The following is a 56,101-nucleotide window of genomic DNA, read 5'->3' on the forward strand; positions in this document are numbered from 1 at the left end:
CCCGCGTTGCCGCCGGGGCGCTCGCCCGCAGGATCGTGCCGGGCGTCCAAGTCCGCGCCGCGCTGATCCAGATCGGCAAGCACAAAATAGACCGCGCCAACTGGGACTGGGATCAGGTCGGCCAGAACCCGTTCTTCTGCCCCGATGCAGCGATGGTGCCTGTCTGGGAAGACTATCTCGACGGCATCCGCAAAGCCGGCTCCTCGATCGGTGCCGTGGTGGAGGTGATCGCCGAAGGCGTGCCCGCGGGCCTCGGTGCACCGATCTATGGCAAGCTCGATCAGGATATCGCCAGCCTGCTGATGTCGATCAATGCCGTCAAGGGCGTCGAGATCGGCGACGGTTTCGGCGTTGCCGAGCTTTCCGGCGAGGAAGACGCCGACGAGATGCGCATGGGCAATGACGGCAAGCGCATTTTCCTCTCCAACCATGCAGGCGGCATTCTCGGCGGCATCTCGACCGGCGAGGCGGTGGTTGCCCGCTTCGCGATCAAGCCCACTTCCTCCATTCTCACCGAACAGCGCTCGATCGACGTCGACGGCAACAATGTCGAGGTCCGCACCAAGGGCCGCCACGACCCCTGCGTCGGCATCCGCGCCGTGCCGATCGGCGAGGCGATGGTTGCATGCGCGATTGCCGATCACTATCTCCGCGACCGGGCCCAGATTGGCTCCAGTATTACCGGGCGAAATCTCTAGGAAACAACATCCATGGCCTATGATCAGAAGCGCGTCGTCGACGCCCTCCGCGCCTTCGAAGCCGGCGAAATCGTCGTCGTCACCGATGACGACGACCGCGAGAACGAAGGCGATCTCATCGTTGCCGCGGTCCACTGCACACCTGACAAGATGGCCTTCATTGTTCGCCACACGTCCGGCATCGTCTGCGCGCCGATGCCGCGCGAGGAGGCCAAGCGGCTCAACCTCAATGCCATGGTGGCGGAAAACGACAGCGCCCATACGACCGCCTTCACCGTTACCGTCGACTTCAAGCACGGCACGACGACCGGCATTTCCGCCGAGGACCGGACGCTGACCGTCCGCAATCTCGCCAATCCGAATGTCGGCGCGAGCGATTTCGTGCGGCCCGGTCATATCTTCCCGCTGATCGCCCGCGAAGGCGGCGTGCTGATGCGCTCCGGTCATACGGAGGCGGCCGTCGACCTCTGCAGGCTCGCCGGCCTTCCGCCGATCGGCGTCATCTGCGAACTCGTCAACGACGACGGCACCGTGACGCGCGGCCAGCAAGTTACCGATTTTGCCGCCAAACATGGCTTGAAGCAGGTTTCCGTCGCCGACCTAATCGCCTACCGCCAGCGCAAGGAAACGCTGATCGAGCTGCAGACGTCGTTCGACGTCGAGACACCGCATGGCAAGGCGAAGGCACATGCCTATTCGCTGCCCTGGGACCCGATGCAGCATGTAGCGGTGATTTTCGGCGACATCCGCGACGGCGTCGATATCCCCGTCCGCCTGCATCTCGAAAACGTCACCCGCGACGTATTCGGCACGCAGCGCTCGGTCGACCGTTACATGGCGAAAATCGAGGAAGAGGGTCGCGGCGTGATCATCTACCTGCGCGAAGGTTCGGTCGGCGTCGGCCAGAAGGACCATGGCCGCAAGCTGCGCCAGGACCAGGAGGGTCATGCCGAAGCCCAGGCCCGCGAGAGCGAATGGCTGGAAATCGGCCTCGGCGCACAGATATTAAAGGATCTCGGCGTCACCTCCATCAAGCTTCTTACCCGCAGCGAGCGCCACTATGTCGGCCTCGAAGGTTTCGGCATCAAGATCGCCGAAACGGTGATCTGCTGACCTCCCTCAATCCTTAGGGTTGTAAAAGGTTTCGTACCGTTCCATCGTCGCTCGTTGTCGGGCGGCGATTTTTCGTGTACGGATAATAGTTGAAGATTATTTGGGACGAGACGAAGCGGATTGTGAATCTCGAGAAGCACGGTCTCGATTTCGGTGATCTTTATTTCGAGTTCTTCGCGACGGCGGTTACCACTCCTGCCAGAAAGGCGAGATCCAAAGCTGTTGGCCGCCTGAAGGATGGAACGATTGTCGTAATATTCCTAACGCTTGGCTCGGAAGCAATCTCGGTCATTTCGATGCGCCCTGCCCGAAAAGATGAGAGGAGCATGATCGAATGAACATCAAGCACGAAAAACAGAAAGAATTTCGCCCTGGTCGCGGATACACCAAAGAGGACTGGGACGCGGTCGACAGTCCACCGCTGACTGCTGAAGAGATGGCGAGCATGCGGCCCTTCAAGGAAGTGTTTCCCGAGATGGCCGCAAAAATGGAACAGGCGATCGCCGCTCGCGGCCGGCCGAAGGTCGAGGCGCCGAAGGTGGCCGTGACGCTCAGGCTCGATCCGGACGTGCTCGAAAAATTCAAGGCGTCCGGCAAGGACTGGCGAGCCAAAATGGCCGAGGAGCTGCGCAAGGCAGCCGGCCTCTGAGACGGTCTACCGGCCGGCGGCCAGAATCTGCTCGATAAAGCGGTGCGCCTTGAGCGCATCCTCGCCGGTGACGCGCAGGAGGGCGCCGTTGCGGATGGCATCGATGAAATTCGCGATCAGCGCCCGGTGCATCTCGTGGCCGAAGGCCATTGGGTTGGCCCCTGCCCCGCTGCCCGTTTTCTCCCCGCCTTCCGTGATGCTGGTGCCGTCCATGAAGGCGGCCTTTAGCGTATCGCCGGTCAGGACTGCCGTACCGTGGGTGCCGAGCAGCTCGATGCGTTCCGGCAGGCCGGGATAGGCGCAGGTGGTGGCGTTGAGCGTCCCGATCGCGCCGTTTTCGAATGCGAAGGTCGCCGTCACCAGGTCTTCGGTCTCCATCGAATGGATCGGGCTGGTGCGGACGAAGGACGAGACGTCTTTCGGAGTGCCGGCATAACTCAGCAGCAGGTCGACCGTGTGGATGCCCTGGGTCAGCAGCACGCCGCCGCCGTCGCGTGCCATCGTGCCGCGGCCCTCGACGTCGTAATAGCTCTGCGGTCGCCAGTTGCGGATCGCGACAGACGCCTCGATCAGTTGCCCCAACCGCTCGGACTTGACGATCTCGTCGAGTTTCAGCGCCGCTGCACGAAAACGGTTCTGCAGCACCATGGCCAGCAGCACACCCGCTTGCCTCGCAGCACGGACGATCGCCTCCGAGCGCTCGAACGAGATATCGAGCGGCTTTTCCAGCAAGATATGCTTTTTCGCCGCCGCGCAGCGCTCTACGAGTTCCAGATGGCTGCTCGGCGGGGTGAGGATCAACACGGCCTCGATCGTCTTGTCCGCAAAGATCGCATCGAGATCGCCGGTCGTGGAGATCGGGTATTGAGCAGCAAATGCTTCACGCCGGGCTGCCGTCTGGCTGAATGCCGCAACACATTCGATCCTGTCGGACAAATCGAGCAGGGCTCGGGCATGGTGCCCTGCCGCCATGCCGAGCCCGATGATTGCTACTTTCAACTTCGTCATATTAACCTCCCGGTACACATAAAATATCGTTTGCGGCGAGCCGCCCCCTCATCCGCCTGCCGGCACCTTCTCCCCGCTGGGGAGAAGAGACATGCCGAGCCGTCACTCCTCCTCCTCTCCCCAACGGGGAGAGGGTGGCCGAGCAAAGCGGAGGCCGGGTGAGGGGGCCGCTTGTTCCGGCGTCCGCCGAGCAAGCCTTAGCCCAAAACCTCGAGCGTGCGCATGATGCCGCGCAGCTCCGCCAGTCCTTTCAGTCGACCGATGCAGGAATAGCCGGGATTGACGCGTCTGCCTATGTCGTCGACGATCGCGTGGCCGTGGTCGGGTCGCATCGGGATCTGCCAATCCGCCCTGCCCTCGGCCTTGCGGCGCTTTTCCTCGGCCATCAGTGCCATCACGACCCGCACCATGTCCGTATCGCCGTCCAGATGCTCGGCCTCGTGGAAGGAACCATCGCCTTCCTTGGTGACGTTGCGCAGGTGGGCGAAATGGATGTCGTTTGCGAACTCCTTCGCCATCGCGACCAGATCGTTCTCCGGATTGGCGCCATAGGAGCCGGTGCAGAGCGTAATGCCGTTCGAGGGCGACTTGACGGCCGCTAGCAGTGCGCGTGCGTCGGAAGCCTTGCAGACGACGCGCGGCAGGCCGAACAGCGGGAACGGCGGATCGTCCGGATGGATCGCCATCCTGACGCCGGCCTCTTCGGCGACGGGGATGATCTCATCTAAGAACATGAAGAGGTTTTCGCGGAATCTGCCTTCCTGCAGTTCCTTGTAGATATCCAGCATGCGGTTGAGGCTCTGCCGGTCGTAGACGAATTCGCGGGCCGGCACCCATTCGATCAGGTTGCGTTCCAGTCGGGCGAGATCGCCCTCGCTCGCCGTCTTCAGCCAGGCTTGAGCCTTGGCGACCCGGTCGGCCGGATGATCGGCTTCGGCGCCGGGACGCTTCAGCATGAAGACGTCGTAGGCGCAGAACTCGACCACATCGAAGCGCAGCGCAGTGCCGCCATGCGGCATCTCGTATTCGAGATCTGTGCGCGTCCAGTCGGTGATCGCCATGAAATTATAGCAGACCGTCTTGATGCCGGCCTTGGCGACCGCGCGGATCGAGGCCTTGTAGTTGTCGATCAGCTCGCGGTAACGGCCGGTGCGGGTCTTGATATCCTCGTGGACGATGATGCTTTCCACCACCGACCAGGTGAGCCCCGCCTCCTCGATGATCGCCTTGCGCTTTAAAATCTCGTTGTCCGGCCAGATGCGGCCGTCATTCAAGTGATGCAGCGCACTGACGATGCCGGTCGCGCCCGCCTGTTTCACATGCGAAAGCGTGACCGTGTCGTCCGGCCCAAACCAACGCCAAGACTGTTCCATCGTATTGCTACCTTATGCTTGTCAGCCGAGCCGCATGCCGGTGGCGGCATCGAAGATGTGGCTGTTGGTAGGCGCGAGCGCCAGATTGAGTATTTCACCGGTCTTGATGAAAAGCCGCTCGCGCAGCTGCGCCGAAAATTTCTGGCCGTCGACCGTCCCCTGCACGAAAGTTTCCGAACCGGTCGGCTCGATATTCGTCACGGTCATCGGAATGCCCTCGTTCCCGGAGGCGATGGCGAGATGTTCGGGGCGGATGCCGTAGTTGACAGCGGTGCCGGGGGGCGTGGAAGCCTCCGGGCCGAGCGGCAGGCGGACGCCATTTTCGGTCAGCACGGACTTACGATCCTCAGCCACCGTGCCGGAGAGGAAATTCATCGAGGGCGAGCCGATGAAGCTGGCAACGAACACGTTGACCGGCTTGTCGTAAAGCTCCAGCGGCGCGCCGACCTGCTCGACAATACCGTCCCTCATCACCACGATCCGGTCGGCCATGGTCATCGCCTCGATCTGGTCGTGGGTGACGTAGACGGTGGTGGTCTTGATGCGGGCGTGGATGTCCTTGAGTTCCGCGCGCATCTGCACGCGCAGCTTGGCGTCGAGGTTGGAAAGCGGCTCGTCGAACAGGAAAACCTTGGGGTTGCGGACGATGGCGCGGCCCATGGCGACGCGCTGGCGCTGGCCGCCGGAGAGCTGTTTCGGGTAACGCTTGAGGTAATCGGTAAGCCCCAGGATACGCGCGGCGTCACTGACCCGCTCGGCGATCTCCTCCTTGGATTTCTTCGCCAGCCGCAGCGAGAAGCCCATGTTCTCGGCAATCGTCATATGCGGGTAGAGCGCATAATTCTGAAAGACCATGGCGATGTCGCGGTTCTTCGGCTCGACCTCGTTGATGACGCGGCCACCGATGCGGATCGTGCCGCCGGAAATATCTTCGAGGCCTGCGATCATCCGCAACAGCGTGGACTTGCCGCAGCCGGAGGGGCCGACAAGGACGACGAAGGCGCCATCCGGCACGTCGACCGACACGCCCTTGATGGTCTCGACGTCGCCATAGGCCTTGCGGACGTGCTGGATTTCAACGGAAGCCATTTTTCACCTTGGGAATTTATCCTGAAACTGTTCTGGTTTGAGGCTTCAGCCGATCTGCGGCGTGAATGGCTGCGAGCAGGCTGAGGCCGGTGTGATAGCCGGGATCGAGATCCGGCGTCGCGGGCACGAAATCGACCGGGCCGTCCTTGGTCATGGTCTGGTAGGCGATCGGCGGTGTGCCGCGCCAGTAGCGCTCAAAGAAGGCGGCATGCGCGGTCTTCCAGACGCCGAGGCTCGCGGTGCTGCCGGTGCGCTCGTGGGCGAGAGCTGCCGATCGGATGGTTTCCGGCAGCGACCACCAGGGGCAATAGGGGCTCTGTGCCTCGCCGGTCTTGATGGACACCGTGAGCGTGATGCCCGGACCGACGAAGCCCTTGTCGAAGGAAGAAACGAGGATGCGCTCCAGTTTGTCGATCAGGGCCGGGTCGGCGGTGTCGTCGAGATAGTCGAGCGCGAAGCCGACGAACTCGATTCCGTGTCCGACATTGCAGTTGTCCTCGCCTGGTACGTTGCGCAGCAGAGCGGTTGCGGCGTCATAGTGCCTGTCGATGACATGGGCGATGAAGCGGTCGGCAAAGGCGAGATGCGCCGTGTGGCCGGCGCGTTTCAGCATGCCGGCAGCACCGAGCAGGATCATCCGCGGGCCGAAATCGTCGGATTGCGCGGCGAGGCTGTCGAGCGACAGCGGCCGGCGTTCGTCCATCTGGAAACGGCCGGTTTCGATGGCAGTGATCACCCTGTCGAAATAAGCGAGGTGATCGGCGATTTCCGGCAGACCGTAACGGCTGGCGGCGGCGACCAGCCCCTTGGCCACGAAGGCGTCGGAATAGGTGTAGATCAGCGCCGGTTTTTCCTGAGCGTGGAGCACGTTGGACTGATCCGCATAAACGGCCTGCATGTCGCGGTCGTAGCAGAAATAGGCGTGGCCATCCGGCTTCTGCAAGGCGGCCAGTAGTTCGTAGAGACGGCGGCCGGCGGTATCGAGCTTTTCGGCCAAGGGCGGCAGCTCGTCTTCAAAGAACTCCGCATGTCCAACCAAGGCTTCCAGCCCGCGCCCCTGGATCCAGCCATAGGTGTAATCCGGGCCGCGGACGCCGTCCTGCGCGCCATAATCCTTCAGCGTCAGGCTGTTCTGCTTGGTGTTCAGAAATCCGCCGCCGAGCATCGGCCGCTGCAGCATCCAGTAGAGCGTGCCGGCATTGGCGGCGGCATAGGTGGTGCGGGCTTCGTCAAAGAAATCCATCGCCATGGTCACTCCTTGAGGCCGGTGCTGGCGACGCCCTGCACGAAGTTGCGGCGCAGGATGACGAAGAGCAGGATGGATGGAATGAGGACCGTGGCGGAGGCGGCGCTGAGGCGGCCGAGATCGACCGTAAAACCGGTCTGGAACAGCGCTAGCCCCACTTCGATCGTATAGCTGGTGCGGGTCGTCGTGACGATCATCGGCCAGGCAAACGCGGTCCAGGCCTGGAAGAAGGCGAGGACGGCGAGTGCGCCGAGTGCGCCGCGCAAGAGCGGCAGGACGATGTGCAGGAAAATCCAGAACTCGCCGGCGCCGTCGATGCGGGCGGCTTCCAGCAATTCGTCGGGGATCGTGTGGATGACGTTCTGGCGGATCAGGAAGATGCCGAAGCTCATCACCAGATAACCGAGCAGCAGGCCCCAGACGGAATTGAGGATGCCGAGGCTTTTTGCCTGGAAATAGAGCGGGATCATGTAGACCTCGAACGGCACGATGGCAGTTGCGAGGAACAGCGCGAAGAGGATGTTCAGCGTCCGAAAGCGGAATTTTCCGAAGACATAACCGGCGATCGCGGACGTCGCGACGATGGCGATCGTCGACATCACCGCAAAGGCGATGCTGTTGCCGATCCAGCGCAGGAGCGGCGTTTCACCAAGCACGGCGGAGAAATTGGCGATGGTCGGGTCGCGCGGGATGATGGTCGGCGGCCAGCTGAGCATTTCGGCCGGCGTCTTGAAGGCGTTGGCGACCAGGAAGACCAGCGGCAGCAGCATCAGGATCGAGACGATGATCAGGAACACGTCGATTGCGAAGTTCATCACCCGCTTCTTGCGGCGCAGGCGCAGGCCCTCGGAAAGCTCTTCGGTGGTGGGCTCGATATAGTTCACGGAATTGGTGGTCATGCCTTGCCCCTTTCCCGCAGCATCGAGAACTGGATGAGCGTCAGCGCGAGAACGATAACCAGAAGCACGACGGCCTCGGAGGCTGCGTAGCCGACGCGGTAATTGCGAAAGCTGTTTTCCAGCATGTCGAGAACCAACACCCGCACCTGCCGCCCGGGCGCCCCTTGCGCATCGGAGGCCAGTACGAAGGCCTGGGCGTAGACGTTGAAACCGGAGACCAGCGTGACGACCGAGACGTAGAGGGTGATGGGTTTCAGCATCGGGATCGACAGGTACCAGAAGCTCTGCGGGCCGGAGGCACCGTCGAGCTTGGCGGCTTCATAAAGCGAAACCGGGAGGTTCTTGAAACCGACGATATAGATCAACACCGCATATCCCAGCGCCTGCCAGGAGCAGAGAATGATGATGCAGATGACCGACAGGACCGGATCGAACAGCCAGGATTGTGCCGGGATGCCGAAGAAGGTCAGAAGCGCGTTGAGCGGCCCGAGGCGGGCATCAAATATCCATTTCCAGGCCATGGCGGCGGGAACCAGCGACACGACATGCGGAATGAAGACCGCGGTCTCGTAAAAACCGGCCATCCGCGAGCGGGTGCGGTGGAAGATCAGCGCGGCAATGATCAGCGCCATCGGAATGGTCAGGATCAAGACGCCGAAGGCGATGATCGTGGTGTTGACCAGCGCATCGATGAACAGGTGGTCGCCCATCAGCTCGCGGAAATTAGCGAGGCCGACGAAGGGCTTGTTCTTCGACAGGATGTCCCACTTGAAAAGGCTGAGCCTCAGCGTGTCGGCGATCGGATAAAGCCGGACATAGGCAAAGACTGCCAGGGTCGGCAAAATCGCAAGGATCGCAAAAATCCATCTTTTGCGCTTCAGCATAAATTTGGCCTGTAGACAGCAGGGTTCGGCCGCGGCGCGGGTCGGACCCTGGATCCCCGTTAAAGTGCCCGGAGCAATGATGCTCCGGGCCCATGCGATTGGCGAGTGCTGCCGGCGATTATTTCGCGGCCAAGCCTTCGCGGGCGAGGATGGTGTTTACCTCGTCGCTGGTCTTCTTCAGGAAGGCATCGATCTTGGCGTCGTCGCCGGCCATGGACGCGTCGCCGAAGGCGACGACGAACTGGGCGGCAACGCGGGTCAGGATTTCCTCGATCGGGCCGATCGACGGCAGCGTGAAGAACTCGTAGCCCTTCGGATAATCGACGAAGGCGGCGAAGGCCGGCTGCTTGGAGGTGACGGCCGAATAGTCGACACCCGAACGGTTCGGCAGCCAGCCGACGTTCTGGAGCAGCCAGACGAGGTTGTCCGGCGAATTGGCCGCCTTGGCGAATTCCCAGCCTACCTTGGCATCGGCGCCCTTGCCGGCGACGTAGAGGTTGGTCGGCAGCGCGATCGAACCCTTCGGCAGCGGCGCGGTGGCGTATTTCAGATCCGGCGCCTTCTTTGCGATGTCGCCGATCACCCAGGATTCACGGATGAACATGGCGGTCTGGCCGCGCTCGAAGGCGTCCGCGTCAGCCGGCATTTCCGGCGTGACCGTCTTGGTGGTGAAGATGTTGGTGAGATACTGTTTCAACGCCTTGCGGCCCGCTTCATTGGCGAAATTAGGCTTCCATTTGCCTTCGCCTGCGGGAACCAGGATGGCACCGCCATATTGATGCATGTTGATCCAGAATTTCTCGGCAATGCCCTGGCCACCGCCCGAGAGACGCATGCTCCAGCCGGAGATGGTGGCCTTGCCGGATGCGTCGCGCTTGGTCAGCTTCTCGGCATAGGCGGAATATTCCTCCATGGTCTTTGGCGCGGCAGTCAGCCCCGCAGCCTTGAACATGTCGGTGTTATAATAAAGCGCACCCTGGCCGCGGAAGAGCGGCACGCCATAGATCTTGCCGCCCTGGCCTGCCGTATCGCTGAAGAACTTGTCGAAGTTCTTCGGGTCCTTGACGAAGGTCGAGATATCCGCCGGCGCTTCCGGCAGAAGGTCGTTTTCGAGGTAACGGGTGGCGGTCGAACCGGAGAGCTCGATAACCGTCGTGCCGTCCTGGCCGCCGGTGAGGCCGAGCGCGACGCGCTTTTCATGTTCGCGAAGGGCGATCGCCTCGACCTTTACCTCGAGTTTCGGATAGGCGGCTTTCATGCCCTGCGCGACATGTTCGTAGAACGGCGCCATTTCCGGATAACCGCTCCAGACCGTCAGTGTTTCAGCCGAAACGGCGGACGCGCCCGAGAGAAGGGCTGCGCCGAATGCCGCGCTCACAAGCAGCGCGCGGATCGAAATCCTAGTCTTTGCTGATCTGTTTTTCATGTCCCTGTTCCCTTTGTTGTTGTTGACAAAAAGCTCTCATGCAACCGGTTGCGTGTCAAGCATCGGATCGTTTCTCGCAGCCCATCGGCTCATGCTGCCCCGCTTCCACTGGAGGTGGCTTTTGCGAGTTCGATGGCGCGGGCCGCCAGCGCTTCCGCCGAGCCCGGCGCGAAGGTCGCGGCGAGGCCGTAATAGCGATGCGCCTCGTCGACTTCGTAGCCGCCGAACTGGAATTCGCTGGCCGGCGGGATGTAGCCCGGATTGTCGTCGGCAAAACCGATGACGAAGGCTGGCTTGTCCAGGCCAAGTGCGGCTCGGATCGTCAGCGCCGTCTCCGCAAAGATCTCGCCCGGCAGCGCGACGATCGGCACGCCGCCCCAATCGAGCACGGTCACGCGGGCTGCAAGCGGCTCGGGCTTTCGAGGCGCAATGTCGCGCGCCCAATCGGCCCAGTAGCCAAGCAAGCTTTTGCGGGCGGGTTCGGCGCTCAGAGCCTCTTCCCGCCAGCGGTTTTCGAGAAAGTCGGGGGCTTCGGTCTCGCGGCGCGCGAAGACGAGACTGACAGTGCCGTTGCGGGCGTTTAATGTCTCCGAGACCGGCTGTTCCTCAGCGCCAAGCGCCGCCTCGGCGATCTTGCGGCCGATCCGTTCGGCAGAAGCAAAGCTGCGGTCTGGGTTCGCGGCGAGCGAGATCGAGGCATGCGCCGAATGGCCGGTATTGGCGTCACCGACGCAGCCGGTCATGAACAGGGCGACGGAGCCCGGATAGGCCTCCTCCAGCGCCTGCCGCACGAAATGCGGATAATCGGCCGTCCAGAGAAGATTGTCGGCCGCCAGCACCACCGGATGGCAGGCATAGGCGGTGACGACGGCGATCATGCTGCCATCCGCTGCGCGGATGCGAAGGAGTGACAGGGAAGTGTCCACGGGTCCGCCGGGATGGCGCCGATTGCGCGCAATCCCCGGATCACTTCCCTGCCCCACAGTGATTGTTGCCGGCCGACGCGCGGCGGCGGCCTTGTCGATGGCGGCGATGCAGGCGTCCTCCAGCCGCTCCAGATAGGCGGGATCGGCGGCGATGCTGAGCCGGCCGGCCATGGAAACCGGACCGCCGTGATTGTGGAGTGCTGCGACCACCACGTTATCCGCCGGCAGGATGCAGCGCTTGCGGATCCGGGCGCTCGTCGCGGCGTCGATGCCGATGACATCGGCGATAACGACTGCCGTGTCCCCGACCACCACGGCGCGGACCGTCAGGGTATCATGGGCGCCTCTGGCCGGCAGGGTGCGGGCCGCAAAGCCGGACATCGCAAGGCTTGGCGGCGGGGTGATATCGACGATGGCGGCTCCGGCCTGGATCATGCGCAATAAGCCTTCTCGCCGCCGACCCAGGTTTCGCGAATATACAATTCTCGCTCGCCTTCAGACCATTCGAAACGGACGAGATCGGCCCGCGCACCGACTTCCAGCAAGCCGCGCCCCCCAACGAAACGGCCCGGATTTGCCGTTGCGAGCAGAAGCGTATCGGCGAGCGGAAGACCTGCCATCTCAGATGCGATCGCGACATTGGCCGACAGCGGCAAGCTGGCGCCGGCGAGATAGGGCGTGCCGGCAACGCTGATCCGGCCTTCGGCAGATACCTCGACGCGGCCGCCGACCGGCTGGTCGTAAATGCCGGCGGGCATACCGGCGAGCGCCACCATGTCGGACACGAGGATCGCCCGATCCAGGCCCTTGGCGCGCAGCATGGCCTTGAACGTATCGGCAGGCAGATGCCAGCCATCGGCAATGAAGCTTGCCGTCAGGCGGTCGTCGGCAAGCTGCGCCCAGATGAAATTCGGATGGCGCGGCAGCATGGCGGCGGCGCCGTTGCCGAGATGGGTGGAGAGGACCGCACCCGCCTCCACCGCCGCATGGATCTGCTCCGGCGTCGCGGCGGTGTGACCGAGCGCCACGTGAACGCCGCGGGCCGTAAGAGCGCGGACGTAATCGACGCTGCCCTCATGTTCCGGCGCAAGCGTCACCATCGAGACCAGATTGCCGGATGCGCGCTGCCAGCGGTCGAACTCTTCGATCGACGGCGGGCGGACATGCGCCAGCGGATGGGCGCCGCGCGGGCCATCCTTGTCGGAGATCGATGGGCCTTCGACATGTATGCCCGGCACCATTTCGGCGATCAACCGATGGCCGGCACGGATTCTTGCGATATCGGCGAGCGCCTCAAGAATGGAGGCCTCGGAGGCGGTAATGATGGTCGGCAAAAAGGTGGTGACGCCGACGCTCAGCAGTTCCTCGCAGAGCGAGAGGAGGATGTTGGGAGTGATTTCGCCATTGTTCAGGTCGAAGCCGCAATAACCGTTGACCTGCAGGTCGATCAGTCCGGCGGAGAGATAAAATGGACTGGTATTTTCCGCCGGGCGGATGGCGGCAATCTTGCCGTCGGCGATTTCGATCGCAAAACCTTTGCCGGTGCGGGGATCGATACCGTCGACGACCATGGTCAGAGCGCCCTCACCCGGCCTTGGAAATTGGCGATAAAACGGCCGTTCGCCTCGTCGCCGCCCGGCGCATTGCCGCTGCGCCAGACCGGCGGCTCGATGCCGCGTTCGACGAGTTTCGCCACCGTGCGGATCACCAGGCAATTCAGCGTAAAGGCATTGGCGAAGGTCGAGATCGCCGCGATGTTTTCGCCCATGCCGGAGACCTTCACCACCGCATCGCCGATCGGCACCTTGCAGTCGATGGCGATGTCGACGACGTCATGGAGGTTCTGCCGGGTCGGATGGCGAGCCGGATGATCGGGCGAGGTTTTCGAGGCATGTTCGCGCGAGCTGACGCCGATCAGGAAAGCGCCGCGACGTTTGGCTTCCAGCGCCGCATCGATCAGCGCGGCATTGATGCCATAGGCGTTGACGAGGATCAACAGGTCGGTATCGCCGAGCCGCTGGTTTGCGATGACCACCTTGCCGTAACCGGGCGTGCGTTCGATCGCCATGGAGCGGAGCGCGCCGTTCGATAGCAGCGTACCCTCGTCGAGAATGGCGCTGATATGCATCAGCCCGCCGGCACGGAAGAAGACCTCCTGCGAGGCGAGGTTGGAATGGCCGCCGGGACCATAGATATGCACCAGCCGGTCGGCGGCGATCTGGTCGGCGAGTTTTGCCGCGGCCTGGTCGAGCGGCGTTTTTTCCTCTTCCAGCACCCGCCGCATCAGGGCTTGGGTCGAGGCGAAATAACCTTCGCAGAGCGCATCCGCATCGATGACGGGGTGATCAGGCATCGGGGTCGGAATCCTTGTCGATATAAAGGGTGCAGGCGGCGTGGAAGCGCAGGACGCTTGCCGGGCATTCGGTGGTCAGCGGGCCGTAAAGCGTCTTCGAAACAGCGTCGCGCTTGACGGCGCCCGGCACGACGCAGAACATCCGGTCGGCTCTGAGGAGGCGCGGCACCGTCAGCGTGATCGCCTCGTGCGGCACGGAGGCGAGATCGGCGAAACAATCGTCATCGACCTGCTGCTGGCGGCAGATGTCGTCCAGTTCGACGATCTTGACGTCCAGCGGATCGTTGAAATCGGCAACCGGCGGGTCGTTGAAGGCGATATGGCCGTTGACGCCGATGCCGAGGCAGACGAAATCGATCGGCGCCTCGTTCAGCAGGTCGGCGTAGCGGTGCACTTCGGCGCCCGCATCTGGCTCCGGGGTGATGCGGTGCACGGCGGCGAACGGCAGCTTGGCGAACACATGCTCGTCCAGCCAGTTCACGAACCGCGCCGGTGAGGATGGCGACAGGCCGATATATTCATCCATGTGGAAGGCGGTGACGCGGCCCCAGTCGATGCCCGGCACGGCACAGAGCGCCTTCAGCATGTCGGCCTGGCTGGGGGCTGCAGCAAAGATCATTCTGACACGGGCCTGACTTGCGAGGCGCTCGGTCAAGGCGGCGGCAATGTCGGCGGCCGCAGCGGCGCCCATCTCGGCCCGTGTTGCAAAGCTTTCGACCGACAGGCGGTCGAAAGTCCGCCGCGTTTGCGGCGAAGGACGATGGGCGGTGGCGATGGTCAACGCGGTCTCCATGTCTGCAGGGTCGCACCGGCAGGCGGGCTTCGTCTCGCCGCATCCGTTGCAGGTCCCTTATCTGTGGCGAAAGACTTCCATGCAACCGGTTGCATGTCAAGTGGAGGAATGTCAGTCTGCAAGTCGAATTGCGGGCAGAATTGATAGCGCCGCGGACTTCATGCTAAGTGCCAGGCCAAACGGGCGAGTTCTCAACTTTCATGATCAAGCGGACCAAGGGCGTCACCATCAGCCAGGTCGCGGATGCGGCAGGCGTCGCGCGTTCGAGCGTCTCGCGCGCCTTCACGCGGCCGGACATGCTCTCCCCGGAAACAGTGACCCGCATCATGAAGGCCGCAGAAGCGCTCGGTTATGTGCCGAACCACACGGCGCGGGCGCTCAGCACCGGGCGGCACGGCAATGTCGGGCTGATCGTGCCGGATATCGCCAACCCGTTCTTTCCGCCGCTGATCCAGGCGGCTCAACTGGAGGCGGACCGTTCCGATTTCTGCATCTTCCTCGGCAATACCGAGGAGAACCCGACGCAGGAGGACAAGCTGGTCGGCCGGTTCGCCGGTCAAGTGGAAGGCCTGGTACTCGCCTCCTCCCGCCTTTCGGACGAGCGCATCCGCGCCCACGCAAACCTGCTGCCGCTGGTGCTGATAAACCGCGACATCGACGGCATTCCGCGGGTGCTGATCGACAGCGGATCGGGCGTCCGCGAGGCGGTCGAGCATCTCGCGAAGCTCGGTCACCGCCGGATCGTCTATGTCAGCGGTCCCTCGAATTCCTGGTCGAACAAGCAGCGCCGCACCGCCATCAAGGCCGCCGCATCAAAGCTGGATATCGTGGTCGAAACCGTCCCGGCGGTGCTGGCGAGCTACAATTCCGGTCGCAATGCGGTGAGCGCCATCCTTGCCACCGGCGCCACGGCGGCCGTCGCCTTCGACGACCTGACGGCGCAGGGCGTGCTGGCCGGGCTTTCCGAAAAGCGGGTCTCGGTGCCCGGCGATTTCAGCCTGATCGGCTGCGACGACGTGCTTGGCGCCGTCACCTACCCGGCGCTGACATCGGTCTCCAATCGGTCCACGGAAGCCGGCCGGGTGGCCGTCTCGCTGCTCCTCGACATGCTGCAGTCGCGTGCCATCCGTGACGTGCGCTACGTGCTGGAAACCCATCTCGTGGTGCGCAATACGACGGCCGCGGCACGATAAGCGGGAACCTTGCCGGCAGCGGCCGGTTCGGGAGGATATCCAATCTTCCACGGGAGATTTCCATGCCCAAGAAGAACAAGAAGAAATGGTCGCAGGACGTGACCGAACACAGCGATGCGATGGACCTGAAGGATGGCGTGTTCAAATCGCGCAGCCCGAAAAAGATCGCCGACTCCCTTCGGCACTCAGCCGAGGAGAGCCATCGCCGCAAGTCGAGCCCGTTCCAATCGGCGATGTCGATGCTGAATTTCTACATCAACCGCGCCGGCGGCCAGCTTTCGAAGTCGCGACGCGCGAAGCTGGAGAAAGCCAAGGATGAGCTTCGCAAGGATTTCGGCCGTGAACCGAAGCATTAAGATCACCCCGCCGAGCCTCGACGCCATGACCTCCGCTGCCGATACCACCCTTGAAACCATTGTCTTCGAGCCCAGCGATTGGGTGCCGAACAATCCCGAACTGCCGGTGCTGATCTACAGGCAGGCCATTCCGGCCGAGGGCGAGATGGCGCCGAAGTTCGAAAGCCGGTTCAGGGAGAATGGGTGGGAGGGGATCTGGCGCAATGGCGTCTTCGACTATCAGCATTATCACACCGGCGCCCACGAGGTGCTGGGCATCGCCGGCGGCCGGGCGCGGCTGCTGATCGGCGGGCCTGACGGCAGGGACCTCGGCGTCCATGCCGGAGACTGCCTGATCCTGCCTGCCGGCACCGGCCATATGCGGATCGACGCCAGCCGGGACTTTCTGGTCGTGGGAGCCTACCCGCCCGGGCAGGAGGCGGATATCCAGACGGGGCCGGCGAGTGAGGCGCAGCTTGCCAGGATCGCCAACCTGCCGCTTCCAAAGACCGATCCTGTCGGAGGCGCCGCCGGCGCCCTTCTCCGCGCCTGGCCGCCACGCCGATCCTAAGGCCTCCTCACACTCCGGGTGTCGGCGGAATGACGGTCTTCAGCTCGACTTCCGGAGCGGCGAGATCTCGTGTTTTGGGCCTCGAAATTGCCCAAAAATCAGGCCTCGAGCCGCCGCGGCATAAGCGCGGCCATCGCGCCCATTAGATTTTGACCGGAAGCCACTTTCACGCCGGCAGGGCATTTGACGGTCCCCAAAATGTATGGCTACCTTATATTTTAGCGCGAGCGGGAGGAGACTGTTCGCGTCATCACATTCCGGCCTCGCCTACGATGTTCCGGACTGACTCTAGGAGGAGAGTGCAGTGAAGAAATTTTTAGCAGGCGCCCTGGCGCTGGTGTTTTCCGCATACATTCCGGGAGGTATAGCCACCGCCGACGACGACAACTACCCAAGCCGGCAGATCACCCTGATCGCCGGCTTCCCGGCCGGTAGCGGCGCGGACGTCTATGCCCGCTTCTTCGCCAAGAAGCTCGAAGAGCAGCTCAAGCAGACGGTCATCGTAGACAACAAGCCGGGCGGCCTCGGAAGCCTTTCGGTCGTCGCGCTCAAGAACGCAAAGCCGGATGGTTATACGATGCTGATCGGCTCGGCCGACCAGTTTACCGCGGCGCCTTACGTCTTCAACGCGCCGCCTTATGACCCGCTCAAGGATTTCGACTATGTCGCGCCGGTGTTCAGCCAGGCATTCATGATGCTGGTCAACGCCAAGTCGCCCTACCAGAAGATTTCCGACCTGACCAAGGCGATGAAGGAAAAGGGCGCCAAGGGCTCCTACGCGACCTCGAACTTCCCGTCTGTCATCCTGGCTGAAATGTACAAGGCCAATACCGGCGTGCCGGACACGCTTCAGGTGCGTTACAAGACGAGTGCCGACTCGCTCAACGACTTTGCAAGCGGCGCCATCGACTACATGGTCGGCGACCCGGTCTTCGGCCTTGCCCGCTCGCGTGACGGAACACTGCGGGTGCTGGCCGTCAGCACGGCGAAGCGCATTTCCTCGGTCCCGGATATCCCGACCTTCGCCGAAGAAGGCGTGCCGAATGTCGACGTGCGCATCTGGTGGGTTCTCGCTGCGCCCAAGGGCACGCCGAAGGATATTGTCGACAAGATGCACAAGGTGATGACCCAGGTCACCACCAGCGAGGAAGCCCGCAAGTTCGTCGGCATCAATGGCGGCGAACCGATGACGCTCGACAGCCCGCAGGCGACCCTCGACTATGCGACGATGGACACCAAGCGCTGGGAAGAGTGGGCCAAGATCGGCAAGATCGAAAAGCAGTAAGCTTCCGGAAACGTAACCGCACCAGCAAGGCCGGAGCGATCTCCGGCCTTTTCTGATTGAGCCTATCGGGAAATAGGCCTACGAGGCGCCCTCGGGGACAACTGCGGATTGATCATCTGCTTCAATGACTTCCGTCAAGATGCATGTCCGGAGAGCGTGAAAACCGGCTGGCCTCAGGACTTTTATCGGAACAACCGCCGCCGCCCGACAGTTAGACCGCAAATTCGACGGCTCTAATCTGCGGCGAGGAAAATCCGATGAACACGCGCCCCCAATTCATCGCCGGGACATCCCTCGCACACCTCCCCCCACAGATCTATTACGTTCATCCCCTGATGCTGAGAGGGCTCGACGCCTGGCGGGAGGTTTTCGTGCATGCGAGGGATCTCGGTTTCGATACGGTGCTGACGGCGCCGCTTTTCGAACGGGGCCGCAATGCCAGCGTCTTCGTGACGAAGGATTTCGATCGCCTCGACCCGGAGCTTCAGATCGGCTCCTCCGTGGAGGACGGCATCAAGGCGCTCATCCAGGCGGCGGGCGAAAACAAGATCAAGCTGATGCTCGACCTCGTGGTCGACCGGGTCGCGGTGGATGCGGAACATGCCGGGCCGATCCTTGCCGATCCGCGCGTCGCGCCGCGGGACAGCTGCAGCCGCGGCATCGACTTCATGAGCGAAGCCCGTCATATCGAAGATTGGCGCAACCGCATGGCGCGGCTTGCCGGCCTCGGGATTGCCGGGTTCCGCTGCCTCGGCATCGGCCGCCTGGCGCCGGAAGCCTGGTACGACCTGATCGTCTCGACCCGCAAGACCACGCCGGAAACCACCTTCCTGGCATGGACGCCCGGCACCTCTTTCGAAGATCGGAGGGCGCTCGAGGGCGCCGGTTTCGACGGCAGCTTCTCGTCGCTTGCCTGGTGGAACCTGGAAGAGCGCTGGATCCTCGACGAATACCAGATCCAGCGCCAGCTCGGGTATCAGGTCACGTTTCCGGAAGCGCCTTTCGGCAAACGCATCGCCCATGGCACCGACAGTTGCGAAGTGCTGCAGAGAAAGGCAATTCGGTCGCTGAAGCTCGCATCGACCTTCGCAAGCGGGCTGATGATCCCGATGGGTTTCGAATTCGGCGCATCCACGCCGCTCGATCCGCTGCATGGAGATGGAATGGGGCTCCGGGGCCTGCGCGAACAGGGCTCGTTCGACCTCTCGGCCGATATACGCGGCGTCAATGCCGGTACCAACAAGACCGCTGCCGGCTTCGCCCGCCAGCCGCTCCGTCTCATCTCCACCAGCCAGACGCCCGCCGTGGCGCTGATGCAGACCGACCGGGAAGACCTGCGTTCGGCGCAGAAGGTGCGGGTCGTGGTCCTGAACCGCGATCTGCGCCGTGCAGTCGCCGCGCCCTTCAACGCGCTTCGCGAGGCCGCCGCGCCCTTCCTGCCGCTCGAAGCGCCGGAGGCGGATGGCGAAGCCTTTGCCGCACAACTCAAGCTGAAACCCGGCGAGATCAGGATATTCGAAGGCCGGTCGTCGGTCCCGATCGTCGATGCCGTGCCTGTGCCGGCCGTGGACAAGGCGACCGCTTCACCCCGGCTGGCAATCGAGAAGATCACGCCTTCCGTCGACGACGGCCGTTTCGTGGTCAAACGCGTCGTCGGCGAAACCGTGACGGTCGAGGCTGACATTTTCGGCGACGGCCATGATCCGTTGGCGGCGGCGCTGCTCTGGCGCGCGGCCGACGAGACGGAATGGACCGAGGAGCGCATGCAGCTCGTCCTGAACGATCGCTGGAACGCGGAATTCACCCTGAAGCGGATGGGACGTCACGAGTTCCTGATCGAAGCCTGGCGCAATCCCTTTGCGATCTTCCGCTACGAATTCGTCAAGAAGCACGAGGCCCGGCTCGATCTGCGGCTCGAAATCCAGGAAGGCATCAACCTCGTCCTCGATGCGCTGGACAACTCGTCGGGCAGGATCAAGACCCGCCTCAAAACCCTGTTTGACAAGCTGACCGAGGTGCAGGATCCGCAGCGCACGGAAATCCTGCTGGCGCCCGAAACCGCGGATCTGATGGCGGAGGCCGACCGTCGGCCGTTCAAGGTCCGCTCGCAGGCGATCCCGGTCGACGCGGAGCGTATCGCTGCCGGTTTCGCCAGCTGGTACCAGATCTTTCCCCGCTCGCAGAGTGGCGATCCGAACCGGCACGGCACATTTGACGACGTCATCAAGCGGCTGCCCGCCGTCCGCGACATGGGTTTCGACGTTCTCTATTTCCCGCCCATCCACCCGATCGGCAAGACCAACCGCAAGGGCAAGAACAATACGCTGAACCCCGCGCCAGAGGATCCGGGCAGCCCTTATGCGATCGGCTCGGAGGAAGGCGGTCATGACGCGATTCATCCCGAACTCGGCACGTTCGAGGATTTTCGCCGGCTGGTGGACGCCGCCAAGGACGAGGGCCTCGAAATCGCACTCGACCTGGCGATCCAGGCCTCGCCCGACCATCCGTGGCTGAAATCGCATCCCGGCTGGTTCGACTGGCGGCCGGACGGGACGATCCGTTATGCGGAAAACCCGCCGAAGAAATACGAGGACATCGTCAACGTCGATTTCTACGCCCATGACGCGATCCCCTCGCTCTGGGTCGAGCTCCGCGACATCGTGCAGAAATGGGTCGACAACGGTGTAAAACTGTTCCGTGTCGACAATCCGCACACCAAACCCTTTCCGTTCTGGGAGTGGCTGATCGCCGATATCCGCGCTCGGCATCCGGACGTGGTCTTCCTGTCAGAGGCCTTCACCAAGCCGAAGGTGATGTACCGGCTCGCCAAGGTCGGCTTCTCGCAGTCCTATACCTATTTCACCTGGCGCAATGCCAAGTGGGAGCTCGAGCAGTATATGCGCGAGATCACCACCGAAGAGCCGAAGGAGTTCTTCCGGCCGCATTTCTTCGTCAACACCCATGACATCAACCCGGACTTCCTGCAGAACGCGCCGCGTCCCGCCTATCTGATCCGTGCCGCACTTGCCGCGACGCTGTCCGGCCTCTGGGGCGTCTATAACGGCTTCGAACTCTGCGAAGGACGGCCGGACGCCAAGCGCAAGGAATATGCGGATTCGGAGAAATACGAGATCCGTGCCTGGGACTATGACCGCCCGGGCAATATCAAGGGCGAGATCACGCTTCTCAACCGGCTCCGCCGGGAGAACCCCGCGCTGCATTCGCATCTCGGCCTGCAGCTTCTCGCCGCCTGGAACGACAACATCATGTTCTTCGAGAAAGCGAGCGCCGGTCGCGAGAACGTGCTGCTGATCGCAATCAACCTCGATCCGTACAACGCCCATGAGGCGGATGTCGAAATTCCGCTCTGGTCATGGAACCTCCCGGACCATGGCGCACTTGACGTCGAAGACCTGATCACCGGCCACAAATTCACCTGGGCCGGCAAGCTGCAGAGGCTGCGTCTCGATCCCCATTGGGGCCTGCCTTTCGGGATCTGGCGCGTGCGATAGGGAGGAAAGCAAAATGGACATGACGAGCGCGAACCGGAGCCAGGGGCAGAACCACGCTCAGATGAATGAGGACGATCCGCTATGGTATAAAGACGCGATCATCTATCAGCTCCACATCAAGTCGTTCTTCGACGCGAATGGCGACGGTATCGGCGACTTTCAGGGCCTGCACGAAAAGCTCGATCATATCGCCTCGCTCGGCGCCAATGCGATCTGGCTGCTGCCCTTCTTCCCCTCGCCGCGCCGGGACGACGGCTACGACATTGCCGATTACGGCAGCGTCAGCCCCGATTACGGCACGGTCGACGAGTTCAAGGCTTTCGTCGAAGCGGCGCACCAGCGCGGCATCCGGGTCATCATCGAGCTGGTCATCAACCACACGTCCGACCAGCATCCCTGGTTCCAGCGGGCGCGCCATGCGCCGGCCGGCTCTCCCGAACGGGACTTCTACGTCTGGTCGGATACGGACCAGAAATTCCCGGAAACCCGGATCATCTTCCTCGACACGGAAAAATCGAACTGGACCTGGGACCCCGGCGCCGGCGCCTATTACTGGCATCGTTTCTATTCCCATCAGCCGGACCTCAACTTCGATAATCCGCAGGTGTTGGAAGAACTGCTCGGCGTGATGCGCTTCTGGGCCGATACCGGCATCGACGGGTTTCGGCTGGATGCGATCCCTTATCTCGTCGAGCGCGAGGGGACGAACAATGAAAACCTGCCCGAGACGCACGACGTCCTGAAGAAGATCCGCGCTTCGCTCGATTCCACCCATCCCGGCAAGATGCTGCTCGCCGAAGCCAATCAATGGCCGGAAGACACGAGTGAATATTTCGGCAATGGCGACGAATGCAACATGGCATTCCATTTCCCGCTGATGCCGCGCATGTACATGGCGATCGCCAAGGAAGACCGTTTCCCGATCACCGACATCATGCGGCAGACGCCGGAAATCCCGGAAAACTGTCAATGGGCGATCTTCCTTCGCAATCACGACGAGCTGACGCTCGAAATGGTGACCGACGAGGAACGCGATTACCTCTGGAACATCTATGCCGCCGACCGCCGCGCCCGCATCAACCTCGGCATCCGCCGCCGCCTCGCTCCCTTGATGGAACGCGACCGCCGCCGCATCGAGCTGATGAACGCACTGCTTCTCTCCATGCCCGGAACGCCGGTTCTCTATTACGGCGACGAGATCGGCATGGGCGACAACATCTATCTCGGCGACCGCGACGGGGTGCGCACGCCGATGCAATGGTCGCCGGACCGAAACGGCGGGTTCTCCAAGGCCGACCCGGCGCGGCTGGTGCTGCCGCCGATAATGGATCCGCTCTATGGATATGAAGCGCTCAATGTGGAGGCGCAGGGGGCCGACGCCCATTCGTTGCTCAACTGGACGCGGCGGATGCTGGCATTGCGCAACAAACATTTCGCATTCGGCCGTGGTTCGCTGAAGTTCCTGTCGCCGGGCAACCGCAAGATCCTTGCCTATCTGCGTGAATACAATGGCGACACGATCCTCTGCGTCGCCAATCTCTCACGCTTGCCACAGGCGGTAGAGCTCGACCTGGCACAGTTCGCCGGCCGTGTGCCGATCGAACTTTCCGGCATGTCGCCCTTTCCGCCGATCGGGCAGCTGACCTATCTGCTCACCCTGCAGCCCTACGGTTTCTTCTGGTTCAATCTGGTAGCGGAAGCGGACGGTCCGGTCTGGCGCAAGGAGCCGCCGGAGCAGATGCAGGACATGGTGACCATGGTCACTCGCCGCGACCTGCAGGAACTGGTCGATCAGCCGAGGCTTGCGACTACGCTGTCGAACGAGGTCCTGCCCGCCTATCTCGGCAAGCGCCGCTGGTTCGGTTCGAAGGGCGAAATCCTGACCGGTGCTTCGCTGGTTGCTGCAACGCCGATCGCGTTTGCCAACAACATCCTGCTTGGCGAACTCGAAGCCGAGGTGGACGGCCGCAAGGACACATACCTGCTGCCGCTCGCCGTTTCCTGGGACGATGCCCAGCCGACGGCGCTCGCCCAGCAGCTGGCGCTCGCCCGCATCCGCCAGGGCCGCCGCGTCGGCTTCCTGACTGACGGGTTCGCGATGGAAGGACTGGCGCGCGGGGTGATCCGCGGCCTCTGCGAGCGGTCGGTGATATCAGGCCGCGCCGGTACGCTGGAATTTATCGGCACCGACAAGCTCGACTGCCTGACCATCAACGACGACATGGCCGTCCGCTGGCTGTCGGCCGAACAATCCAACAGTTCGCTTATTCTGGGCGACATGGCGATGGTGAAGCTCATCCGCCACGTCTTCCCCGGCATGCATCCCGAGGTCGAGATGACCCGGTACCTGACCAATGTCGGCTATCAGAACACCGCGCAATTGCTCGGCGAGGTCGCCCGCACGGCGCCGGATGGCAGTCGCTACACGCTGATCATCGTGCAGAGTGCGATCCGCAATCAGGGCGATGCCTGGAACTGGATGCTCAGCAACCTGCGCCGCGCCATCGACGAAATCGTGGTGACCGGCCTTGAGGGCGAGGTGGTGGACGAGCATTTCAAGCCGCTCGTCAATTTTGTCGCGACAATCGGCAAGCGGCTGGGCGAACTGCATGTGGCGCTCGCCCAGCCGACCGACGATCCGGACTTTCAGCCGGTCCGGGCAAAGGCGGCCGATGCCGAAAAATGGCGCGAGGCTGTCACGGGCCAAATCTCCCGCAGCCTCTCGATCCTCGAAAAGACCGTCGAGGACCTGGATTCGGATATTGCCCGCGAGGCAAAAACACTACTAGGCCGCCGTGACGACCTTCTCGGCCTCGCCGCGCATCTTGCGAGCGCGGTGAAAGGCACACTGATGACCCGCAACCACGGCGATTTCCATCTCGGCCAGATCCTGGTCTCGGAGGGCGACGCCTATATCATCGATTTCGAAGGCGAACCAACCCGCGACCTTTCCGAACGCCGCGCCAAGACCAATCCCTTGCGCGACGCCGCCGGGCTGCTGCGGTCGCTCAGCTATCTCGCAGCCTCGGCCGACCTCGACCGGGAAATCGTCAGCGAGGTGGAAGACGCGCGCCACAAGGCATTGGTCGGGCGTTTCATGGAGATGGCGGAACCGGCCTTCCTCGACGCCTATTTCGAAGCGGTCGGGAACTCACAGGAGCTGCGCATCGCGCCAGAGGCCCGCGGGCGCATTCTCGATCTCTTCCTGCTCGAAAAGGCTGCCTACGAGATCGCCTACGAAGTGCGCAGCCGCCCCCATTGGCTTCCACTACCGCTTGCCGGCTTCTCGGCGATCGCATCCCGACTTCTGGAGAACGTTTCATGAGATACGAGCGCACCGATTTGATGATCGGCACCGTCCAGGAGGGTCTGCAGGCCCTGGTCGAAGGGCGGCACGGGGACCCGTTCTCGATCCTCGGACGCCATCAATACGGCAACCTCACCGTGGTCCGGGCGCTGCTGCCGGGTGCGCTGTCGGTCGAAGTGGTGGAGGCCGATACCGGCAAGGTGCTGGCCGAACTCGAAATCATCCACGAGGGCGGGCTGTTTGCCGGGGTGACCGGCAGCACGGCGCCATATTTCTTCCGGATCCGCTGGCCGGACGCCATACAGGAGATGGAAGACCCCTACTCCTTCCCACTGCTGCTCGGCGATCTCGACCTGCATCTGATCGGCCAGGGCACGCACTACGATCTCGGCCACACGCTCGGCGCCATCCCGATGGAGGTCGAAGGGGTCGAGGGCGTGCGCTTTTCCGTCTGGGCGCCGAATGCCCGGCGCGTCTCGGCCGTCGGCGACTTCAACTCCTGGGATGGGCGACGTTATCCGATGCGGCTGCGTCCGCAAGCGGGCATCTGGGAACTGTTCATCCCGCGCCTGACCCACGGCGAACGCTACAAGTTCGAGATCCTCGACGGCAACGGCAATCTGCTGCCGCAAAAGGCCGATCCGGTTGCGCGCGCCAGCGAAGCGGCCCCGTCGACGGCCTCGATCGTCGCCTCCTCGAAACCCTTCCGCTGGAGCGACGAGGACTGGATGCGCAGGCAGCGCGCAGATCGGGATCGCGAAGGCGCGATGTCGATCTACGAGGTACATCTGGGCTCGTGGCTTCGGATCGCCGAGGAAGGCAACCGCCATCTCGACTGGGTCGAACTCAGCCAGCGGCTGATCCCCTATGTGCAGAACCTCGGCTTCACCCATATCGAGATGCTGCCGATCATGGAGCATCCTTTCGGCGGCTCCTGGGGTTACCAGCCGCTCGGGCTGTTCGCCCCGACCGGACGTCACGGCACGCCGGAAGATTTCGCCTATTTCATCGATCGCTGCCATCAGGCGGGTATCGGCGTCATCCTCGACTGGGTGCCGGCGCATTTTCCGACCGACGTCTGGGGGCTCGCCAAATTTGACGGGACGCCGCTCTACGAGCATGCCGATCCGCGCGAAGGTTTCCACGGGGACTGGAACACGCTGATCTACAATCTCGGCCGCAACGAGGTGAAAGGGTTCCTGATCGCCTCGGCACTCGAATGGCTGGAGCATTACCATGTCGATGCTTTGCGCGTCGATGCTGTCGCCTCGATGCTCTACCGGGACTACAGCCGCAACGAAGGCGAATGGATTCCGAACCAGTATGGCGGGCGCGAAAACCTTGAGGCGGTCGAGTTCTTCAAGCATCTGAACAGCATCATCCATGACCGTTGCCCGCATGCCTTTACCGCGGCGGAGGAATCGACCGCCTGGCCGGGCGTCACCAGGAAAATCGAAGAGGGTGGCCTCGGTTTCGATTTCAAGTGGAACATGGGTTGGATGCACGACACGCTGCATTACATGCAGGACGACCCGGTCTATCGCAAATACCACCATGGAGCCATGAGCTTCGGGATGATCTATGCCTATTCCGAGCGCTTCATCCTGCCGCTCTCCCATGACGAAGTGGTGCACGGCAAGGGCTCGCTGATGGCCAAGATGCCGGGCGACCGCTGGCAGAAACTTGCGAACTTGCGCGCCTATTACGGCTTCATGTGGGGCCATCCCGGCAAGAAACTCTTGTTCATGGGCGGCGAACTGGCGCAGGAGACCGAATGGAACCACGACGGCTCGGTCGTCTGGGACCTGCTCGACAGCCCCGACCACGCGGGCGTCCAGCGTCTGATCCGTGACCTGAACACCCTCTATGCCCAGGAACCGGCGCTGCAGTTCGGCGACCTGCATCACGAGGGGTTCGAGTGGGCGGTGACGGATGATGCGGAAAATTCCGTCTACGGCATGCTGCGCTCGTCGCCGGATCGCTCGTCGCGTATCCTGGTCGCCTCGAATCTGACGCCGATGCCGCGGCACGGGTATCGGATCGGAGTTCCGGCAGAGGGCCGCTGGGAGGTGGTGCTGAACACCGACGCAGCGCTTTACGGCGGGTCCAACCTGGGACAGACGGAGGTGTGGGCGGAACGGCAGGCGGCGCACGGGAAGGAATTTTCCATCTCCGCGGTATTGCCGCCTCTGGCGACTGTGTTTCTGCGGTGGCGGGGGTAGGTTTCGTCGGCGCAAGTTGCCGCGAATAATCATTTTGAAGCGTTCCGTGGGATACCCCCTCTGCCCTGCCGGGCATCTCCCCCACAAGGGGGGAGATTGGATGGGGTTAATGCCCTGCCCGAATGACAGCAGGAGATCGAGCCAAGAGCCTAGTGTCTCGCTCAAGAGTGAGCTGGGAGTCAGCCTCTGGCCGATCTCCCCCCTTGTGGGGGAGATGCCCGGCAGGGCAGAGGGGGGTGCCACGGCAAACGGCGCGGCCGCGCTTATTCGCCCCGCCAACCATTCTGATAAACCACGTTATCCACACCCGCGAACCGCCCGACGCGGAGCAATTCCGCGTCCAGCTTCTCCAGCCGCCCCGCCGAAGCCCGCACGCCCTTTTCCAGCCATAACCGCTTCACATCCAGCGTGCCGGATTTGCGGTCGGCTTTCATGTCGATGCGGCCGATCATGCGGTCGCCTTCCAAGAGCGGGAAAACGTAGTAGCCGTATTGGCGCTTCGGCTCCGGCACGAAAACCTCGATGCGATAGAAGAAGTTGAACAGCCGCTCGGCCCGGTCGCGGTTGCGCAGGAGCGGATCGAAGGGGCTGAGGACACGCACCCGCGCCGGCGGTTCGGGGATATCCCCGAGATTTTCGGGAAAACCGAGGAAGGCGAAGGAGGGGCGCGGCTTGCTGCCGTCGGCGGTCTCGATCAGCACTTCCACAAGTTCGTCGCGATGGGTCTTCACCCAGTCCTTTGCCTCGTCCGGCGTAACCAGATCGAAGAAGGCGGCAAGCTCTCCTGAGGTTGCAAAGCCGAGGCGGGTCATGGCGCCGCGGCAGGCCCAGTCGATGAATTCCTCGTGGCTCACTTCCGGCTCGTGATGTTGCTGCGGGATCACCCGTTCCATAAGGTCGTAGATCTTCTGGAAGTTGACGCGGCCGGCGATCGCCAGCTTGCCGATGTGCCAGTAATATTCGAGCGCCGTCTTGTTCGGATGCCAGTTCCACCAGCCGCCGGACTTGTGATCCTCCTGCTTCATGTCGCGGGACATGATGGCGCCGTTCTCGGCGATGTGCTGGAAGGTCTCCTCGAAGGCGGCGTCGAACCCCTCGCCGTGCCATTTGCGCCAGCGCTCGGCCAGGATCGGCTCGCGGCGGCGAAAACGGTGTTTCCAGTAGCGGAAGAAGGCGGTCGGGATGATCGAGGCGTCATGCGTCCAGTGTTCGAACAGCTCGCCGTCCTTTTCCAGAAGTGCGGTCAGGTGTTCGCGCCGGTAGGTCTGGTTGCGCGAGAACAGGATCATGTGATGGGCGCGCTCGACGGTGGCGATACTGTCCACCTGGACGAAACCGAGATCGTCGATGAGCTGCAGCAGGCCGGCTTTGGTCAACGCCCGGCCCGGCGGTTCGCAGAGCCGCTGCCGTTCGAGGAAGATCCCGCGGGCCTGATCGTTTGGAATGAGAATCGCCATGGCGTCTAGACTAGGATATCGCCGCGCCGGATTCAATGTTCACGTTCGGTTCCGCATTCCCCTTCCCCGTCTTCCGGTCTATAGACCGCTGAACACCGAGGGACTGGCTTGGATATCCGTTTCGAACAGGCAGAAGCGCGTTTCGAGGGACGCACCGTCGTTTATCCGCTGACGCTTCGCTTGAGCGAACGGCGGATCGGCGTGATCGGCCTCAACGGCTCGGGCAAGACGACGTTTGCGCGGATGATCAACGGGCTGGTGCTGCCTGCCGAGGGTCACGTGACCGTCAATGGGCTCGATACGGTGAAGGATGGCGACAAGGTTCGCGGCCAGGCGGGGTTCATATTCCAGAACCCGCAGAACCAGATCATCCTGCCGATCCTCAAGGAGGATATCGCGCTCGGGCTGAAAAGCCAAAAACTCTCGAGGGCGGATACGGAGGCGGCGGTCGAGGCGGTACTTGCCCGTTTCGGCATCACCCATCTGGCCGACCGGCGGGTGCACGAACTTTCGGGCGGAGAACTGCAGCTAGCTGCGCTTGCCTCGGTTCTGGTGACCCGGCCGGACATCCTGATCATGGACGAACCGACCAACCAGCTCGATCTCCGCAACCGCGGCCTCGTGGAGAGGACGATCCACGGGCTCGATGAAAATGTCGTCGTCATCAGCCATGACCTTGGCCTGATCGCCGATTTCGACCGGGTTCTGCTCTTCCATGAAGGCCGCCTCACCGATGACGGCGCGCCTGCGGAAGTCATCGCCCGCTACCGCGAGCTTGCGGCATGAAGACGCTCTACGTGGAAGGCGACACGTTTCTGCACCGGCTTTCGCCGCGGGCAAAGCTTCTCGGCCTCGCCGCGCTCAGCCTTGTCCTTTTCCTTGTCCGTTCGCCGGCCGTTCTGTCGGTCGCGGCCTTGCTCGGCGGCATCGTCTATTCGTCGCTCCGGCTCGGGTGGCGCCAATCCTGGCTGCGGCTGCGGCCGGTCCTGCTGACCATTGCGGTCGTGGCGCTCTTCACACTTGTCTTCAACGGCCGACATGACACGCTGGTCGTCGTCACGCGGCTGACGGCGCTTGCCCTCTTCGCCGCGGCCGTGACGGCGACCACCAGCACCGGCGATTTCATCGACGAGATCACCCACCTTGCCATGCCGCTGGAGCGCCTGGGGCTCGTCAGGGCCGCGGATATCGGGCTTTCGATCGGTCTCGTCATCCGTTTCGTGCCGGAGATCCTCAGCCGTTACCAGGCTATCCGCGACGCCCATCGCGCCCGCGGGCTGAAGGTCCGGCCGCTGACGCTGGCGGTGCCACTGATCATCCTGACGCTCAAAAATGCCGACGAGATTGCCGCCGCCATTGACGCACGTGGCATCCGGGCGCAGAAATAACCTCATATAAAACTGGGGATTCGCATAGCATGACCACCCGTGATCTCGTTCTGGCCGCCCTTTTCGCCGCCATTATCGTGGCGCTCGGTCTCGTGCCGCCGATCATGCTCGGCTTCATCCCGGTACCGATCACCGCCCAGTCGCTCGGCGTCATGCTTGCGGGCGTCATCCTCGGCGCCAGGCGCGGCGGTTTTGCGGTGTTTCTGGTCCTGCTGCTGGTCGCGATCGGCCTGCCGGTTCTATCGGGCGGACGCGGCGGCCTTGCCACCTTTGTGTCGCCGACCGCCGGTTATCTCGTCGGCTGGTTCTTCGCAGCCGTCATCACCGGTTATTGTTCCGAGCGCTTCGTCGAGCGTTCGCAGAGCGGCATCGTACAGATCACCGGCTTTTTCCTCGCAGCCCTGCTCGGCGGCGTGGTGGTCGACCACGCGCTCGGGGTCATCTACCTCGCCTATGTCACGGGCACCGGGCTTTCGACCGCCTTCATCGGCGACCTGTCCTTCGTTCCGGGCGACGTGCTGAAGGCGATGATCGCCGCACTCGCCGGCCGCGCCGTGATGGTCGGTTATCCGCTGCTGCCGCAACGGGCCTGATCGGCCGCGTCCCGTCAATCCAGGAACTGATAAAGCCAGTCGCGCAAGTCTTCGGGGAGCGGCACCGGTTCCCTGCTTTCAGGGTCGCAAGTCATCCAGACGATTTCGGCTTCCGCGACCGCCTCGTTGCCCCGCAGCATATGCACCAGGAACCCCGCCGACTTTCCGCCGATCTTGCTGACGCCGATATGCGTGTGGACGACGTCACCCAGCTTCAAGGCCGAGTGAAACGTGCAGGTGATCTTGCCGATCCTGAAGAACGGATCGCCCTTTTGCGACCTGCGGCGACGCCAGAATTCCGTGACGGCCTCTTCCGCCCGCACGACATAAGCCGAGCGGAACATCTCGCCATGCATATCGACATCGCGGAAAGGAACGCGGAATTCCTGAGACTTGACTGGCTCTTTGACCACATTACCCTCTGGGTTGCACCCCTCTATGTAAGACTATTCTTTCAAGCTAAACAAGCGCAAGAGCAAGGGGTTGCGGCTTGAAAAAGTCAGCTTTCTGCGCCATGTCGGAAAGGTCCAGACCGGACTGACCCCTGACGAGGCCGCCGCATGACCACGCGCCTTTACGAACACAAGATCTTCCTCGAACATCGCACGCCGGAGGGACATCCCGAACGGGCGGACCGGCTGCGTTCGCTGGCGATCGCGCTGGAGCATCCGAATTTCGCCAGGCTCGACCGCAAAGACGCACCGCAGGCGAACGAGGACGCGGTTCTGCTCGCCCATCCGGAGGAACACCTGCGCGCGGTGATGCGCGAAATTCCCGAGGAGGACACGATCCGCCAGATCGAGGCCGACACCTATGTGGGGCCGAAGAGCTTTCAAGCCGCGCTGACCGGCATCGGCGGCGCGATGGCCGCCGTCGACGACGTGGCAAACGGCAAGGTCGACAACGCCTTCGTGGCGGCAAGGCCCCCCGGCCACCACGCCGAAAAAGACAAGGCGATGGGTTTTTGCCTGTTCAACAACGCCGCGATCGCCGCGCGTCACGCGCAACGGAAATACGGCATGGAGCGCGTCGCGATCGTCGATTGGGACGTGCATCACGGCAACGGCACGCAGGACATCTTCTGGGACGATCCGTCGGTGCTGTTCTGCTCGACGCACCAGATGCCGCTTTATCCCGGCACCGGCGCCAAGGACGAGACCGGCACCAGGAACAACGTGGTCAACGCGCCGCTTTCGCCCGATACCGGCAGCGAATATTTCCGCGAGGCCTTCAAGAGCCGCGTGCTGCCGGCGCTCGACAATTTTCGACCGGATTTCATCATCATCTCGGCCGGCTTCGACGCGCATCACCGCGATCCGCTGGCGCAGATCAATCTCGTCGGCGACGATTTCGACTGGGCGACCGGCCGGCTGATGGAGATCGCCGGCAAATATGCCGGCAACCGTATCGTCAGCCTGCTCGAGGGCGGATATGATCTGGAAGGGCTCGCCGAATCGGCGGGCATGCATATCTGCAGACTGATGAAGGGATAGACGATGACCGAAAACACCGAGAGCCTCGATGTGAGCGGCTATTCCTTCGAGAAGGCCGTTGCCGAACTCGAAAGCATCGTGGCGCGGCTGGAACGCGGCGACGTGGCGCTCGACGAATCGATCGCCATCTACGAGCGCGGCGAAGCGCTGAAGAAACATTGCGAAAAACTGCTGACGGCCGCCGAAAACCGCATCGAGAAGATCCGGCTCGACCGCGCCGGCAAGCCACAGGGCGTCGAGCCGCTCGACGGCGAATAAGCCGGACGGCTAAACCAAAGTCTTACAACCTTCGCATGGAATGCGTCATAAACCGATTGACGCACCGGAAACGCCTCCCCATGATGGCCCCATCTGCGTGGTTGCTTTGGGAGGAGGCCATTATGAACTTCGGCATGAAGTCCAGTAAAATCAATCTCATGTTCGTGGCGACACTTGCCGTTTCGACGGCATTTTCCGCCGCCGGCGCGAAGGCTGCGGAATTCATCAACGTACTGACCGGTGGCACGTCCGGCGTGTATTATCCGCTCGGCGTGGCGCTTGCCGAAATCTACGGACAGGGCATCAAGGACGCGCGCACCCAGGTGCAGGCCACCAAGGCATCCGTCGAAAACCTCAACCTGCTGCAGGCAGGACGCGGCGAGATTGCCTTCTCGCTCGGCGATTCTGTCCAGGAAGCCTGGAAGGGCAACAAGGAAGCGGGCTTTCCCGCCAAGCTCGACAAGCTGCGCGGCATCGCCGCCATCTATCCGAACTATATCCAGGTGGTCGCCAGCGCCGAATCCGGCGTGAAGACGCTTGCCGATCTCAAGGGAAAGAGCCTGTCGGTTGGGGCGCCGGCCTCCGGCACGGAACTCAATGCCCGCGCCATCTTCACGGCGGCCGGCATGTCCTACAAGGATCTCGGCAAGACCGAATATCTGCCGTTCGCGGAATCCGTCGAGCTGATCAAGAACCGCCAACTCGATGCGACGCTGCAGTCGGCAGGTCTCGGCGTCGCCTCGATCCGCGACCTTGCGACCTCGCTGAAGATCAATGTCGTGGCGATCCCGGCCGCCGAGGTCGCCAAGATCGGCGCACCCTATGTCTCGGTGAAAATCCCGGCCGGCACCTATGAGGGGCAGACCGCCGATGTCGAGACCGCCGCCGTCGGCAACTTCCTGATCACCCATTCGGGCGTTTCCGACGAAACCGTCTACCAGATGACCAAGCTCTTGTTCTCCAACCTGCCGAAGCTTTCCGCAGCGCATGCCGCCGCCAAGGCGATCGACGTGAAGAAGGCGCTAGAAGGCATGCCCGTACCGCTGCATCCGGGCGCCGAACGGTATTACAAGGAAGTCGGGTTGTTGAAGTGAACGAGCGAGGATGAGGGCAATCTGCCCCTCATCCGGCTGCCGCCACCTTCTCCCCGTCTTCACGGGGAGAAGGATCTACGCCGCAACTGTATCTGTCCCCCTCTAACGTCGTTTGGGCCACCTATCCTTTTCCCCCAAACGGCGAGAGGATTAAGGTGAGGGGCAACGGAAACCTCGGAGAACCAATGTCCGAAACCCCAATGCAAAACTCGATGAATTCGCAGAGCGCCGAAGAGCCGATCGAGGGCCTGCCGGCCGGCTTCGGCGAGGGTTTGACCGGGCGGATCGCCTTCTGGATCGCCTTTGCCTTTACCCTTTTCCAGCTCTGGACCGCCGCCTATGGCACGCTTGCGAGCCAGATCGTCCGGGCCATGCATGTTGGCTTCCTGCTGCTGCTCGGTTTCGTGCTGATCGGCAATCTCGTCGCCAAGACGAAAGCCGGCAAGATCTGGTTCTGGGCGCTCGGCATTGTCGGCTTCCTGACCGGCATCTACAATTGGGTCTTCTACCACGACCTGATCGTCAGGAGCGGGTTCCTGACGACGCCGGACCTTATCGTCGGAACCGTGCTGATCGTGCTCGTCTTCGAAGCGGCACGACGGCTGATGGGCCTGCCGTTGACGATCATCGCCGCCATATTCCTCGCGTACTGCTTTTTCGGCCAATACGCCCCCGGGCCGTTCATCCATCGCGGCTATGATTTCGAACAGATCATCGAGAACTTTGCCTATGGCACCGAAGGCATTTACGGAACGCCGATCTACGTTTCGGCGGCGTATATCTTCATCTTCGTGGTCTTTGCCGCGTTTCTGGAACGCGCCGGCATGCTGGCGCTGTTCAACGATTTCGCACTCGGCCTCGTCGGCACCTGGCGCGGCGGACCGGCGCAGGTCTGCGTGATGTCCTCGGCACTGATGGGCACGATTTCCGGCTCGGGTGTCGCCAATGTCGTCGCCTCCGGACAGTTCACCATTCCGCTGATGAAGCGCTTCGGTTTCCGCTCGGCCTTTGCTGGCGGCGTCGAGGCGACCTCGTCGATGGGCGGGCAGATCATGCCGCCGGTCATGGGTGCCGTCGCCTTCATCATGGCAGAGACGCTCAACGTCTCCTATGCCGAGATCGTCAAGGCCGCGATCATCCCGGCCGTGCTTTATTTCGGCGTCTGCTTCTGGATGGTGTTCCTGGAAGCCGGCAAAGCGGGCCTCAAGGGCATGAGCAAGGCCGACCTGCCGAACCCCTGGGCCGCCGTCCGGGAACACTGGCCGCTGATCCTGCCGCTGGCCGCCCTCGTCTACCTGCTGTTTGCCGGTTATACGCCGATCTTCGCCGGAACGATGGGGCTGGCGCTGGTCATCGTGCTGATCCTCGGCATGCCGCTTGCCGCAAGCATCGGCCCGCTTGCCTTCCGCCTCGTCTTCTGGCTCGTGCTCGGCATCGCCGCCGCCTCCTTCCTGCGCTATGGGGTCAACTTCCTGGCGATCGTCATCCTCGCCCTGATCGTCGGCTGCATCTTCGTCAAGGGCGGGCGCGAGACGCTGGCGATCTGCCGCGACGCCATGGCGGAGGGCGCCAAGAACGCGCTGCCGGTCGGCATCGCCTGCGCCATCGTCGGCATCGTCATCGGCACGCTGACGCTGACCGGCATTGCCTCGACCTTTGTCGGCGCGATCATCCGGGTCGGCGAGCACAACCTGTTCCTGTCGCTGGTCCTGACGATGATCACCTGCCTGATCCTCGGCATGGGCATTCCGACAATCCCGAACTACATCATCACCTCGTCGCTTGCCGGACCTGCGCTGCTCGAACTCGGCGTGCCGCTGATCGTCAGCCACATGTTCGTCTTCTACTTCGGCATCATGGCGGACCTGACGCCGCCGGTGGCGCTCGCCGCCTTCGCGGCGGCACCGATGGCGAAGACCTCGGGGCTGAAGATCGGCGTGGAGGCGACCAAGCTCGCGACCGCCGGTTTCGTCGTGCCCTTCATGGCCGTCTATACGCCGGCGCTGATGCTGCAGGATCCGGGTGCGATTGCCGCGGCATGGGGTTATCCGGTCGAGGTCGCCTATGTCTTCCTCAAGGCATGCTTCGGCATTGCGCTGTGGGGCACGGCAGTGGTCGGCTTCCTGTTTGCCCGCATGGCAGCTTGGGAGCGCCTGCTCGCCTTCATCGCCGGTGCAAGTCTGGTGGTGGCATTTCCCTGGACCGACGAACTCGGCTGGGTACTCGGCGTCATCATCGTCGCGCAACACTGGTGGCGGAACCGCAGCGCGCCGGCCGCACCGGCGCTGACATGAGCAAGGGGCGATGAGCCTCTGCATCCTGGCCGGCGGCAAACTGACGGTGCTTGCCATCTCGATGTTCACGCTCTCCTGGACCCATTCCGTGCAGAAGACCGAATGGCGCGAAACCTGGGCCGTGGCACCGGCCGGGCTGGAGCTTCGCCAGGCGGAGGTCAAGGGGTCCGGCGCCGGCATGGAGCCCGGAGCGAACGCGGTGCTGAAGGACGGCTGGTGGGTTTGGCACCCGACGCTGCCGCCGCAGGAACGCATTTCGCTAGCGGCGTCCGGCATGACGCCGGGTGGGTGGAGGCTGTGTCATGACGGCGGCTGCGTCGAGCTTGGGGCGACGGTCGGGGATGCAGTGAGCTTGAGCGGGTGTCCCTAGAACCTAAAGCGAAATGACGGTTCGGATTTCGTCGTACCCGGCATGCAGGCCGGTTTCGTCCTGCTCCACCAAGCCAGCCCGCCCTAGGATCTCGACATCCTCATGAACCCGCCGGTAATCCCGATCGAGCGCTCGTGCCAAAGCCGCCACGCTCGCCTGCGGGTTCTTGTGCAGATAACGCAGAAGTTCCAGGCGCTTGCCGGTCATGGTGCTGGAAAAGGCATCCCAGGCGACGAAGGTCAGATGCTCTTCCGAGACCGCCTCACCCTTTTCTGCGCGATGCCAAGCATCCGAGACCCGCTTCGCGACCTCATCGAAGGAACCGCCGATATGGAGTTCGATGTCCTTGCTCATATCTTCTCTCCTCTCGACGTTTCGACGTCCTGCCTGAAATCGGCCAGCAGCTGCTCAATCGAGACGAACCGATAGCTCTCTTCCCGATCGCCGTAGTGGCGATGATCACCCTTGCCGCGCTCATTGTCGTAACCGACCAACCGCTTGCCGGGTCGACCGTAAAACAGCGAGTATTTCAACAAGTGCTGCGATGGCGGCACATGATCTGGCACGCGCCACACCTTGATCTCCAAAATCGCTCCGTCGCCGAAGACAACACGTTCGCGGATGACGAGTTCGGCTTTCATGGATTTAATATGGCATCAGACGCCATAGATAGTCAACCTCCGCCGCTCTCGACCAAAACCCGGGGCTCCACTATATTGTCCGCATGGACAAAGATCTGGTCATCGCCAAGCTGAGAGAGCACGAAGACGAGTTGCGCGCCGCAGGTGCGGAGCATGTGTCGATCTTTGGCTCTGTAGCCAGAGGCGAAGCGACGGTCGAATCCGATCTTGACGTTCTCGTCAAATTTGCTGAACCCGTGATCCAGTCGGGTTTCGGCTACTTTAGCGCCCTTGAAGATCTACGCGTACTGATCTCAAGCATTACGGGTGCCAGCAGTGTGGATATCATTGCCGAACCGCTGCAGAAGGAACGGCTCCGGCGGAATGTGGAACGGGATCGCGCCATTGCCTACTAAGCGCCCTCTTATCCGCATGCGTGATATTATCGAAAACGGGCAAGCCGTTCTTGAATACACCCTTGGCATGGATTTCACCATTTATTCCAAGAACCGGCTGACAAAGGATGCGTCTGAGCGATGCCTCGCGCGACTTTCGGAGGCAGCCGTTAAACTTGGCCCGCTGGCTGAAGAGCTGTTTCCGCAGCATGATTGGCGCGGCATACGAAACCTCGGCAATATCCTGCGGCATGACTATCCCGACGTACTCGATACGGTGATTTGGGCGGCGATCACGCATCGTCTGCCACCGTTGCTCGCCGATCTGGAAGCCTTTCTCGCCCGATATCCCGAAGACCAGGAAACGCTTTAGGAAGCCCCCCATGTCCTTTTTCCCCGGAAACGACCCGGTCGCCGGCGACGCCTTTGCCTGTGATGCGATCGAGAACCTGATCATTCCACGCACCAGCGATATCGGCGGGTTTTCCGTGCGGCGCGCGTTGCCGAGCCGGCAGAGAAGGCTGGTGGGGCCGTTCATCTTCTTTGACCGGATGGGACCGGCGCTGCTGCGGGCCGACGAGGCGCTGGACGTCAAGCCGCATCCGCATATCGGGCTTTCCACCGTCACCTACCTGTTCGACGGCGAGATCAAGCACCGCGACAGCCTCGGCACCGAACTCACCATCCGGCCGGGTGACATCAACCTGATGACCGCCGGCCGCGGCATCGTGCATTCGGAACGCACGCCTGAAAACCTGCGCGGCCATCCGATGTCGGTCTCCGGGCTGCAGACCTGGCTGGCACTGCCTGATAACAAGGAGGAGATCGATCCGACGTTCTCGCACACGGATAAGGAAAAGATGCCGGTCATCGATGCGGACGGCGCGAGCGGCCGGGTGGTGATCGGCGCTTTCGAGGGCCTCGGCTCGCCCGTCTCGACCTTCACCGACACGCTCTATGTCGATCTCCGCCTCGAGGCTGGCAAGCGCTTCCCGTTTGCGGCGGCGCATGAGGAGCGGGCAATCTACATCCTCTCCGGCGAACTCGTCGTTTCCGGTGACCGGTTTGCAGCCGACCAGCTTCTCGTCTTCCGGCCGGGCGACAATATCACGCTCGAAGCCGGCGCTTCGGGCTGCCACCTGATGCTGTTCGGCGGGGCGGCGCTGAATTCCAAGCGCTATATCTGGTGGAACTTCGTTTCCTCCTCCAAGGAGCGTATCGAAAAGGCGAAAGAGGAATGGCGCACCGGCCGTTTCGATATCGTGCCCGGGGACGAGGAGGAGTTTGTCCCCTTGCCCACCGCCTGAAATCGGTTAGAACCGCAGGTCATGCAACTTGAAAAAGCCTGCTTTCTTCTCATCTTGGGGAAGAACACGCTTCCGGAAAGAGCAGAAAAGGCCATCGTCCGTGACATCAATCCCCGCCACGCCATTGCTCGACAAGGTCAAGCTTCCCTCCGATCTTCGCGTCATCGAAGACCGCGACCTGACGCAGCTTGCCCGCGAATTGCGCGACGAGATGATCGATGCGGTGTCGCGCACCGGCGGCCATCTGGGTGCCGGCCTCGGCGTCGTGGAACTGACGATCGCCATCCACAAGGTATTCAACACGCCGGATGACAGGCTGATCTTCGATGTCGGGCACCAGTGTTATCCGCACAAGATCCTCACCGGCCGGCGCGACCGCATTCGCACGCTGCGCCAGGAGGACGGGCTTTCCGGCTTCACCCGCCGAGCCGAGAGCGAATATGATCCGTTCGGCGCGGCACATTCCTCCACGTCGATCTCGGCCGGCCTCGGCATGGCGGTCGCAGCCGATCTTTCCGGCTCGAAGCGCAATGTGATCGCTGTCATCGGCGACGGCGCGATGTCGGCCGGCATGGCCTATGAGGCGCTCAACAACGCCGGCGCGCTCGATGCCCGGCTGATCGTCATCTTGAACGACAACGACATGTCGATCGCCCCGCCGACCGGCGCGATGAGCGCTTATCTGGCTCGCCTCGCCTCCGGCCGCACCTATATGGGCTTTCGCGATCTCGGCAAGAAGCTGACCGCCTATCTCGGCAAGAATGTCGACCGGGCGATCACTCGCGCCGTCGAACATGCCCGCGGTTACGTCACCGGCGGCACGATGTTCGAGGAAATGGGCTTCTACCATATCGGCCCGATCGACGGTCATTCCTTCGACCACCTCCTGCCGGTCCTGCGCAATGTGCGCGACAATGCCCGCGGCCCGGTGCTGATCCATGTGGTGACGCAGAAGGGCAAGGGTTATGCGCCGGCGGAAGCCGCCGCCGACAAATATCACGGCGTCAACAAGTTCGACGTCATCACCGGCGCGCAGGCGAAATCGAAGCCGAACGCACCGAGCTATACGAGCGTCTTCGGCGAGGCGCTGGTCCAGGAAGCAGCGCTCGACGAGAAGATCGTCGGCGTCACCGCGGCCATGCCGAACGGCACCGGCATTGACAAGCTGGCGGATATCTTCCCGGCCCGGACCTTCGATGTCGGCATTGCCGAACAGCATGCGGTGACCTTTGCAGCAGGCCTTGCGGCAGAGGGCTACAAGCCTTTCTGCGCGCTCTATTCGACCTTCCTGCAGCGCGGTTACGACCAGGTCGTCCATGACGTGGCGATCCAGGGATTGCCGGTGCGTTTCCCGATCGACCGCGCGGGCTTCGTCGGCGCCGACGGGCCGACCCACGCGGGCTCGTTCGATACGACCTTCCTCGCCACCTTGCCGGGCATGGTGGTGATGGCGGCCGCCGACGAGGCGGAGCTGAAGCACATGGTGCGTACAGCCGCTGCCTATGACGAAGGCCCGATCTCCTTCCGTTATCCGCGCGGCGAAGGCGTCGGGGTCGAGCTGCCGGAACGCGGCCAGATCCTTGAAATCGGCAAGGGCCGGGTGGTCAAGCAAGGTGCCAAGGTAGCGCTGCTTTCCTTCGGCACGCGCCTGAAGGAATGTGTGCTTGCAGCCGAGGATCTTGACGCCGCCGGTCTTTCGACCACGGTTGCGGATGCGCGCTTCGCCAAGCCGCTGGACCATGACCTGATCCGCCAGCTCGCCCGCCATCACGAAGTGCTGATCACCATCGAGGAAGGGGCGGTCGGCGGCTTCGGCAGCCATGTGCTGCAGTTCCTCGCGACCGAGGGCCTGCTCGACAACGGCCTGAAAATCCGCTCGCTGGTGCTGCCGGACATCTGGATGCAGCAGGCAAGCCCGGACGCGATGTATGCCAAGGCCGGCCTCGACCGCGCCGGCATCGTCTCGACCGTGTTCAGGACGCTCGGCCAGCCCCAGATCGGCGTCGGCTTTGCCGGCTGAGCCCGGTCGTCAGGTCCTCCCGGATTAGAAACCGAGGCGGCTCAGCGGCCCGATGATCTTGCGATAGAGCATCGGCGGCGTGAAGTCCCGAAGCACGTCGCGGCGTATTTCGGCGTAATCCTTCTTGTCGGTGGAATTCGGCCGCGGCTTGAAGAGCGTCGAATGCGACTTGCGGGAATCGTCCCACGTTGCCGTGTAATAATAGAGCGCGATCGAATCTCTCGATTTGTCTTCCGGATGGTTCACGACCGAGGGGTTGCCGTGGAAGGAATCCGATGTGGTCGAGAAGGTGACCATGCGATTGAACAGGGGCGTGAAGCTGTGCACCTTGCCCTTCATCTCCTTATCCCAGATCTCGAACGAGCCGCCCCACTCTTCCCGCCAGTCCTTGTTGAGATAGATCAGCGTGTTGAGCCGGCGCTCGACCTTCATCTTGGAATGGAGGTTGAAGTCGGCATGGATATCGAGATGCCCGCCGTTGGCGGTCTCATGAACGCCGGCGCCGAAAAAGAACGGATCGGGGATCAATCCTTCAATCCCGGTCATCTCCTCCAGAAACAGAATGAAGGGGCGCGAATTCAGCGCATAGAACAGGTTCTTGGTGTAGGTCGGAAGCCGTTCCGGCACATAGGAGACCTTCTTGTTCTCCTGCGCCCTCGCAAAGGTCGTCTCCTTTTCCGGACGGTTCCGGAGGTCGGTCAGGACGTTCTCCAGAACCTGCTCGGGCAGGAAATTGTCGATGCAGATATGCGGATAGGGCGAAGCCGATTGGTAAGCCCCGGCATAGTTCTTGGCCATCGAGCGAGCGGCATCAACATCTGCCAGAAGAGTATCCGCATCAATGGGATATACTAACTGCGCCATTACACTCCCCCAAATTATACTTTGGCCAGAGTGTCATAATTTTTAGATGGCGCAAGTATGACAAAAGCTCATACTTCGAAAGCGTTAGTCGTTAGATAAATTCGAAACCAGATCCCGCCCCTCAATTACGGCTTTGAAATCAAATACTTCATTTGGAAGTGCCTTTCCACGCCTCGACCGCACCCCGCACGGATGCTCCGAAGCAGTATCCTCCTACGTCGAATGAAGTAACGCATCCCATCGAAGGGACGGTTCCTAGTTCCGCTCGCCTTCGATCACCATGTCGAACTGCACGACATTGGAATAGATCGGCGTGCCGACGTCCATGGCGTAGCGGGAGCGGAAGATCTTGCCGCTGACATTGAAACCTATCTTCCGTCCGCTCCAGGAGGTCAGCTTCACATCGAAGACTTCGGACGAGCTATGCCCCTTGGCGGTCAGCGTGCCGGTGATGCGGGCGCTGTCCGGGCCGGTCTGCTCGACGCGTTCCGAGCGGAACGAGATCGTCTCGAAATGACCGGAATCGAACACAGCGCCGGAACGCAGGAAGGCATCGATGCGGTCCTGGCCGGTGCTGACGCTTTCCGGCTTCAGATCGAAATTGACCATGGAATGCGCGAGATCGCCGGCTTTGAGGTTGAACGTGCCTGAAAACTTACCGAACTTGCCCTTGATGCCGCCGCCGCCGACCTGATCCACGGCAAACGCGATGCGGGAACCGGAGGTGATGGCATAACGCCCCGCCGCCTCGGTGAGGCTCGGAACGTTCACGGCCGAGAAGCCGGCTCCGGGAAGCGACATGGCGAGCAGCATGGCTGCGATGACGGTTGTCTTGCGGGTCATGGTCCCGGCTCCTCGATGGATGTTTTTGCGGTGCGGTGCCGGCTGCCGAGCATGCGGGTGAGCACCTCATCATGCCTGACATAGTGGTGGTAGAGTGCAGCGCCCGAATGCAGGAGGACGAGGGCCAGCATCGAATAGGCGAGAACCGCATGGACGGTCGTCCACCAGGCCTCGGCGGCATCGGACTTCGGCACCGGAAGATGCGGAATGACGACGAGGTTGAACGCGAAGGTCGGAATTTCGAGCGGCGATACGGAGGCGATCATCCAGCCGGCCACCGGCACAGCCACCGCCAAGGTCAGCAGCAGATAGTGCATCGCGTCTGCCGAGCGATATTCCAGGGCGCTTAGACCTTTGACGGGTTTCACCCGCACGACCGTCAGCGAATGGACGAGCCTCACGGCCGCCAGAAGCAGCGCCAGCATGCCGAAGGACTTGTGCCACTGGAAAAGCGAGAACTGCAGGGCTGGATCGATCGATTGGAGGGTCATGACGAAGCCGAGCACCAACAGGCCGAGGATCAACAACGCGATCAGCCAGTGCAGAACGATCGCGATGGGATCATAACCATCGGCAGGGCGACGCGGCATGGGATGTTCCCGGAACTCTTGGGCTAACTTACGATCGGAAACATCGTGCTTTCCGATCCGGCCGGCAAGCGCCAGCGCGATCACTTTCATTCAATATTACTGAATTCGGATCTTTGCCGCCACCGTCACTGATCGGCGGCCGTCAGGAACAGGATATTCAGATCCTTGTCCGGATAGAAATCGTCCGCCGTCATCTCGAAAGTCGTGGGGCCGATCTTCTTCACGCCGTTGCCGCAGAAGCTGACGTAATCCTTCTCCTTCCCCTTGTCGATCGTCAGCTTGAACTTACCGATCGAACCGCCCCAGTTGGCGCCGGTAGTGAGGATGTAGGACACCCATTGCTCGGTATAGTTCGGGCCGCCTTTTCCGGCCGCAGCTTCGAGTTTTGCCGCGGTCTTCATGAATGCGGCGTCGATGCAGTAGCGGTCGGCATAATCCTTGTAATTCGTCGCCGGCTTACCCTGATCGATGAAGGTCATGGCGACAGTGCCCCCGACGCTCGGCTTATAGCGGTGGCTGACACGGACGGGCTTGCCGGCCGGAAATTTCGTCTTCCACCAATAGACCGAGCGCAGCGTCCAGGCAGGCGTCAGGTCCTCCTGCCAGCCCTTGCCGGCGTCGTAGCGGTTGACGAACACCAGCCCTTCGGCGATCCAGGCAGCCTTCACGTCTTCAGGCAGGGCCTTGAGTGCGACGAGCGTCCTGTCGCTATAGGGCAGAAGCGGAATGTTGCGCGCCACGAGTTCGTCGGTGCGGTCGATGCCGGCGGCCAGCACCCTTTGCTGCAGCTCCGGCTTGATCTGCCGGCTGTCCTGCACGACCGAGAAACCGAGGAAATTGTCGCTGTCGGTGTTGTCGAGCGCGATATCGCTGTCCATGCTGCCGGTAATATCCGGCATCGGGAAGGCAATGACGCTTTCGACATCCTTGTCGCTGGCGTTCTTGAAGACATAATCGACCAGCACTTCCTCGCGGGAAATGTAGAGCTGCTCCTCGGCCATGGCGACGTCGGAGGTCTGGACGTAGATCAGCCCGCCCGTCTTCAGTTCCGCCATGGAATCGTTGGCGAGTGCCGGGTTCGCGACGAACAAAAGTCCGCCGATCAGCAAGGTGCATCGCATATCCGTCCCTCCCATTTCCTCGCCGGTTTTCGGCCGCCGGAAGATAGACGCAAATGCTGAAACAGAGAAGGCAGGCCGGATGGTCTCTGGCCTGCCTTCTCAATCAAACCGTATGGACGGATCAGAATTCCGACCACTCTTCCTTCACGGCGGCAGCGCTCGCCGCCTTGCCGGAGAAGGCGCGGGCGACGGTGGAGCGCAGGGCATTTGCCGGCGATGCCACCGGACGGGCTGCCGACGGGGCCGCGACCGGACGCGAAGTCCGAACCGATGGCGTGCCCCCGAAGTTGAACTGCCTCAGCAGGGCATCGAGCGCCTGGGCTTCCTGGGCGAGCTTGTGGCTTGCCGCGTTCTGCTCTTCGACCATGGCGGCGTTCTGCTGCGTGCCCTGGTCCATGGCGTTGACGGAGGTGTTGATCTCCTGGAGGCCGGTCGACTGTTCCCGGGTGGAGATGACGATGGCGGAGAGGTGCTGGTTGATCTGCTGCACTTCGCCGACGATCGCTTCCAACGCCTGACCGGTCTCGCCGACCAGCGCGACGCCCGCATCCACCTGCTGGCTGGAGGTTGTGATCAACGCCTTGATCTCCTTTGCCGCATTGGCGGAACGCTGAGCGAGCTCGCGGACTTCCTGTGCGACGACCGCGAAACCCTTGCCCGCCTCACCGGCGCGCGCTGCCTCGACGCCGGCATTGAGCGCCAGAAGGTTGGTCTGGAAAGCGATGTCGTCGATGACCGAGATGATGTTGCTGATCTCGCCGGAGGATTTGGAGATCTCTTCCATGGCGGAGACCGCGCGGCGGACCACTTCGCCCGATTTCTCGGCGCCGATGCGGGTGCGCTCGACCCGCTGGCCGACGTCTTCTGCCCGGCGAGCCGATTCCTTTACCGTGGTCGTCACCTGTTCAAGGGCTGCGGCTGTCTCTTCGACGGCTGCGGCCTGCTGTTCGGTGCGACGACCGAGATCGTCGGCCGCAGAGCGGATTTCACCGGCGCCGGAGCTGATCGCAGAAGCATTCTCGCCGACCGCCTGGAGGGCGGCCTGCAGCCGTCCGAGCGCCTGGTTGAAGTCGGTGCGCAGCCGGTCGAGATTGCCGGAGAAGGGCTTTTCGATGCGGTAGGCGACATCGCCATCGGCAAGGCTTGCAAGTCCGGTGGCCAGCGCGTCGATCGCAAACTCGAGATTGGCGGCTTCACGTGCCTTCTGGGCGTCGTTGTCGAGACGTTCGCGCTCGCTGGTGTCGCGCAGGACATCCGCATCACGAGCCAGACGCTGCTTTTCGATCGCAGCATCCTTGAAGACGGTGACGGCCTTGGCCATGCGGCCGACTTCGTCGCCGCGTTCGAGAGCCGGAATTCCGATATCATGATTGCCGCCGGCAAGGCTGGTCATCGCTTCCGTCATGCCGACGATCGGTTGGACGATGGCGCGCGACAGGGCAAGCACCAGGGCGACCGCGATCAGGCCGGCAATACCGCCGCCGACGAGGAGCGTCAGCAGCAGATCGGTATGGGCCTGGGTCTGGGCGCTGACCATGGTGGTCGACAGGTCGAAAGCCTGCTTCTTGATCTTGGCGGCAGCCTCGCGGAACACGTCGAGCTGACCTTTCGACTGGTTGCGGCCGATCTCGATGACTTCCTCGATCGGCTTGCCGGTGTTCTTGCGGGCGTCGAGCTGCGGAACGGTGAGCTGGGTATGGAACACATCGGCTGCGGCACGCATCGCATCGAGCGAAGCGACCATATCCGGCATGCCTGCGGCGGCCTTCTTGGCGGCGTCGATCGCCGCGATCATCTTGTCGCGGTTGTTGAAGACGTCCGAATAGGTGCTGTCGCTCTTGAAGAGCAGGAAGCCGCGCTGATTGACGGCCTGTTCCAGCATCGCTTCGAGCGCCGCGTCCACATTCATCATGATCGTCTGGGAAACGACCTGCTGCGCGGAAGACCGGCTCGATTTCAAGGCCTGCCAATAAACGCCGGCGGACGCCAGCAGACAGACCGACATCAACGCCGCAAAGGTGATGATCAGCTTCTTGTTCAGGGATAGGTTTTTAAGCGACATCGGGGGCTTCCGCTCTCGGGTGAAACAGCATTGGGCATCTCCTCCGGCGGCGAGAGAATCCCAACATGATTAAAATTTGATTGAACCCGGCGCGGGTTTTCATGAAGCAAGGCCCTTGCAAGCCGGCCGATAGGCAGGCATTGACTGCGACCATGTCCCCAAGCCCTGAAAACCAACGCCTCGACCAGCTTCTCGTCTCGCTCAATCTCGTGGCGAGCCGAGCTCGCGCGCGCGATGCGATCGCCCGCGGCACCGTTACCGTCAACGGCCGCGTCGTCACCAAACCGAGCCTCACCTTCCCGCTCGACGCGAAACTCACGATCGACGACCCGGCGCAGGATTACGTCTCCCGCGCCGCGCTGAAGCTTGTGGCGGCGCTCGACCATTTCAAGCTCGACCCGGCCGGCCATGACTGTCTCGATATCGGTGCCTCGACCGGCGGCTTTACCGAAGTGCTGATCATGCGCGGCGCAGAGCACGTGACCTCGATCGACGTCGGCCACGGACAGATGCACCCGCGGCTGCTCGCCGAGCCGCGGGTCACCAATATCGAGGGCCTCAACGCCCGATATCTGACCGCCGAGGATTACGACGACCGCGAGATCACCTTCATCGTCTCCGACGTCTCGTTCATCTCGCTGAAGCTGGCGCTGGCGCCGGCCTTGGATCTTGCCGAGCCCGGCGCGCATTGCGTGCTGCTGGTCAAGCCGCAATTCGAGGCGGGCCGCGATGCGATCAGCAAGGCCGGGCTGCTGAAGGAGCCGGAGACGGCGCCCCAGGTCGCGGCCGAACTCGAACGCTGGCTGGTCGAAGAGATGGGCTGGTCGAGCCTCGGGCTCATCCCCTCCCCGATCGCCGGCGGCGACGGCAACCAGGAATACCTGCTCGCAGGCAGGAAGCCCGGTGAACCTTCATGAGCACGGTCACCGTCACGATCAGCCGGCTCGGCGCCCAGGGCCACGGCATCGCCAATGGCGAAGACGGCCCGGTCTATGTGCCCTACGCTCTTCCGGGCGAAACGCTGGCGATCGCCCGCAACGGCGATCACGGCACGGTCATGTCGACGTCCAACCCGTCGCCGGACCGGGTCACGCCGCCCTGTCGCCACTTCGGGCCTGACAGCGACGCCTGCGGCGGCTGTTCGCTGCAGCATCTGGCGGATGTCCCCTACCACGCCTTCAAGCGCAACCTCGTCGTCGAGGCGCTGAAATCCAAGGGTCTGACGCCTGAAGTGGGCGAACTGGTCATAGCGCATCCCGGCGAGCGTCGGCGGGTGGTGTTTTCCGCCCGCAGGACCGAGAAGGAATTGCTGCTCGGCTTCAACCGCGCCGAGACCAACCATATCGTCTCGATCGTCGAATGTCCGATCGCCTCGCCGGGCATCGTTGCCCGGCTCGAGGCGATCCGCGCTGTGGGCAAGGCGCTGGCGACCGGTTCGGAGACATTCCGTATCGCCGTTCTCGAAACGCTTGCCGGCCTCGATCTTGCCGCAGAAGGACTGAAGCCGCTCGACGACAAGCAGCGGCGCACGGTCACCGAGACGGTGCTGGCGCTGAAAAGCATCGCGCGGGTTTCGGTCAATGGCGAAATCATTATCGAATTGCAGAAGCCGCTGGTGGATTTCGGCGGCGTCAAGGTCTCCCCGCCGCCCGGCGCCTTTACCCAGGCAACGAAACCGGCGGAAGACGCGATGGCTGAACTGGTGCTGTCGCATGTCGGCAAGGCCAAGCGGGTTATCGACCTGTTTGCAGGCTCGGGCACCTTCTCGCTCCGGCTTGCCCGCATCGCCAAGGTGCATGCAGTCGAAGGCGACGAGAAATCGGTCAGGGCGCTCGACCTTGCGGCCCGCAATACTCAGGGGCTGAAGCCGGTGTCGGTTGAGAAGCGCGATCTCTACCGCCGGCCGATGATGGTTTCAGAACTGAAAAACTACGACGCAGTCGTCTTCGATCCGCCGCGCGCCGGTGCCGAAGTCCAGATGAAGGAGCTTGCCCGCTCGACCGTGAAGACGGTCGTGGCGGTGAGCTGCAACCCGCTGACACTTGCCCGCGACCTTCGGATCCTCGTCGATGCCGGATACCAGATCAAGGCGGTCACGCCGATCGACCAGTTTCTCTGGTCGCCGCATGTGGAAGCGGTGGCGCTGCTGCAGAAATAAGCTCCGGCGGGCGGACGCCCGGCCTCCTACCGATCCAGATCAAGCGTACCGGTGCCAACCACGCCGGAGCAGCGGCAGCGGCTGCCGACGCGGCCGGGATCGGCATTGCAGACATAGGGGCGGCGGCGGTCCATGCTCGGCGGCGGAGAGACGACGCAGACATAACGTTGCGGGCGGGGACGATTTCTATCGCGGTCACGGTCGCGATCTCTGTCCCTGTCGCGGTCCCTGTCACGATCGCGGTCGTCGTCACGGCGGATGATGAGGCCGTTCGGGCCGATGGTGACGGAAGGGCTCTGGGCGAGCTGCAGCGGCTGGCTCTGCGAGGGGAACACCAGCGTCTCGGCCTGCGCCGGCGCTATTCCAAGAAGCAGTACGAGCAAGCCCGACGAAATACGATGCGCCATCATTTCCTCCCGATCGATTGGAGGCAATCTAGCGCTGAAGTTGCGTCAAAAGAAGACGGGAACAGAAATTTCCCGTGCGACACCGTTAACGCCGCATGAAGGCCTCGAAGGCGGCGCGCGCCTCGGCGCTTTTAAGCTGGGCGGAGAAATGCACCAGCTCCTCGTCGATACGCGCAAGTACCGCCTCGCGCGGTCCGCGCACCAGGTCACGGGCGATCTTCAGGGCCTGCGGTGGTTTTCTTGCAAGGCTTGCGGCTAGCGCCAGCGTCTCGGCTTCGACCGCCTGCGGCTCTGCGATCTTCCAGATCAGACCGGCGTCGAGTGCAGCTTGCGCCGAAAACCCCTCGCCCGCCACCAGCATGGCAAAGGCGCGCTGATGGCCGATGGCCTTCGGCGCCAGCAGGCTGGAGGCTGCCTCCGGCACCAGCGCCAGATCGACAAAGGGCGTCTTGAAGACGCTGCGGGCGGAGGCGACCGTCAGGTCGCAATGCATGTTCAAAGTGGTTCCGATGCCGATCGCCAGGCCATCGACGCCTGACACAAGCGGTTTTTCGGCAAGCGCCAGTGCCTTGATGAATATGGAAGCGGCAGGCGCCTCCTTCGATCCGGACATGGCGTAGGTAAGAAAATCCCCCATGTCATTGCCGGCGGAGAAGCAGCCATCGGTGCCGAGGAAGGCGACGGCGCGAACGGCGTCGTCCCCGTTCGCCTCTTCGAGCGCAGCGGTCATGCGGTTGTACATGGCCGATGTGATGGCGTTCTTCTTTTCCGGCCGGTTGAAGCGGATCACCATGACGCCCGGCTGGCCCTCGGGGCGCTCGATGAGGATGTGATTGTCGCTCACGGCCGTCTCCTTCAGGCGAGTATCGCGCGGGCGGCTTCAAGGCTCGCGGCGCCTGAGACGACGCGGTCCTTCAGGGCCGAGGTTTCGGCCAGCAGGTTCTCGGCCATGAAGCGGCAGAGCGCGACGCGCTTTTCCGGACCGCCGTTATCGACAGCGACGAGCGCGCCCTTGGCAAGATAACAGCCTGTCAGCACCAGGCCGAACAGGCGCTGATAGGGCGTCGCACCGGCGAGCGCCTCGGCGGTCTTGCCGGCCGCCTGGGTGTCGAGGAGCCAGCCGGTGGCGGTTTCGAGTGCGGCGATGGCGGCGCGCAGGCGGTCACCGGTTTCGCCGAACGCCGTATCGTTGGAGGCTGAAATCCTATCGGCAATCTCCTTCAGCTCACCGATGAAGCCGCGCACCTGATCGCCGGAGGAAAGCGGCAGCTTGCGGGTCACGAGGTCGATCGCCTGGATGCCGTTGGTGCCCTCGTAGATTGGCGCGATACGGGCGTCGCGCAGGTAACGGGCAGCGCCCGTCTCCTCGATAAAGCCCATGCCGCCATGCACCTGGATACCGAGCGAGGCGACGTCGACGCCGGCATCGGTCGCGAAGGATTTGGCGATCGGCGTTAGAAGTGCGGCCCGTTCGGTCCAGTGGCGGGCCTCGTCGCCCTCGGTGTGATGCGACATGTCGGTCGCGTGGGCGCAGGCGTAGCAGATGGCGCGGGCGCCTTGGGTTAGTGCCTTCATGGTGATCAGCGTGCGGGCGATGTCCGGATGGTCGATGATCGGGCTCATGCCCTCCCCCGACCAGCCGGGCGCCTTGCCCTGAGTGCGTTCCTTTGCAAAGGCGACGGCCTTCTGGGTGGCGGCTTCGGCGATCGCCACGCCCTGCATGCCGACCGCCAGGCGGGCATTGTTCATCATCGTGAACATGCAGGCGAGGCCCTTGTTCTCCTCGCCGATCAGCCAGCCGATCGCGCCCTTGTCATCTTCGTTGCCGGGAGAATATCTGCCGTCGCCGTAGATCATCGTGCAGGTCGGCGAGCCGTGGATGCCGAGCTTGTGTTCGATCGAATGGCAGAAGACGTCGTTGCGCGCCTCCAGCGATCCGTCGTCGCCCACCAGGAATTTCGGGACCAGGAAAAGCGAGATGCCGCGGGTGCCGGCAGGCGCATCGGGAAGCCGCGCCAGCACCAGATGGATAATGTTGTCGGCGGCGTCGTGCTCGCCCCAGGTGATGAAGATCTTCTGACCGAAAATGCGGTAGCTGCCGTCGTCGCTGCGCTCGGCACGGGTCTTCAGAACGCCGAGGTCGGAGCCGGCATGCGGCTCGGTGAGGTTCATGGTGCCGGTCCATTCGCCGGAGACCAATTTGGCCAGATACTTTTCCTTCAGCGCATCGCTGCCGTGCGCCACCAGCGCCTCGATTGCTCCCATGGTCAGCGTCGGGGCGAGCGCGAAGGCCATGGAGGCGGAATTCCACATTTCGAGCGCGGCGACGTTCAGCATATGCGGCAGGTTCTGGCCGCCATAGGCTTCCGGCGCGGTCAGCCCGTTCCAGCCGCCCTCGCGCCAATGACGATAAAGTTCCGGCCAGCCGTCGGGCGTCTTCACCTTGCCGTCGGTGAGGCGGGCGCCTTGTTTGTCGCCGATCTCGCCGAGCGGCGCCATCTCGTTACCCGCAAACCGCCCCGCTTCCTCCAGGATCGCCTCGACCAGATCGGCGCTCAGGTCACCGAACCTGCCGATCTCCAGGGCGTCCGCAAGGCCGGCCACATGGTTCAGGGTGAAGGCGATCTCCTCGACCGGTGCCTTGTACATGATGCTCCTCCTCGTGGGCGCGGTTGTGACCGCCTTAACTGGCCGATTCTACTCAGCCACCATCCTCACTTTGCTTTTTACGTAAACGTAAATGCGGTTGTCAATGTTCAGGCCAAGCCAAAGAACACGGCAAGCGACCGATTCACGGCTACGAGAATGTCATCTTCGATCGAGCCGAAAACCCTCCCTATCTTTTCCCGCTTGAGGGTCATCGCCTTGTCGATCATGATCTGGGAGGGGCTGTTGAGCGCGTTCCTGGGCGTGGGCTGGACCAGGATGCGGATGAGCGGCGTATCCACAATGGTACTGGACAGCAGCAGAACCGTTAGCGTGTCGGTGTCGAAAAGGTCGGATTGGATCACAAGGGCGGGGCGCGGTTTTCCGAAATCACCAGCCAGAGCAACCGTCACAAGATCGCCCCTGCGCATCATTGCTCCCCGAGATCAGCCAGGGCATCATCCAGAAATTTCATAAGATCGGGATCTGCTGCATCCGCCGCCGCGACCAAACGCGACTGCCGATGGCATTCCTCTGCAAAACCAGGGCGCCGCGTATCGGGAACCCAAATTTGCACTGGACGCAACCCGGACGCCCGGAGATTTTCACGACGTTTTCTGACACGCTCATTCACGGAACTGGCCATATGAAATACTCCTTGATTTGTTACATGTAACAAACGGCGCTGGAGCGTTCAAGGAATTTTTAGACAACGTTGTTGAAACAGGCGTTACACAAGAGGTCTATGGAGTGATGCCTATGCTTTCGGATTCCTCGGCCATGTCCCTCATGAACCCCGCTATCCCCGGCCTCGTCTGGGCCTATCACTTCCATCCGGGAGCGGCGCCCTGCACCAGGCTGCCGCTCGATGCGGCGCGCAGCGATCTCGATGTCGGCGACGGTTTTCTGTGGCTGCATCTCAACCTCGTCGACAGTCGGGTCAACGCCTTTCTGGAGAACTTCCCGGGCCTGACGCCACCGGCCATCGCCGCACTCACCACCCACGACACGCACGCGGCGGTGACGCTCGACGAGCAGCTGGTCTATGGCACACTGGTCGATTTCCAGCGCGAATTCGACAGCGAGACCCGCGATATCGGCTGGCTGCATTTTTTCGTCTCCGACAGGGTGATCATCACCACCCGCCTGCAGCCCCTGAGATCGATCGACCGGGTGCGGGCGGCGATCGAAAAGAACGCCTCGCGTTACAAGAAGCCGATCGACGTGTTCGAGACATTGGTCGCCGAATTCCAGCGTACGCTGATCGCGCTGGTGATGGAGCTGACCGAGGAAATGAACATCATCGAGGACTTCGTTTACGACAACACGCCGCGCGACGAGCGGCGGCGCCTCGCGCCGATCCGGCGGACGGTGGTCAGGCTGCACCGGCACTTGAGAACCGTGCTGACGCTGCTCAGGCGCGCGGCGGCGACCGACGATGACGAGATGCCGCCCGGTTTCGACGACGCCGCTTCGCGGCTGATCGGCAGGCTGGAGGCGGCCGATCACGACGTCTACGCGCTGCAGGAGCGCGCCCGGCTGCTGCATGAGGAAATCGACTCGAAACTCTCCTCCGAGACCAACAGGCACCTCTACATCCTGTCGCTGATGACCGCCTTCCTGCTGCCGCCGACCTTGGTCACCGGCTTTTTCGGCATGAACACTGCGTCGCTGCCCTTCGAGGGGAATGGCTCGGGGACGGCCTATGCCTTCGGCCTAATCGTTATTTCAGTGCTTGCCGCCTGGTGGCTGTTGAAACGCACCGGCATTCTTTGACCGCGGACAAACCGAAAACCCCGCCCGGCTTGATGTCGGACGGGTTGAACTTTGCCTATCGGCCGCTCTTAGAAATAGGGCGAATAGCAGGTCTGACGCGGGCCGTAGTTCGGTTGGAACGAGTTCGAATAGGCGTCGTAGGAGCGATAACGCTCGGCGCACCATTCGTAGTGGCGCGGATTGATGTCGTCCCCGCCGCCATAGACCGGCGCCGGCTCGACGTAACGTGGCTGGGAGGCAATGGCGCCGCCGATCAGGGCGCCGGCACCGAATGCCGCCAGCGGGAACCAGTAGCCGTTATGGCGGCGATAGCCCGGGCGGTAGTCGCGATAACCACGATACCCGCCATACCAGCCGCCGCCATGGCGACGATACTGCACGAGGGTCGCGTCGGTATTGGCGTTCGTTGCGATCCCGGCCGGAGCGGTCGGCACCGGCATCGCCTGAGCCGGCATCAGCGAGCCGGCGAGAACGGCAGCGGAGATGCCCGCAGCCGCAATCTTCTTGAAAAGCGTCATGTTAAGCCCCCATGTCCCTTGTCCATGTTCTATTTTGCCAGCCAGTTATTTCAATATGCAGCGGAATTCTATTTCGTTGCAACCCTTGGGAAGTTCATCCTGAACGCGTGATTAACGCGGGCCGCGACGATGCAAGCCCGGTCGCGGCATGTGTGCAACCGGGCTTGCCTCGGGATGGCCAATACTGCTTATCTGTAAGGCGAGATGCAGCGCGCCCGCACGCCGGCGCGCGGTGCATAGGTATCGTCCCAGGCCCGATAGCTGCGATAACGGCTTTCACACCAGGCGACGTGGCGGCTGCCATAACCCCGATCCGCCTGGATAGCGCCGCCGATAATGGCACCGGCACCGAAGGCGGCCAGCGGGAACCAGAAACCGTTGTGATAACGATAACCGGGGCGGCGGTCGCGGTAACCGCGATGGCCGCGATACCAACCGTATCGGTCACGCCGGAAGTCGCGACGGTACTGGACATTGGTGACATCGCTGGCGGCCGAAATGCCGGATGGCGGAGCCGGCATTTGGACAGCCTGCGCGGGTACAAGGCCAGCAAATGTCGTGACAACGGCGACTGCCGCTGCGGTCAGGCGTAGGCGAAAGGCGTTCATGCGGGGTGCTTCCTCATTCTGATTTTCAATCAGAAAACAACGCCACACGCGGGATTCCGTTCCTGGAGCCACGCCCCGCGCCGATCAACGCCGATCACGAATTGGCGATCAGGCGACGATCGAAAGTTGCGCCTGGTCGCCCTGCAGCCGGTTGACCATGAAGTTCGAGTACCATTCGACGAACTGCATGACGCCGCCTTCGTGGAGTGGCGAGTAAGGACCGGGCTCGTAGGCGGGCGAGCGGATGCCGAAGGCGTTTTCCTCGACGATCTGACGGTCCTGGTCGTTGGTCATGTTCCAGACATGGGTCAGTTCTTCGAGATTGTAGTCGACGCCCTCGACCGCATCCTTGTGGACTAGCCACTTGGTGGTAACCGCCGTTTCCTCCGGTCCGAGCGGGGTGACGCGGAACGAGATCGCGTGGTCGCCGAGAATGTGGTTCCAGCTGCTCGGATAGTGAAAGAGCAGCATGGTGCCGATCGAGTCGATCGTCACATCGTCGGAGAGTTTGCGCTGCACGGCGTTGCGGCCGCTCATCGTATAGCTCTCCGCATCCTCGATCAGCGGCATGCGCGCGACGCGGAACTGGCCGGTCTCGTCCATCCGGAACTCGCTCGGCAACCCGGCCGTCTCACAGCGCTGCCAATGGGCGGCGATGACCGGATCGTCCTTGGCGCCCTGGACACCGGTCGCGGTCGGCGATTCCGGATAGGTGCGGCAGAGCTCCGGATGGTTGGCGGCGCAGTGGTAACATTCGCGGTTGTTTTCCCAGACGAGCTTCCAGTTGCCCTTTTCGATGATCGTCGACTGATGCGCGACCTTGGCCTCCGAGAGGCGGTGCGGCGCCATATAGGGCTCGATCGCCGCGCGAACCGGCGCGAAATCCGGCGCCTCGTTGGCAAGGCAGATGAAGATAAAGCCTGCGACGCTCTCGCAATGGACCTTCTTCATGCTGAACTGGGTCTTGTCGAAGTCCTGGCCCATCTGGCGGCCGACCAGAAGCGAGCCGTCCAGCTCGTAGGTCCATTGATGGTAGGGACAAACGAGCCGCACCGCCGAACCATGTTCCTTGGTGCAGACGCGGCTGCCACGATGGCGGCAGGTATTGTGCAGCGCCCGGATCTGGTTGTCGCGGCCGCGCACGATAACGACCGGATAATCGCCGATCTGCAGGGTGAAATAGGCGCCGGCCTTGGGCAGCTCGCAATCATGCCCGACGAACAGCCAGTCGCGGTACCAGATCATTTCCAGATCGAGCTTGAAATAGGCGGGATCGGTATAGAAGGGCTGTTCGAGGCTGAACCCCTCGCGGCGGTTCTTGAGCTGCCGCAGGGCCTGATTGCGAATTTCCATATACTTACCTTCCTCGTCAATGTGGACAGCGGAAGGACATGGAAATGCCGGCCGGCCCCAGGCCCGCCCCAAACCCTGTCCCGAACGCCCGCCGCGTCCGGTCGTCATCTTTTGTCCCGAGGCTGGTTTCCGGGCTCAGGAGCTGTCCGTTGCGGGACGGGCTCGGCGCCTTCCCGGGCGGCCTTTTCGGCTCTTTCCCAGTGGCCTGTACCAAGCTTTGTTGCTCCACCACCGTTGCGGGGGCAGCGCCGGATCAAGGTTTCGAAGACCCCTGCCGGCTTCCCAATTCTCCGCCTTCCCTAGACAGGCGGCACCTCAAGATCGAGGCGGATATAACCATCGAGCGGGCGTGTCGCATAGGCGACATTGCGACATCGGCAACCGCGTTGGCGACAGCGGCGAAACGGCCCGGAATGCAACACTCCAGCCCCGCGAAAGCGAAACCTGTCATTAAGGGATAAGCCATAAAATCCCGGCTCGAATGGGAGCGATGCCACCGTGCAGGCCAAGGGGAAAATCCGTTACTATAAAGCTCCTCCACCAAAGCCTCCGGCGCCGGTGGCAGTGAAGACCGCTGCCCATTCCGAATTCCTTCGGACGGGGCGCATCGCCCGCTACAATCCGATCTGGCTGCCGGAAGAGCGCCGTTATCTCACCCATGACGAGGTCGCCGAGCGCACAGGCAAAAGGCTGGAGGCGGCCGGCGAGACGAGCCACAACCGGATCAACTCCTTCCATCGCTCGATCAAGTTTCCGAAGATCATCTTTCACCACACGCTCGATGAGCGGCCGCATCTCGGCTATTGCCATGTCACGGCGGCAAGAACGCAGCTTGCCCACGGCGTGCCGGTAAGCTGGTCCTTCTACATTGCCAACTTCGTTTCCGAGATGGGCGGGGAGGAAACGTTCTTCGAGCGTATCAGCACGGCCTATTCGCGCATGTATTTCGCCGTCGCGGTCGAACGAGAGGCCGGCCAGCCGCTG

The 56,101-nt window shown here is 62.6% G+C and carries 55 protein-coding genes and 1 riboswitch (1 of these 56 cut by a window edge); of the genes, 27 read left to right on the plus strand and 28 right to left on the minus strand.

Going from position 1 to position 56,101, the window contains the following annotated elements:
- From aroC to MOV61_RS06715, 4 genes are all read left to right on the plus strand, one after another.
- Positions 1-698: chorismate synthase (aroC, locus tag MOV61_RS06700; protein ID WP_247136030.1), on the plus strand; the 698-nt coding region annotated here is incomplete at its 5' end.
- A gap of 12 nt (positions 699-710) precedes the next feature.
- Positions 711-1,811, plus strand: coding sequence for a 3,4-dihydroxy-2-butanone-4-phosphate synthase (ribB, locus tag MOV61_RS06705; protein WP_038540584.1), 1,101 nt, complete (start codon positions 711-713; stop codon positions 1,809-1,811).
- Between the two features lie 89 nt (positions 1,812-1,900).
- A complete protein-coding gene (locus MOV61_RS06710; protein WP_247136031.1) occupies positions 1,901-2,149 on the plus strand; it encodes a BrnT family toxin in 249 nt (82 codons plus the stop codon).
- Positions 2,146-2,460: a BrnA antitoxin family protein gene (locus tag MOV61_RS06715; protein WP_247136032.1), complete on the plus strand. Its 315-nt coding sequence runs from the start codon at positions 2,146-2,148 to the stop codon at positions 2,458-2,460. Before MOV61_RS06710 ends, MOV61_RS06715 begins: the two co-directional genes overlap by 4 nt.
- A gap of 6 nt (positions 2,461-2,466) precedes the next feature.
- Here MOV61_RS06715 and MOV61_RS06720 read toward each other — a convergent pair whose 3' ends face one another.
- The 11 genes from MOV61_RS06720 to MOV61_RS06770 form a co-directional block, all read right to left on the minus strand.
- Positions 2,467-3,468 carry a Gfo/Idh/MocA family protein gene (locus MOV61_RS06720; protein WP_247136033.1) on the minus strand — a complete coding sequence of 334 codons (1,002 nt, stop codon included), beginning with the start codon at positions 3,466-3,468 and terminating at the stop codon, positions 2,467-2,469.
- A gap of 197 nt (positions 3,469-3,665) precedes the next feature.
- Complete coding sequence (gene uxuA, locus MOV61_RS06725) at positions 3,666-4,841, minus strand: mannonate dehydratase (protein WP_247136034.1); 1,176 nt, start codon at positions 4,839-4,841, stop codon at positions 3,666-3,668.
- A 21-nt stretch (positions 4,842-4,862) separates the two neighbouring features.
- A complete protein-coding gene (locus MOV61_RS06730) occupies positions 4,863-5,930 on the minus strand; it encodes an ABC transporter ATP-binding protein (RefSeq protein ID WP_247136035.1) in 1,068 nt (355 codons plus the stop codon).
- Positions 5,931-5,946: 16 nt separating this feature from the next.
- Positions 5,947-7,179, minus strand: coding sequence for a hypothetical protein (locus MOV61_RS06735; RefSeq protein WP_247136036.1), 1,233 nt, complete (start codon positions 7,177-7,179; stop codon positions 5,947-5,949).
- A 2-nt stretch (positions 7,180-7,181) separates the two neighbouring features.
- Positions 7,182-8,075 (minus strand): carbohydrate ABC transporter permease, encoded by an 894-nt coding sequence (locus tag MOV61_RS06740; RefSeq protein WP_247136037.1) that lies wholly within the window; start codon positions 8,073-8,075, stop codon positions 7,182-7,184.
- Positions 8,072-8,959, minus strand: a complete 888-nt coding sequence (locus MOV61_RS06745) for a carbohydrate ABC transporter permease (RefSeq protein WP_247136038.1) — start codon at positions 8,957-8,959, stop codon at positions 8,072-8,074. The genes MOV61_RS06740 and MOV61_RS06745 overlap by 4 nt, the downstream gene beginning before the upstream one ends.
- Before the next feature lie 118 nt (positions 8,960-9,077).
- Positions 9,078-10,385 (minus strand): ABC transporter substrate-binding protein, encoded by a 1,308-nt coding sequence (locus MOV61_RS06750; protein WP_247136039.1) that lies wholly within the window; start codon positions 10,383-10,385, stop codon positions 9,078-9,080.
- Between the two features lie 89 nt (positions 10,386-10,474).
- Complete coding sequence (locus MOV61_RS06755) at positions 10,475-11,746, minus strand: neutral/alkaline non-lysosomal ceramidase N-terminal domain-containing protein (protein ID WP_247136040.1); 1,272 nt, start codon at positions 11,744-11,746, stop codon at positions 10,475-10,477.
- Entirely contained in the window at positions 11,743-12,882 is a 1,140-nt protein-coding gene (locus MOV61_RS06760) for an N-acetylglucosamine-6-phosphate deacetylase (protein WP_247136041.1), read from the minus strand. The genes MOV61_RS06755 and MOV61_RS06760 overlap by 4 nt, the downstream gene beginning before the upstream one ends.
- Positions 12,883-12,884: 2 nt before the next feature.
- A complete protein-coding gene (locus MOV61_RS06765) occupies positions 12,885-13,664 on the minus strand; it encodes a sugar isomerase domain-containing protein (protein WP_247136042.1) in 780 nt (259 codons plus the stop codon).
- The gene (locus tag MOV61_RS06770; RefSeq protein ID WP_309493789.1) at positions 13,657-14,445 is read right to left on the minus strand and encodes a 6-phosphogluconolactonase; all 789 of its coding nucleotides are present in this window, start codon (positions 14,443-14,445) and stop codon (positions 13,657-13,659) included. Before MOV61_RS06770 ends, MOV61_RS06765 begins: the two co-directional genes overlap by 8 nt.
- A 212-nt stretch (positions 14,446-14,657) precedes the next feature.
- On the opposite strand from MOV61_RS06770, the gene MOV61_RS06775 reads away from it, so the two are divergent.
- The 7 genes from MOV61_RS06775 (at position 14,658) to glgB (ending at position 26,882) form a co-directional block, all read left to right on the plus strand.
- On the plus strand, positions 14,658-15,650 hold the full coding sequence (locus MOV61_RS06775) for a LacI family DNA-binding transcriptional regulator (RefSeq protein WP_247136043.1): 993 nt from the start codon (positions 14,658-14,660) through the stop codon (positions 15,648-15,650).
- A 62-nt stretch (positions 15,651-15,712) separates the two neighbouring features.
- The gene (locus tag MOV61_RS06780; protein WP_247136044.1) at positions 15,713-16,006 is read left to right on the plus strand and encodes a DUF3175 domain-containing protein; all 294 of its coding nucleotides are present in this window, start codon (positions 15,713-15,715) and stop codon (positions 16,004-16,006) included.
- A gap of 25 nt (positions 16,007-16,031) precedes the next feature.
- Positions 16,032-16,556: a cupin gene (locus tag MOV61_RS06785; RefSeq protein ID WP_247136081.1), complete on the plus strand. Its 525-nt coding sequence runs from the start codon at positions 16,032-16,034 to the stop codon at positions 16,554-16,556.
- A 304-nt stretch (positions 16,557-16,860) separates the two neighbouring features.
- The gene (locus MOV61_RS06790; protein WP_247136045.1) at positions 16,861-17,841 is read left to right on the plus strand and encodes a tripartite tricarboxylate transporter substrate binding protein; all 981 of its coding nucleotides are present in this window, start codon (positions 16,861-16,863) and stop codon (positions 17,839-17,841) included.
- A gap of 257 nt (positions 17,842-18,098) precedes the next feature.
- A complete protein-coding gene (locus MOV61_RS06795; RefSeq protein ID WP_247136046.1) occupies positions 18,099-21,353 on the plus strand; it encodes a maltotransferase domain-containing protein in 3,255 nt (1,084 codons plus the stop codon).
- 19 nt (positions 21,354-21,372) lie between these two features.
- A complete protein-coding gene (treS, locus tag MOV61_RS06800; RefSeq protein WP_408962359.1) occupies positions 21,373-24,678 on the plus strand; it encodes a maltose alpha-D-glucosyltransferase in 3,306 nt (1,101 codons plus the stop codon).
- Positions 24,675-26,882 carry a 1,4-alpha-glucan branching protein GlgB gene (glgB, locus tag MOV61_RS06805; protein WP_247136047.1) on the plus strand — a complete coding sequence of 736 codons (2,208 nt, stop codon included), beginning with the start codon at positions 24,675-24,677 and terminating at the stop codon, positions 26,880-26,882. Before treS ends, glgB begins: the two co-directional genes overlap by 4 nt.
- Before the next feature lie 263 nt (positions 26,883-27,145).
- On the opposite strand, the gene MOV61_RS06810 is transcribed toward glgB, so the two are convergent.
- A complete protein-coding gene (locus tag MOV61_RS06810; RefSeq protein ID WP_247136048.1) occupies positions 27,146-28,339 on the minus strand; it encodes a winged helix-turn-helix domain-containing protein in 1,194 nt (397 codons plus the stop codon).
- A gap of 108 nt (positions 28,340-28,447) precedes the next feature.
- Between MOV61_RS06810 and MOV61_RS06815 the strand changes: the two genes are divergently transcribed.
- Genes MOV61_RS06815 through MOV61_RS06825 form a run of 3 tightly spaced genes read left to right on the plus strand, consistent with a single transcriptional unit; the run spans position 28,448 to position 30,320 of the window.
- Positions 28,448-29,125: an energy-coupling factor ABC transporter ATP-binding protein gene (locus tag MOV61_RS06815; RefSeq protein ID WP_247136049.1), complete on the plus strand. Its 678-nt coding sequence runs from the start codon at positions 28,448-28,450 to the stop codon at positions 29,123-29,125.
- Positions 29,122-29,727: an energy-coupling factor transporter transmembrane protein EcfT gene (locus MOV61_RS06820; RefSeq protein WP_247136050.1), complete on the plus strand. Its 606-nt coding sequence runs from the start codon at positions 29,122-29,124 to the stop codon at positions 29,725-29,727. Before MOV61_RS06815 ends, MOV61_RS06820 begins: the two co-directional genes overlap by 4 nt.
- Positions 29,728-29,756: 29 nt before the next feature.
- Complete coding sequence (locus tag MOV61_RS06825; RefSeq protein WP_038540528.1) at positions 29,757-30,320, plus strand: biotin transporter BioY; 564 nt, start codon at positions 29,757-29,759, stop codon at positions 30,318-30,320.
- Between the two features lie 14 nt (positions 30,321-30,334).
- Here the strand turns inward: MOV61_RS06825 and MOV61_RS06830 are convergent, their stop codons facing one another.
- A complete protein-coding gene (locus MOV61_RS06830) occupies positions 30,335-30,733 on the minus strand; it encodes a thioesterase family protein (RefSeq protein ID WP_247034434.1) in 399 nt (132 codons plus the stop codon).
- Between the two features lie 147 nt (positions 30,734-30,880).
- Between MOV61_RS06830 and MOV61_RS06835 the strand changes: the two genes are divergently transcribed.
- From MOV61_RS06835 to MOV61_RS06855, 5 genes are all read left to right on the plus strand, one after another.
- Positions 30,881-31,813: a histone deacetylase family protein gene (locus MOV61_RS06835; protein WP_247136051.1), complete on the plus strand. Its 933-nt coding sequence runs from the start codon at positions 30,881-30,883 to the stop codon at positions 31,811-31,813.
- A 3-nt stretch (positions 31,814-31,816) separates the two neighbouring features.
- Complete coding sequence (locus tag MOV61_RS06840) at positions 31,817-32,071, plus strand: exodeoxyribonuclease VII small subunit (protein WP_038540522.1); 255 nt, start codon at positions 31,817-31,819, stop codon at positions 32,069-32,071.
- A gap of 158 nt (positions 32,072-32,229) precedes the next feature.
- Positions 32,230-33,165, plus strand: coding sequence for a TAXI family TRAP transporter solute-binding subunit (locus MOV61_RS06845; protein ID WP_038592907.1), 936 nt, complete (start codon positions 32,230-32,232; stop codon positions 33,163-33,165).
- 185 nt (positions 33,166-33,350) lie between these two features.
- Positions 33,351-35,459 (plus strand): TRAP transporter permease, encoded by a 2,109-nt coding sequence (locus MOV61_RS06850; RefSeq protein WP_247136052.1) that lies wholly within the window; start codon positions 33,351-33,353, stop codon positions 35,457-35,459.
- A 10-nt stretch (positions 35,460-35,469) separates the two neighbouring features.
- Positions 35,470-35,829, plus strand: a complete 360-nt coding sequence (locus MOV61_RS06855; RefSeq protein ID WP_247034438.1) for a DUF1850 domain-containing protein — start codon at positions 35,470-35,472, stop codon at positions 35,827-35,829.
- A gap of 3 nt (positions 35,830-35,832) precedes the next feature.
- Here the strand turns inward: MOV61_RS06855 and MOV61_RS06860 are convergent, their stop codons facing one another.
- Together MOV61_RS06860 and MOV61_RS06865 are read right to left on the minus strand one after the other, a co-directional pair.
- Positions 35,833-36,183 carry a hypothetical protein gene (locus MOV61_RS06860; protein WP_247034439.1) on the minus strand — a complete coding sequence of 117 codons (351 nt, stop codon included), beginning with the start codon at positions 36,181-36,183 and terminating at the stop codon, positions 35,833-35,835.
- Positions 36,180-36,470: a DUF6516 family protein gene (locus MOV61_RS06865; RefSeq protein WP_247034440.1), complete on the minus strand. Its 291-nt coding sequence runs from the start codon at positions 36,468-36,470 to the stop codon at positions 36,180-36,182. Before MOV61_RS06865 ends, MOV61_RS06860 begins: the two co-directional genes overlap by 4 nt.
- 83 nt (positions 36,471-36,553) lie before the next feature.
- On the opposite strand from MOV61_RS06865, the gene MOV61_RS06870 reads away from it, so the two are divergent.
- The 4 genes from MOV61_RS06870 to dxs all read left to right on the plus strand — a co-directional run bounded on the left by MOV61_RS06870 (position 36,554) and on the right by dxs (position 40,171).
- The gene (locus tag MOV61_RS06870) at positions 36,554-36,865 is read left to right on the plus strand and encodes a nucleotidyltransferase family protein (protein ID WP_046599439.1); all 312 of its coding nucleotides are present in this window, start codon (positions 36,554-36,556) and stop codon (positions 36,863-36,865) included.
- Complete coding sequence (locus MOV61_RS06875; RefSeq protein ID WP_247136053.1) at positions 36,834-37,217, plus strand: DUF86 domain-containing protein; 384 nt, start codon at positions 36,834-36,836, stop codon at positions 37,215-37,217. Before MOV61_RS06870 ends, MOV61_RS06875 begins: the two co-directional genes overlap by 32 nt.
- Before the next feature lie 10 nt (positions 37,218-37,227).
- Positions 37,228-38,151, plus strand: a complete 924-nt coding sequence (locus MOV61_RS06880) for a pirin family protein (RefSeq protein WP_247136054.1) — start codon at positions 37,228-37,230, stop codon at positions 38,149-38,151.
- Between the two features lie 100 nt (positions 38,152-38,251).
- Complete coding sequence (dxs, locus tag MOV61_RS06885; RefSeq protein WP_247136055.1) at positions 38,252-40,171, plus strand: 1-deoxy-D-xylulose-5-phosphate synthase; 1,920 nt, start codon at positions 38,252-38,254, stop codon at positions 40,169-40,171.
- Between the two features lie 24 nt (positions 40,172-40,195).
- Here dxs and MOV61_RS06890 read toward each other — a convergent pair whose 3' ends face one another.
- From MOV61_RS06890 to MOV61_RS06910, 5 genes are all read right to left on the minus strand, one after another.
- The gene (locus MOV61_RS06890; RefSeq protein ID WP_038540502.1) at positions 40,196-41,035 is read right to left on the minus strand and encodes a 2OG-Fe(II) oxygenase; all 840 of its coding nucleotides are present in this window, start codon (positions 41,033-41,035) and stop codon (positions 40,196-40,198) included.
- A gap of 255 nt (positions 41,036-41,290) precedes the next feature.
- Entirely contained in the window at positions 41,291-41,878 is a 588-nt protein-coding gene (locus MOV61_RS06895; RefSeq protein ID WP_247136056.1) for a YceI family protein, read from the minus strand.
- A complete protein-coding gene (locus MOV61_RS06900; protein WP_247136057.1) occupies positions 41,875-42,468 on the minus strand; it encodes a cytochrome b in 594 nt (197 codons plus the stop codon). Before MOV61_RS06900 ends, MOV61_RS06895 begins: the two co-directional genes overlap by 4 nt.
- Positions 42,469-42,593: 125 nt before the next feature.
- Entirely contained in the window at positions 42,594-43,589 is a 996-nt protein-coding gene (locus tag MOV61_RS06905; protein ID WP_247136058.1) for a DUF4424 domain-containing protein, read from the minus strand.
- Between the two features lie 121 nt (positions 43,590-43,710).
- Positions 43,711-45,651, minus strand: coding sequence for a methyl-accepting chemotaxis protein (locus tag MOV61_RS06910; protein ID WP_247136059.1), 1,941 nt, complete (start codon positions 45,649-45,651; stop codon positions 43,711-43,713).
- A 152-nt stretch (positions 45,652-45,803) separates the two neighbouring features.
- Here MOV61_RS06910 and MOV61_RS06915 point away from each other — a divergent pair, with 152 nt between their 5' ends.
- On the plus strand, positions 45,804-46,568 hold the full coding sequence (locus MOV61_RS06915) for a TlyA family RNA methyltransferase (RefSeq protein WP_247136083.1): 765 nt from the start codon (positions 45,804-45,806) through the stop codon (positions 46,566-46,568).
- Positions 46,565-47,809, plus strand: coding sequence for a class I SAM-dependent RNA methyltransferase (locus MOV61_RS06920; RefSeq protein ID WP_247136060.1), 1,245 nt, complete (start codon positions 46,565-46,567; stop codon positions 47,807-47,809). Before MOV61_RS06915 ends, MOV61_RS06920 begins: the two co-directional genes overlap by 4 nt.
- A gap of 26 nt (positions 47,810-47,835) precedes the next feature.
- Here the strand turns inward: MOV61_RS06920 and MOV61_RS06925 are convergent, their stop codons facing one another.
- The 5 genes from MOV61_RS06925 to MOV61_RS06945 all read right to left on the minus strand — a co-directional run bounded on the left by MOV61_RS06925 (position 47,836) and on the right by MOV61_RS06945 (position 51,508).
- A complete protein-coding gene (locus MOV61_RS06925; protein WP_247136062.1) occupies positions 47,836-48,219 on the minus strand; it encodes a hypothetical protein in 384 nt (127 codons plus the stop codon).
- An 82-nt stretch (positions 48,220-48,301) separates the two neighbouring features.
- Positions 48,302-49,060: a crotonase/enoyl-CoA hydratase family protein gene (locus tag MOV61_RS06930; protein ID WP_309493790.1), complete on the minus strand. Its 759-nt coding sequence runs from the start codon at positions 49,058-49,060 to the stop codon at positions 48,302-48,304.
- 11 nt (positions 49,061-49,071) lie between these two features.
- On the minus strand, positions 49,072-50,865 hold the full coding sequence (locus MOV61_RS06935) for an acyl-CoA dehydrogenase (RefSeq protein WP_247136063.1): 1,794 nt from the start codon (positions 50,863-50,865) through the stop codon (positions 49,072-49,074).
- 107 nt (positions 50,866-50,972) lie between these two features.
- Positions 50,973-51,293, minus strand: a complete 321-nt coding sequence (locus MOV61_RS06940) for a type II toxin-antitoxin system PemK/MazF family toxin (RefSeq protein WP_247136085.1) — start codon at positions 51,291-51,293, stop codon at positions 50,973-50,975.
- Entirely contained in the window at positions 51,293-51,508 is a 216-nt protein-coding gene (locus MOV61_RS06945) for an antitoxin MazE family protein (protein WP_080719117.1), read from the minus strand. The genes MOV61_RS06940 and MOV61_RS06945 overlap by 1 nt, the downstream gene beginning before the upstream one ends.
- A 134-nt stretch (positions 51,509-51,642) precedes the next feature.
- On the opposite strand from MOV61_RS06945, the gene MOV61_RS06950 reads away from it, so the two are divergent.
- A complete protein-coding gene (locus MOV61_RS06950) occupies positions 51,643-52,638 on the plus strand; it encodes a transporter (protein ID WP_038548798.1) in 996 nt (331 codons plus the stop codon).
- 68 nt (positions 52,639-52,706) lie between these two features.
- On the opposite strand, the gene MOV61_RS06955 is transcribed toward MOV61_RS06950, so the two are convergent.
- The 3 genes from MOV61_RS06955 to MOV61_RS06965 form a co-directional block, all read right to left on the minus strand.
- On the minus strand, positions 52,707-53,156 hold the full coding sequence (locus MOV61_RS06955) for a BA14K family protein (RefSeq protein WP_247136064.1): 450 nt from the start codon (positions 53,154-53,156) through the stop codon (positions 52,707-52,709).
- A 188-nt stretch (positions 53,157-53,344) separates the two neighbouring features.
- Entirely contained in the window at positions 53,345-53,764 is a 420-nt protein-coding gene (locus MOV61_RS06960; protein ID WP_038540473.1) for a BA14K family protein, read from the minus strand.
- Positions 53,765-53,872: 108 nt separating this feature from the next.
- Positions 53,873-55,117 (minus strand): aromatic ring-hydroxylating dioxygenase subunit alpha, encoded by a 1,245-nt coding sequence (locus tag MOV61_RS06965; RefSeq protein ID WP_247136065.1) that lies wholly within the window; start codon positions 55,115-55,117, stop codon positions 53,873-53,875.
- Positions 55,118-55,219: 102 nt separating this feature from the next.
- Positions 55,220-55,450: riboswitch (cobalamin riboswitch) on the minus strand.
- 225 nt (positions 55,451-55,675) lie between these two features.
- Between MOV61_RS06965 and MOV61_RS06970 the strand changes: the two genes are divergently transcribed.
- Positions 55,676-56,101, plus strand: partial view of a DUF6656 family protein gene (locus MOV61_RS06970; protein ID WP_247136066.1) — the 5' portion only. 129 nt of this gene lie beyond the right edge of the window; the window shows 426 of its 555 coding nt (coding positions 1-426); its start codon is at positions 55,676-55,678; its stop codon lies off the right edge, out of view.

The organism is Neorhizobium sp. BETTINA12A, from assembly GCF_023006485.1.
In the GTDB taxonomy this organism is placed as follows: Bacteria; Pseudomonadota; Alphaproteobacteria; order Rhizobiales; family Rhizobiaceae; genus Neorhizobium.

Bases quoted from the DNA above. Each gene is read 5' to 3' on its own strand.
- ribB (WP_038540584.1), top strand. From the start codon at position 711: ATGGCCTATGATCAGAAGCGCGTCGTCGACGCCCTCCGCGCCTTCGAA.
- MOV61_RS06715 (WP_247136032.1), top strand. From the start codon at position 2,146: ATGAACATCAAGCACGAAAAACAGAAAGAATTTCGCCCTGGTCGCGGA.
- MOV61_RS06720 (WP_247136033.1), bottom strand. From the start codon at position 3,468: ATGACGAAGTTGAAAGTAGCAATCATCGGGCTCGGCATGGCGGCAGGG.
- uxuA (WP_247136034.1), bottom strand. From the start codon at position 4,841: ATGGAACAGTCTTGGCGTTGGTTTGGGCCGGACGACACGGTCACGCTT.
- MOV61_RS06730 (WP_247136035.1), bottom strand. From the start codon at position 5,930: ATGGCTTCCGTTGAAATCCAGCACGTCCGCAAGGCCTATGGCGACGTC.
- MOV61_RS06735 (WP_247136036.1), bottom strand. From the start codon at position 7,179: ATGGCGATGGATTTCTTTGACGAAGCCCGCACCACCTATGCCGCCGCC.
- MOV61_RS06740 (WP_247136037.1), bottom strand. From the start codon at position 8,075: ATGACCACCAATTCCGTGAACTATATCGAGCCCACCACCGAAGAGCTT.
- MOV61_RS06745 (WP_247136038.1), bottom strand. From the start codon at position 8,959: ATGCTGAAGCGCAAAAGATGGATTTTTGCGATCCTTGCGATTTTGCCG.
- MOV61_RS06750 (WP_247136039.1), bottom strand. From the start codon at position 10,385: ATGAAAAACAGATCAGCAAAGACTAGGATTTCGATCCGCGCGCTGCTT.
- MOV61_RS06755 (WP_247136040.1), bottom strand. From the start codon at position 11,746: ATGATCCAGGCCGGAGCCGCCATCGTCGATATCACCCCGCCGCCAAGC.
- MOV61_RS06760 (WP_247136041.1), bottom strand. From the start codon at position 12,882: ATGGTCGTCGACGGTATCGATCCCCGCACCGGCAAAGGTTTTGCGATC.
- MOV61_RS06765 (WP_247136042.1), bottom strand. From the start codon at position 13,664: ATGCCTGATCACCCCGTCATCGATGCGGATGCGCTCTGCGAAGGTTAT.
- MOV61_RS06775 (WP_247136043.1), top strand. From the start codon at position 14,658: ATGATCAAGCGGACCAAGGGCGTCACCATCAGCCAGGTCGCGGATGCG.
- MOV61_RS06780 (WP_247136044.1), top strand. From the start codon at position 15,713: ATGCCCAAGAAGAACAAGAAGAAATGGTCGCAGGACGTGACCGAACAC.
- MOV61_RS06785 (WP_247136081.1), top strand. From the start codon at position 16,032: ATGACCTCCGCTGCCGATACCACCCTTGAAACCATTGTCTTCGAGCCC.
- MOV61_RS06795 (WP_247136046.1), top strand. From the start codon at position 18,099: ATGAACACGCGCCCCCAATTCATCGCCGGGACATCCCTCGCACACCTC.
- treS (WP_408962359.1), top strand. From the start codon at position 21,373: ATGACGAGCGCGAACCGGAGCCAGGGGCAGAACCACGCTCAGATGAAT.
- glgB (WP_247136047.1), top strand. From the start codon at position 24,675: ATGAGATACGAGCGCACCGATTTGATGATCGGCACCGTCCAGGAGGGT.
- MOV61_RS06810 (WP_247136048.1), bottom strand. From the start codon at position 28,339: ATGGCGATTCTCATTCCAAACGATCAGGCCCGCGGGATCTTCCTCGAA.
- MOV61_RS06820 (WP_247136050.1), top strand. From the start codon at position 29,122: ATGAAGACGCTCTACGTGGAAGGCGACACGTTTCTGCACCGGCTTTCG.
- MOV61_RS06825 (WP_038540528.1), top strand. From the start codon at position 29,757: ATGACCACCCGTGATCTCGTTCTGGCCGCCCTTTTCGCCGCCATTATC.
- MOV61_RS06835 (WP_247136051.1), top strand. From the start codon at position 30,881: ATGACCACGCGCCTTTACGAACACAAGATCTTCCTCGAACATCGCACG.
- MOV61_RS06840 (WP_038540522.1), top strand. From the start codon at position 31,817: ATGACCGAAAACACCGAGAGCCTCGATGTGAGCGGCTATTCCTTCGAG.
- MOV61_RS06845 (WP_038592907.1), top strand. From the start codon at position 32,230: ATGTTCGTGGCGACACTTGCCGTTTCGACGGCATTTTCCGCCGCCGGC.
- MOV61_RS06850 (WP_247136052.1), top strand. From the start codon at position 33,351: ATGTCCGAAACCCCAATGCAAAACTCGATGAATTCGCAGAGCGCCGAA.
- MOV61_RS06855 (WP_247034438.1), top strand. From the start codon at position 35,470: ATGAGCCTCTGCATCCTGGCCGGCGGCAAACTGACGGTGCTTGCCATC.
- MOV61_RS06860 (WP_247034439.1), bottom strand. From the start codon at position 36,183: ATGAGCAAGGACATCGAACTCCATATCGGCGGTTCCTTCGATGAGGTC.
- MOV61_RS06865 (WP_247034440.1), bottom strand. From the start codon at position 36,470: ATGAAAGCCGAACTCGTCATCCGCGAACGTGTTGTCTTCGGCGACGGA.
- MOV61_RS06870 (WP_046599439.1), top strand. From the start codon at position 36,554: ATGGACAAAGATCTGGTCATCGCCAAGCTGAGAGAGCACGAAGACGAG.
- MOV61_RS06875 (WP_247136053.1), top strand. From the start codon at position 36,834: ATGTGGAACGGGATCGCGCCATTGCCTACTAAGCGCCCTCTTATCCGC.
- MOV61_RS06880 (WP_247136054.1), top strand. From the start codon at position 37,228: ATGTCCTTTTTCCCCGGAAACGACCCGGTCGCCGGCGACGCCTTTGCC.
- MOV61_RS06890 (WP_038540502.1), bottom strand. From the start codon at position 41,035: ATGGCGCAGTTAGTATATCCCATTGATGCGGATACTCTTCTGGCAGAT.
- MOV61_RS06895 (WP_247136056.1), bottom strand. From the start codon at position 41,878: ATGACCCGCAAGACAACCGTCATCGCAGCCATGCTGCTCGCCATGTCG.
- MOV61_RS06900 (WP_247136057.1), bottom strand. From the start codon at position 42,468: ATGCCGCGTCGCCCTGCCGATGGTTATGATCCCATCGCGATCGTTCTG.
- MOV61_RS06905 (WP_247136058.1), bottom strand. From the start codon at position 43,589: ATGCGATGCACCTTGCTGATCGGCGGACTTTTGTTCGTCGCGAACCCG.
- MOV61_RS06910 (WP_247136059.1), bottom strand. From the start codon at position 45,651: ATGTCGCTTAAAAACCTATCCCTGAACAAGAAGCTGATCATCACCTTT.
- MOV61_RS06915 (WP_247136083.1), top strand. From the start codon at position 45,804: ATGTCCCCAAGCCCTGAAAACCAACGCCTCGACCAGCTTCTCGTCTCG.
- MOV61_RS06920 (WP_247136060.1), top strand. From the start codon at position 46,565: ATGAGCACGGTCACCGTCACGATCAGCCGGCTCGGCGCCCAGGGCCAC.
- MOV61_RS06925 (WP_247136062.1), bottom strand. From the start codon at position 48,219: ATGATGGCGCATCGTATTTCGTCGGGCTTGCTCGTACTGCTTCTTGGA.
- MOV61_RS06935 (WP_247136063.1), bottom strand. From the start codon at position 50,865: ATGTACAAGGCACCGGTCGAGGAGATCGCCTTCACCCTGAACCATGTG.
- MOV61_RS06940 (WP_247136085.1), bottom strand. From the start codon at position 51,293: ATGCGCAGGGGCGATCTTGTGACGGTTGCTCTGGCTGGTGATTTCGGA.
- MOV61_RS06945 (WP_080719117.1), bottom strand. From the start codon at position 51,508: ATGGCCAGTTCCGTGAATGAGCGTGTCAGAAAACGTCGTGAAAATCTC.
- MOV61_RS06950 (WP_038548798.1), top strand. From the start codon at position 51,643: ATGTCCCTCATGAACCCCGCTATCCCCGGCCTCGTCTGGGCCTATCAC.
- MOV61_RS06955 (WP_247136064.1), bottom strand. From the start codon at position 53,156: ATGACGCTTTTCAAGAAGATTGCGGCTGCGGGCATCTCCGCTGCCGTT.
- MOV61_RS06960 (WP_038540473.1), bottom strand. From the start codon at position 53,764: ATGAACGCCTTTCGCCTACGCCTGACCGCAGCGGCAGTCGCCGTTGTC.
- MOV61_RS06965 (WP_247136065.1), bottom strand. From the start codon at position 55,117: ATGGAAATTCGCAATCAGGCCCTGCGGCAGCTCAAGAACCGCCGCGAG.